At 56.6% G+C, this 46441-nt stretch carries 47 protein-coding genes and 1 tRNA gene (1 of these 48 cut by a window edge); 32 read left to right on the forward strand and 16 right to left on the reverse strand.

The genetic code is table 11. The features are described 5' to 3' along the window. From VEI50_09135 to VEI50_09155, 5 genes are all read left to right on the forward strand, one after another. On the forward strand, positions 1 to 3311 hold the 3' portion of the coding sequence (locus VEI50_09135) for a molybdopterin-dependent oxidoreductase (protein HXX75280.1). It extends 127 nt beyond the left edge of the window; the window shows 3311 of its 3438 coding nt (coding positions 128–3438); its start codon lies off the left edge, out of view; its stop codon occupies positions 3309 to 3311. An 87-nt stretch (positions 3312 to 3398) separates the two neighbouring features. Beyond that, complete coding sequence (locus VEI50_09140) at positions 3399 to 4688, forward strand: 4Fe-4S dicluster domain-containing protein (GenBank protein ID HXX75281.1); 1290 nt, start codon at positions 3399 to 3401, stop codon at positions 4686 to 4688. Positions 4689 to 4999: 311 nt separating this feature from the next. Further along, positions 5000 to 5329 (forward strand): hypothetical protein, encoded by a 330-nt coding sequence (locus VEI50_09145; GenBank protein HXX75282.1) that lies wholly within the window; start codon positions 5000 to 5002, stop codon positions 5327 to 5329. Positions 5330 to 5404: 75 nt separating this feature from the next. Further along, entirely contained in the window at positions 5405 to 5776 is a 372-nt protein-coding gene (locus VEI50_09150) for a hypothetical protein (GenBank protein HXX75283.1), read from the forward strand. 66 nt (positions 5777 to 5842) lie between these two features. After that, positions 5843 to 6076 carry a hypothetical protein gene (locus tag VEI50_09155; protein HXX75284.1) on the forward strand — a complete coding sequence of 78 codons (234 nt, stop codon included), beginning with the start codon at positions 5843 to 5845 and terminating at the stop codon, positions 6074 to 6076. Between the two features lie 497 nt (positions 6077 to 6573). Here VEI50_09155 and VEI50_09160 read toward each other — a convergent pair whose 3' ends face one another. Then, the gene (locus VEI50_09160) at positions 6574 to 6870 is read right to left on the reverse strand and encodes a Trm112 family protein (GenBank protein ID HXX75285.1); all 297 of its coding nucleotides are present in this window, start codon (positions 6868 to 6870) and stop codon (positions 6574 to 6576) included. A 166-nt stretch (positions 6871 to 7036) separates the two neighbouring features. Between VEI50_09160 and VEI50_09165 the strand changes: the two genes are divergently transcribed. From VEI50_09165 to VEI50_09220, 12 genes are all read left to right on the forward strand, one after another. Beyond that, positions 7037 to 7654, forward strand: coding sequence for a DUF502 domain-containing protein (locus VEI50_09165; protein HXX75286.1), 618 nt, complete (start codon positions 7037 to 7039; stop codon positions 7652 to 7654). A gap of 5 nt (positions 7655 to 7659) precedes the next feature. Continuing rightward, on the forward strand, positions 7660 to 8169 hold the full coding sequence (locus VEI50_09170) for a GNAT family N-acetyltransferase (protein HXX75287.1): 510 nt from the start codon (positions 7660 to 7662) through the stop codon (positions 8167 to 8169). Further along, entirely contained in the window at positions 8166 to 8582 is a 417-nt protein-coding gene (gene bamE / locus VEI50_09175; protein ID HXX75288.1) for an outer membrane protein assembly factor BamE, read from the forward strand. The genes VEI50_09170 and bamE overlap by 4 nt, the downstream gene beginning before the upstream one ends. A gap of 99 nt (positions 8583 to 8681) precedes the next feature. After that, positions 8682 to 9047, forward strand: coding sequence for a hypothetical protein (locus VEI50_09180; protein ID HXX75289.1), 366 nt, complete (start codon positions 8682 to 8684; stop codon positions 9045 to 9047). Between the two features lie 72 nt (positions 9048 to 9119). Next, positions 9120 to 9977: a TIGR00730 family Rossman fold protein gene (locus tag VEI50_09185; protein HXX75290.1), complete on the forward strand. Its 858-nt coding sequence runs from the start codon at positions 9120 to 9122 to the stop codon at positions 9975 to 9977. Next, complete coding sequence (locus tag VEI50_09190) at positions 9974 to 11371, forward strand: MBL fold metallo-hydrolase (protein HXX75291.1); 1398 nt, start codon at positions 9974 to 9976, stop codon at positions 11369 to 11371. The genes VEI50_09185 and VEI50_09190 overlap by 4 nt, the downstream gene beginning before the upstream one ends. After that, on the forward strand, positions 11361 to 12605 hold the full coding sequence (locus VEI50_09195) for a P1 family peptidase (protein ID HXX75292.1): 1245 nt from the start codon (positions 11361 to 11363) through the stop codon (positions 12603 to 12605). The genes VEI50_09190 and VEI50_09195 overlap by 11 nt, the downstream gene beginning before the upstream one ends. Positions 12606 to 12704: 99 nt before the next feature. Further along, positions 12705 to 12932 (forward strand): hypothetical protein, encoded by a 228-nt coding sequence (locus VEI50_09200; GenBank protein ID HXX75293.1) that lies wholly within the window; start codon positions 12705 to 12707, stop codon positions 12930 to 12932. Between the two features lie 28 nt (positions 12933 to 12960). Further along, entirely contained in the window at positions 12961 to 14169 is a 1209-nt protein-coding gene (locus VEI50_09205) for an FIST N-terminal domain-containing protein (GenBank protein HXX75294.1), read from the forward strand. Positions 14170 to 14260: 91 nt separating this feature from the next. Next, positions 14261 to 14629: an FKBP-type peptidyl-prolyl cis-trans isomerase gene (locus tag VEI50_09210; protein ID HXX75295.1), complete on the forward strand. Its 369-nt coding sequence runs from the start codon at positions 14261 to 14263 to the stop codon at positions 14627 to 14629. 7 nt (positions 14630 to 14636) lie between these two features. After that, positions 14637 to 15746: a glycine cleavage system aminomethyltransferase GcvT gene (gene gcvT / locus VEI50_09215; GenBank protein ID HXX75296.1), complete on the forward strand. Its 1110-nt coding sequence runs from the start codon at positions 14637 to 14639 to the stop codon at positions 15744 to 15746. Positions 15747 to 15825: 79 nt separating this feature from the next. Next, entirely contained in the window at positions 15826 to 16341 is a 516-nt protein-coding gene (locus VEI50_09220; protein ID HXX75297.1) for an NUDIX hydrolase, read from the forward strand. 73 nt (positions 16342 to 16414) lie between these two features. On the opposite strand, the gene VEI50_09225 is transcribed toward VEI50_09220, so the two are convergent. Continuing rightward, a complete protein-coding gene (locus tag VEI50_09225; protein HXX75298.1) occupies positions 16415 to 16597 on the reverse strand; it encodes a hypothetical protein in 183 nt (60 codons plus the stop codon). A gap of 227 nt (positions 16598 to 16824) precedes the next feature. On the opposite strand from VEI50_09225, the gene VEI50_09230 reads away from it, so the two are divergent. The 3 genes from VEI50_09230 (at position 16825) to VEI50_09240 (ending at position 19171) form a co-directional block, all read left to right on the forward strand. Beyond that, positions 16825 to 17391, forward strand: coding sequence for a mismatch-specific DNA-glycosylase (locus VEI50_09230; GenBank protein ID HXX75299.1), 567 nt, complete (start codon positions 16825 to 16827; stop codon positions 17389 to 17391). 72 nt (positions 17392 to 17463) lie between these two features. Continuing rightward, positions 17464 to 18270 carry a hypothetical protein gene (locus tag VEI50_09235; GenBank protein ID HXX75300.1) on the forward strand — a complete coding sequence of 269 codons (807 nt, stop codon included), beginning with the start codon at positions 17464 to 17466 and terminating at the stop codon, positions 18268 to 18270. Positions 18271 to 18391: 121 nt separating this feature from the next. Continuing rightward, positions 18392 to 19171: an enoyl-ACP reductase gene (locus VEI50_09240; GenBank protein ID HXX75301.1), complete on the forward strand. Its 780-nt coding sequence runs from the start codon at positions 18392 to 18394 to the stop codon at positions 19169 to 19171. A gap of 8 nt (positions 19172 to 19179) precedes the next feature. Here the strand turns inward: VEI50_09240 and arfB are convergent, their stop codons facing one another. The 5 genes from arfB to gcvP all read right to left on the reverse strand — a co-directional run bounded on the left by arfB (position 19180) and on the right by gcvP (position 25347). Continuing rightward, the gene (gene arfB / locus VEI50_09245) at positions 19180 to 19590 is read right to left on the reverse strand and encodes an alternative ribosome rescue aminoacyl-tRNA hydrolase ArfB (GenBank protein HXX75302.1); all 411 of its coding nucleotides are present in this window, start codon (positions 19588 to 19590) and stop codon (positions 19180 to 19182) included. Positions 19591 to 19618: 28 nt separating this feature from the next. Further along, positions 19619 to 20530: a hypothetical protein gene (locus VEI50_09250; protein HXX75303.1), complete on the reverse strand. Its 912-nt coding sequence runs from the start codon at positions 20528 to 20530 to the stop codon at positions 19619 to 19621. A gap of 69 nt (positions 20531 to 20599) precedes the next feature. After that, complete coding sequence (locus VEI50_09255; protein ID HXX75304.1) at positions 20600 to 20824, reverse strand: hypothetical protein; 225 nt, start codon at positions 20822 to 20824, stop codon at positions 20600 to 20602. Between the two features lie 185 nt (positions 20825 to 21009). Beyond that, entirely contained in the window at positions 21010 to 22329 is a 1320-nt protein-coding gene (locus VEI50_09260; protein HXX75305.1) for an aminotransferase class V-fold PLP-dependent enzyme, read from the reverse strand. A gap of 129 nt (positions 22330 to 22458) precedes the next feature. Beyond that, the gene (gcvP, locus tag VEI50_09265) at positions 22459 to 25347 is read right to left on the reverse strand and encodes an aminomethyl-transferring glycine dehydrogenase (protein HXX75306.1); all 2889 of its coding nucleotides are present in this window, start codon (positions 25345 to 25347) and stop codon (positions 22459 to 22461) included. Between the two features lie 253 nt (positions 25348 to 25600). On the opposite strand from gcvP, the gene VEI50_09270 reads away from it, so the two are divergent. The 4 genes from VEI50_09270 to VEI50_09285 all read left to right on the forward strand — a co-directional run bounded on the left by VEI50_09270 (position 25601) and on the right by VEI50_09285 (position 31010). After that, complete coding sequence (locus VEI50_09270; protein ID HXX75307.1) at positions 25601 to 27259, forward strand: FAD-binding protein; 1659 nt, start codon at positions 25601 to 25603, stop codon at positions 27257 to 27259. A 52-nt stretch (positions 27260 to 27311) separates the two neighbouring features. After that, positions 27312 to 27983 (forward strand): response regulator transcription factor, encoded by a 672-nt coding sequence (locus VEI50_09275; GenBank protein ID HXX75308.1) that lies wholly within the window; start codon positions 27312 to 27314, stop codon positions 27981 to 27983. After that, the gene (locus VEI50_09280) at positions 27983 to 29386 is read left to right on the forward strand and encodes an ATP-binding protein (protein HXX75309.1); all 1404 of its coding nucleotides are present in this window, start codon (positions 27983 to 27985) and stop codon (positions 29384 to 29386) included. Before VEI50_09275 ends, VEI50_09280 begins: the two co-directional genes overlap by 1 nt. A 112-nt stretch (positions 29387 to 29498) precedes the next feature. Then, complete coding sequence (locus VEI50_09285; protein ID HXX75310.1) at positions 29499 to 31010, forward strand: DegQ family serine endoprotease; 1512 nt, start codon at positions 29499 to 29501, stop codon at positions 31008 to 31010. Between the two features lie 71 nt (positions 31011 to 31081). Here VEI50_09285 and purU read toward each other — a convergent pair whose 3' ends face one another. Both purU and rimO read right to left on the reverse strand, forming a co-directional pair. Continuing rightward, positions 31082 to 31945, reverse strand: a complete 864-nt coding sequence (gene purU, locus VEI50_09290; GenBank protein ID HXX75311.1) for a formyltetrahydrofolate deformylase — start codon at positions 31943 to 31945, stop codon at positions 31082 to 31084. Positions 31946 to 32023: 78 nt separating this feature from the next. After that, positions 32024 to 33466 carry a 30S ribosomal protein S12 methylthiotransferase RimO gene (gene rimO, locus VEI50_09295; GenBank protein ID HXX75312.1) on the reverse strand — a complete coding sequence of 481 codons (1443 nt, stop codon included), beginning with the start codon at positions 33464 to 33466 and terminating at the stop codon, positions 32024 to 32026. A gap of 85 nt (positions 33467 to 33551) precedes the next feature. On the opposite strand from rimO, the gene VEI50_09300 reads away from it, so the two are divergent. After that, entirely contained in the window at positions 33552 to 34091 is a 540-nt protein-coding gene (locus tag VEI50_09300) for a gamma carbonic anhydrase family protein (GenBank protein HXX75313.1), read from the forward strand. 29 nt (positions 34092 to 34120) lie between these two features. Here VEI50_09300 and VEI50_09305 read toward each other — a convergent pair whose 3' ends face one another. The 5 genes from VEI50_09305 to trmFO form a co-directional block, all read right to left on the reverse strand. After that, positions 34121 to 34813 (reverse strand): hypothetical protein, encoded by a 693-nt coding sequence (locus VEI50_09305; GenBank protein ID HXX75314.1) that lies wholly within the window; start codon positions 34811 to 34813, stop codon positions 34121 to 34123. A gap of 8 nt (positions 34814 to 34821) precedes the next feature. Then, positions 34822 to 35694, reverse strand: a complete 873-nt coding sequence (locus tag VEI50_09310) for a M20/M25/M40 family metallo-hydrolase (protein HXX75315.1) — start codon at positions 35692 to 35694, stop codon at positions 34822 to 34824. 26 nt (positions 35695 to 35720) lie between these two features. After that, the gene (argB, locus tag VEI50_09315; protein ID HXX75316.1) at positions 35721 to 36620 is read right to left on the reverse strand and encodes an acetylglutamate kinase; all 900 of its coding nucleotides are present in this window, start codon (positions 36618 to 36620) and stop codon (positions 35721 to 35723) included. A gap of 236 nt (positions 36621 to 36856) precedes the next feature. Further along, entirely contained in the window at positions 36857 to 37804 is a 948-nt protein-coding gene (gene xerC, locus VEI50_09320) for a tyrosine recombinase XerC (GenBank protein ID HXX75317.1), read from the reverse strand. Beyond that, the gene (trmFO, locus tag VEI50_09325; protein HXX75318.1) at positions 37777 to 39108 is read right to left on the reverse strand and encodes a methylenetetrahydrofolate--tRNA-(uracil(54)-C(5))-methyltransferase (FADH(2)-oxidizing) TrmFO; all 1332 of its coding nucleotides are present in this window, start codon (positions 39106 to 39108) and stop codon (positions 37777 to 37779) included. The genes xerC and trmFO overlap by 28 nt, the downstream gene beginning before the upstream one ends. Positions 39109 to 39299: 191 nt before the next feature. Between trmFO and VEI50_09330 the strand changes: the two genes are divergently transcribed. Next, a tRNA-Val gene (locus VEI50_09330) sits at positions 39300 to 39374 on the forward strand. On the opposite strand, the gene VEI50_09335 is transcribed toward VEI50_09330, so the two are convergent. Both VEI50_09335 and VEI50_09340 read right to left on the reverse strand, forming a co-directional pair. Continuing rightward, entirely contained in the window at positions 39331 to 40452 is a 1122-nt protein-coding gene (locus tag VEI50_09335; protein HXX75319.1) for a tyrosine-type recombinase/integrase, read from the reverse strand. The genes VEI50_09330 and VEI50_09335 overlap by 44 nt on opposite strands. Further along, complete coding sequence (locus VEI50_09340; GenBank protein ID HXX75320.1) at positions 40439 to 40756, reverse strand: helix-turn-helix domain-containing protein; 318 nt, start codon at positions 40754 to 40756, stop codon at positions 40439 to 40441. The genes VEI50_09335 and VEI50_09340 overlap by 14 nt, the downstream gene beginning before the upstream one ends. A gap of 145 nt (positions 40757 to 40901) precedes the next feature. On the opposite strand from VEI50_09340, the gene VEI50_09345 reads away from it, so the two are divergent. The 6 genes from VEI50_09345 (at position 40902) to VEI50_09370 (ending at position 46274) form a co-directional block, all read left to right on the forward strand. Further along, positions 40902 to 41771 carry a hypothetical protein gene (locus VEI50_09345; GenBank protein ID HXX75321.1) on the forward strand — a complete coding sequence of 290 codons (870 nt, stop codon included), beginning with the start codon at positions 40902 to 40904 and terminating at the stop codon, positions 41769 to 41771. Continuing rightward, positions 41768 to 42199: a FaeA/PapI family transcriptional regulator gene (locus VEI50_09350; protein ID HXX75322.1), complete on the forward strand. Its 432-nt coding sequence runs from the start codon at positions 41768 to 41770 to the stop codon at positions 42197 to 42199. The genes VEI50_09345 and VEI50_09350 overlap by 4 nt, the downstream gene beginning before the upstream one ends. Before the next feature lie 686 nt (positions 42200 to 42885). Next, positions 42886 to 44439 (forward strand): SulP family inorganic anion transporter, encoded by a 1554-nt coding sequence (locus tag VEI50_09355; GenBank protein ID HXX75323.1) that lies wholly within the window; start codon positions 42886 to 42888, stop codon positions 44437 to 44439. A 1-nt stretch (position 44440) separates the two neighbouring features. Continuing rightward, on the forward strand, positions 44441 to 45058 hold the full coding sequence (locus VEI50_09360) for a carbonic anhydrase (GenBank protein ID HXX75324.1): 618 nt from the start codon (positions 44441 to 44443) through the stop codon (positions 45056 to 45058). Between the two features lie 188 nt (positions 45059 to 45246). Continuing rightward, positions 45247 to 45597, forward strand: a complete 351-nt coding sequence (locus VEI50_09365) for a cytochrome c (protein ID HXX75325.1) — start codon at positions 45247 to 45249, stop codon at positions 45595 to 45597. Positions 45598 to 45725: 128 nt separating this feature from the next. Next, positions 45726 to 46274, forward strand: coding sequence for a hypothetical protein (locus VEI50_09370; GenBank protein HXX75326.1), 549 nt, complete (start codon positions 45726 to 45728; stop codon positions 46272 to 46274). Positions 46275 to 46441: the final 167 nt, after the last annotated feature.

Consider the following 46441-nt stretch of genomic DNA (forward strand, 5'->3'; position numbering starts at 1 on the left):
ACTACCCCGATCGGTCGTGGGAGCGCGTCTACCATGACCAGTATCGGTACGATTCGTCGTTTACGTGGTGTTGTTCGCCCAACGACACGCACGGGTGCCGCGTCCGGGCCTTTGTCCGGAACGGCGTCGTGATGCGGGTGGAGCAGAACTATGACCACCAGACCTATGAAGACCTCTACGGCAACCGCGGGACCTTTGCCCATAACCCGCGCATGTGCCTGAAGGGGTTCACCTTCCATCGGCGGGTGTACGGCCCGTATCGGTTGAAGGGGCCGTTGATGCGTAAGGGCTGGAAGGAGTGGATGGATGCGGGGGCGCCGGAGCTCACGCCGGATGTGAAGCGGAAGTACAAGTTTGACAGCCGCTTCCTGGACGACATGGTCCGCGCGTCCTGGGACACGGCCTTCACCTATGTGGCCAAAGGGTGCATTACCATCGCCACGCGCTACAGCGGCGAGGCGGGTGCCCGACGGCTCCGGGAGCAGGGCTATGCGCCGGAAATGATCGAGATGATGAAGGGCGCGGGGGTCCGCTGCTTCAAGCATCGCGCCGGCATGCCGGTCCTCGGCATCATCGGCAAGATGATGAACACGCGGTTCAATGGTGGCGTGCTGCCGCTGCTGGACTCGTGGATTCGAAAGGTCGATGCGGACAAGGCCCAGGGTGGGAAATACTATTCCAACTATACCTGGCACGGGGACCAGGACCCGTCACACCCCTGGTGGAACGGGACACAGAATTGCGACGTCGATCTTTCCGACATGCGCTTCTCCAAGCTGAACACCAGCTGGGGGAAGAACTTCGTCGAGAACAAGATGCCGGAAGCGCACTGGAAGCTCGAGTCCATCGAGCGCGGCGCCCGCATCGTCGTGATCACGCCGGAATATAACCCGACCGCCTACCGCGCCGACTACTGGATTCCAGTACGGCCGGAGACGGACGCGGCGAACTTCCTCGGCGTCTGCAAGATCATGATCGACGAGAATATGCAGGATATCGATTACATCAAGGGGTACACGGACATGCCGCTGCTAGTCCGGACGGATACCCTCCAGTATCTGGATCCCCGGGATGTGATCGCCGACTACAAGTTCCCGGACTTCTCGAAGACCTACTCAGGGCGGGTGCAGTCGCTGAAGCCGGAGCAGATCGAGCGGCTCGGCGGGATGATGGTCTGGGACCTGAACAAGAAACAGGCCGTCCCGCTCCATCGTGAGCAGGTGGGCTGGCACTTCCAGAATAGCGGAATTGATCCGGGCCTCACGGGCACCTACCGCGTTAAGTTGCTGAATGGACGCGAAGTGGACGTGATGTCGATCTATCAGATGTACTTGGTACATCTCCAGGATTACGACCTGGACACCGTCATCCAGATCTCCCGGTCTCCGAAAGATCTGGTGGTTCGGTATGCCCGTGACTCCGGGACGATCAAGCCGGCGGCCATGCACAATGGCGAAGGCGTCTGTCACTATTTCCACATGACGGAAATGGGACGCGCCGCGGCCTTGATCTCGACCCTCACCGGCAACATCGGAAAGTTTGGGACGGGTTGCCATACCTGGTCGGGCAACTACAAGGCGGGCATCTGGAATGCCACGCCCTGGTCCGGTGCCGGGTTGGCCGTGCACACGGGGGAGGATCCCTTCAACCAGACCCTCGATCCGAATGCGCATGGCAAGGAGATCAAGACCAAGAGCTACTACTACGGCGAGGAAGTGGGCTACTGGAACCATGGGGACACGGCCCTCATCGTCAACACGCCGAAGTACGGCCGCAAAGTATTCACGGGCAAGACCCACATGCCGAGCCCGAGCAAGGTCCGGTGGGTCACCAACGTGAACATTCTGAACAACTCCAAGCACCACTACGACATGGTGAAGAACGTCGATCCGAACATCGAGATGATCGTCACGCAAGACATCGAGATGACCTCGGACGTGAACCATGCGGACGTGGCGTTTGCGTGCAACAGCTGGATGGAATTCACCTATCCGGAAATGACGGGCACGGTGTCCAATCCGTGGATTCAGATCTGGAAGGGCGGGATTCGGCCGTTGTACGACACACGGAACGATGCCGATACCTTTGCCGGCGTCGCGGTCAAGCTCACGGAGATGACCGGCGATGTTCGGATCCGGCAGGTGTTCCACTTCGTGTACATGAACCGGGTGGATGTGTACGTCCAGCGCGCGCTCGATGCCAGCGCCACGTGCTACGGCTACAGTGCCGACGTGATGCTGAAGTCGGAGAAGGGCTGGATGTGCATGGGTCGCACCTATCCGCGACATCCGCTCTGGGAAGAGACGAACGAGAGCAAGCCGCAATGGACCCGGTGCGGACGCATCGAAACCTATCGCGTCGAGCCGGAAGCCATCGAGTACGGCGAAAACTTTGTCGTCCATCGGGAAGGCCCGGAGTGTACGCCCTACCTCCCGAACGCCATCATGTCGACGAACCCCTTCGTGCGACCGGATGACTACGGGATTCCGATCACGGCCCAGCACCACGACGACAAGCATGTCCGGAACATCAAGCTGCCATGGGCAGACATCAAGCGGAATGCGAATCCGTTGTGGGAGAAGGGGTACCAGTTCTACTGCGTCACCCCGAAGACCCGGCACCGGGTGCACAGCCAGTGGTCGGTGAACGACTGGGTGCAGATCTACGAGTCGAACTTCGGCGATCCGTACCGCATGGACAAACGGACGCCGGGCGTCGGCGAGCACCAGTTGCACATCAACCCCCAGGCGGCGAAAGACCGCGGGATCAACGACGGCGACTATTGTTATGTGGACGGCAACCCGGTGGACCGGCCGTACCGCGGCTGGAAACCCTCGGACCCGTTCTACAAGGTGTCGCGCCTGATGATCCGTTGTAAGTACAACCCGGCCTATCCGTACCACGTGACGATGGCGAAACATGCCCCGTACGTGTCGACGGCGAAGTCGGTGAAAGGCCACGAGACCAGGCCGGATGGCCGGGCGATCGCGGTCGATACGGGCTATCAATCGAACTTCCGGTATGGGGCGCAGCAGTCCTTTACGCGGAGCTGGTTGATGCCGATGCACCAGACCGACTCGCTCCCGGGCAAACACGCGATTGCCTGGAAGTTCAAGTGGGGTTATGCCATCGATCACCATGCGGTCAATACGACCCCGAAGGAATGCTTGATCCGCATCAGCAAGGCGGAAGACGGCGGCATCGGGGCGCGGGGGCCGTGGGAACCGGTCCGGACCGGCTTCACCCCCGGGCAGGAGAACGAGTTCATGATCAAGTGGCTCAAAGGCGAACACATCAAGATCAAGGTGTAAGGCCACACGTCATGCAGTTTGACCGAGATGTGCCAACTAATGAGAAGACCCATCACCATCTGATCGTGACCAGAAGGAGGAGACACAATGCCAGAAGTCTATAACTGGCAACTGGGACGGAAGATGCTGTATCCGTATGAGGAGCGGCATCCGAAGTGGCAGTTTGCCTTTGTGTTCAACATCAATCGGTGTTTGGCCTGTCAGACCTGTTCGATGGCGGACAAGTCGACCTGGCTGTTTTCGAAGGGCCAGGAATACATGTGGTGGAACAACGTGGAGACCAAGCCCTACGGGGGGTATCCGCAGTTCTACGACGTGAAGATCACCCAGCTCATCGAGCAGGTGAACCCGGGGGGCCAGGTGTGGAATGTGCGGGTGGGCCGCAAGCACCATGCGCCCTATGGGGTGTTCGAGGGGATGACCATCTTCGACGCGGGGGCCAAGATCGGCCAGGCGGCGATCGGTTACATCCCGACGGACCAGGAATGGCGGTTCGTCAATATCTATGAAGACACGGCGACCTCGATGCGGGCCCTCGTCGAAGGGATCGACAAGTCGGGCTTCAGCAAAGACGAGCCGTGGCGGCTCTCCGGCAGCAGTCTGCCGGAGCATGAGACGTTCTTCTTCTACCTCCAGCGGATCTGCAACCACTGCACGTACCCGGGCTGCCTGGCCGCCTGCCCCCGCAAGGCGATCTATAAGCGGCCGGAGGACGGCATCGTGTTGATCGACCAGAACCGCTGCCGGGGGTACAAGAAGTGCGTGGAACAGTGCCCCTTCAAGAAGCCGATGTACCGGGGCACGACGCGTGTGAGCGAGAAGTGCATCGCGTGCTATCCGCGCATTGAAGGCAAGGACCCCCTGACGGGGGGCGAGCCGATGGAAACGCGCTGTATGGCGGCCTGCGTGGGCAAGATCCGCATGCAGAGCCTGGTGCGCATCGGCGAGGATGGGTTGTGGGCCGAAGATCGGTGGCATCCCCTGTACTACGCGATTCGCGTGGAGCAGGTGGCGCTCCCGCTGTATCCGCAGTGGGGCACCGAGCCCAACGGCTATTACATTCCGCCCCGGCACAGCCCGCGCGGCTATGCCCGGCAGATGTTTGGCCCCGGGGTCGATAGTGCCATCGAGAAGTATCTCGTGCCCAGCCGGGAACTGTTGGCGGTGCTGCAGCTCTGGCGCGCCAGCCAGCAGATCATCTTCCGGTACGACGTCATTCCGGGCCCGAAGGTGTTTGAGACCCAGATTCACGGCAAGCGCTTCGAGATGTACAACGACACCGTGCTGGGCTTCAACAAGTCGGGCAAGGAAGTGGCCCGCATCCAGGTCGAAGAGCCGATCTATGTGCGGCCGGCCGAGCGCGTCAACTGGCTGTAACAGTTAGCTAGTTGTTGCTTCACAGAGGGGCAGGGTTCCGCAAGGGGCCCTGCCCCTTCTGTGTAGAGGGGCGGTCACAGGACCCTCGGGGGCGGCTCCGCCTGCCTCCACACGAAGACGGCACACAGACCGAGCGCAGCGGGGGTTGTTCTATGGCGAGCACGCTCGGTGTGGCTCCGCTTTTTCTGCTTTCTTCCAGTCTTTTGGCTCAGCCTTTACTGCTCCCTTTGCACACTTGACGAGCCTTAGGGGGTCCAGTACAGTGGCCGCAGAAGCTATTCATCAATCACGAGCCGTGGGGACTCCTCAGCGTGACCTCCCGTCAGCAGCCGTCGCTTCCATTTGCAGCACAAGCCATTCCTTTCGACGAATTCCTTGCTTCAGGTAAACTGCCGGACGGCTATCTCACAAGTGAATACGTCGCGCAGCAATTCGTAGAGCGTCTTGTTCATTACATTCTCAGCGTTCCATCAGGAAGTTATACGATGGCTCAGCTGAGTCATCTTTTGGAACAGCTCGATCCCCGGGCGCAGGTGTTTTTTTTCAAACGTCTCAAGGAAACCAGTCCGGATAGCCTGAAGGACTTTGCCCCGCTGTATTATGGCTTTATGAACGAATTTCACTCCCTTCTCTTCACATAACCCTAGAAAATTTTCCTTGTTGGGCGAGCATTCTCATGTATAATTAGGTGATTGATCACCTTGCAAAGGAGTGTCATGAATCCAACTTTACAGCGAGCCGTGACTAGCTTTTACAACCTCGTGTATGAAGCGCAGACATTTGCCACGACGATGGCCCGGATCGATACCGCGGAGCAGGAACACTATGCGGGTCGGATCGAGGGATTGAATTGGGTACTCGACCGCTGCCAGGAACTCGAAGACATGGATGCGAACTTGACACCATCCTCTCTTCAACGGGTTCTCACGGAAGTGAAGTCTGATCTGGATCACGAATTATCGGTCCAGCGGCGTGAGAAGGGCCGGCGGGCAGACGGTCGAGAGGAAGCGCTGAATTTTGTCGCTGATTACCTCTCCAGCCTGATCACCGCGACCGAAATAGAATCAGCCAAAACTCCTGCAATATAACTTCAACCCTCTTCTTCCAGTCCTAGCCTAGGTCCGTGCTGAGCGTTGCGGCTCGTGGCCGGTCGAATGATGATACGCGAGTGGATCATATTCGCCCTCTGCCTCGGAGTTGGAGGCCATATTGCGCTGGGTGTCATTCTCCATGCTCCAGGGTATTGGCCGTGGAGCACAGCCGGATTCTACGGTCTCTTGAGTGGGCTCGGCTTATATGGTCTTGTACAGGCTGGGCGTGCAATCTGGAAAGCTCTCAAACCAAGTCCCAAGGACATCACCAAGAACGATCCAGGCACGTCCTGGTGACCAAGCCAGGTGAGCGGGCTCTCTATCAACCATTGACCACTTAAATGGTATCTTCGTAGAATTCGGTCATGCCTGAAATTCCTCGTAGACCCGGAAAGCCAACATGGCCTCCCAGCCAGCCTTCTCATCCTCGAGCAGCCAACTCACGCAGCGCACACGGCGAGGCTGAACAGTTTCGGTCTCTCAACGCCTCGTTGCTCTATTGCCCTCACTGCCGTATTGCGACGCCAACCCGAGAGCGACTCCTCCTCGTGTTGCCGACCGGAAACCTCTATGAATATCTGTGCCAAAACTGCGGATCGTCGACTGGGTCAAAAACGGATGAGGAACAGGGGGGCAGTCCGGTGCTTCGACCCTAGCCGGCAATGATCCATCGTGCGACACCGGCTAGGTCGCCTGCTCGATCGGAACGCAACAATTGATTCAGCCCTGCACGTTGAAGAGCCACCGAGTATCGAGCGGTTCTGTGAAGGACTCACGGAGGGACAGCGGACACGTTACTGCGACAGGACCTGATCAAGAGGGATACCCTCTTCAATGAGCATGACCGGAATGTCTTCGCGGATCGGGTAGAGGATCCTCCGGTCGGCTCGGATCAAACCGCCATCGAGGGATTCGGTAACCGGCTTCTGAGCCTTATTCTTTAACCTGCCCTGCTTGACTGCCTCGTTCAGCTTTCCAATGAGAGTCTCTTCAGCAAGCTGAACGGTTTGCTTGGTTTCCGGACAACAAAGAATCGCGAGGAGATCCTTGTCGAGATTGACAGTTCGACTGGATCCGCTGTTATCCGGCATGGAACACGCTCCTGAGGAAATCCTGCTGATCCGCGCTCCATGCTTAGAATAGACTAGGGGTACTCGCAAGATCAAGCGGACGCCTCTTCATCACACTCCATTTCTCTGTTCGATTTCTGCTACACTAAGCTCCCTTAAGCAAAGGTCTGGCGGACGGATTCAGGCTATGGCAAAAACCCTGTGGCGCTCCTTCTTCGGCGGGCTGCTATTACTGGTCCCTGCCGGGGCCACATTTTTGATCCTCTCCACGCTATTTCAGACTCTCGACCAACTCCTCATCGACGTGAGCGGTTCAAACACTCCCCTCAATGTTCCAGGCATGGGATTTTTGGTCCTTGTCCTCCTGGTATTGTTCACAGGCATCATCGCCACGCACGTAGTTGGACGACAGATCATCACACAAACAGAGCGACGGATCGAAAAAATTCCGCTCGTACGTAGTATCTACGTGACGATCAAGGGTATGACTGACCTCTTTAATTTTCGTTCGCGCTTTGGCCGCAGCACAGTCGTAGCGTTTCCCTTTCCCCGGGATGGTGTCTGGGCCTTGGGATTCGTGATGGGGACCGCTCCAAGCACCCTGCAGATCGTGCCGACGACGAATCTCCTGATGGTGTTTGTGCCCACAGCCATCCATCCCTTTACTGGCTATTTGGCCTTCGTCCCACAAGAGCAGCTCAGGCCGATCGGTTTGCCACCAGAAGAAGCCATGAAGATGGAATTTTCTGCTGGGCTCTATAAGCCACAGCATGGGTGGCTCAGGTCTCCAGAAACCCCTCCGTAGACACCATGTCCCTGCTTGAAGACCTGACCGTCAGACTAGCACGCCCGGATGACGTACCAACGATTGTAGCGTTCAGTACGGCGATGGCATTGGAAACTGAAGGCCGCCATCTCGATAGGGTGAGATTGCGGGAAGGGACGATCGCTATCCTCGAATCGCCCGCACATGGCCGCTTCATGGTCGCTGAGGTGACGCACCGTGGTCAAGTCCAACTTGCCGGGCAATTGATGATCACGTATGAGTGGAGCGACTGGCGCAATGCAGCTTTTTGGTGGATTCAAAGCGTCTACGTCGATCCGAAGTGGCGCCGCCGAGGTATATTCACGCGAATGCACCAGACCGTGATGCAAGAAGCCAGAGCGCGAGTCGATGTCTGCGGCGTGAGACTCTACGTCGACAAAGACAATCCCATCGCTCACGCCACCTATGAGCGACTCGGGCTCATCCGGTCGGCCTATCAGATCTACGAATCCGATTTTGTCCTTCCTCCTAAACCATCAAAGGAGCGCCGATGAACCCGACCTTTCATAAAAACGGTGGGAGTTCTTACGTGAAACACTCAGTATTCGCCATGACGACGTGGGTTGTCTTTATGTTTGTGCTGGAAAGCGGATGTGCATTCGTCCGCGGCAATTATGGCGAAGATTTGAACCAGGGGGATATATCAACGATCAAAAAAGGTGTGAGCACCAGGGCCGAGGTCGCAGCCATACTGGGTGCTCCTGATCGAATTGTCGAAGCCAACGGCCGCGACATCTTTCACTATTATCACTACGATGTGAAATCAGGATATGTCATTATCTTCTCGCGGACTAACATCAAGAGCGATGATATCTTCGTCATTTTCAATAGCGCCGGCGTCGTAGAGGACGTCGTGGCGGGAAAGAAAAAACCTCCTCTTGAGTTCCAATTCTGGCCTTTCGACTAACCACCTCATCTTGCCAACGGTCTAATGATACGAAGGACGCAGACTTGTTTCTGGATCATTGCCTGGCTGTTCATGCTTTCCGGATGTCTGCGAGGTCCGGTGGCATGGCAGCGAGTCACGCTCAACCAGCCCCTTTCCGAGGAGGATGTGAGTTTTGTGGTGAACGGGAAAACGAGTCTGTCGGAGGTCGTCGAACAACTGGGTGCACCCAATCAGATGCTCTCATCCAACGGTGGGGTTGTGGCCCGGTATCAATTTACCGACGGGAAATACTTCCGAGTCGATTTCGGATGGGGGCTTCGCTTCCTCTCCCCGTTTTATTCGCCGGACCTCGTTCTTGGGGGAGGAGGGTCGGGCGCCGATCTGTTCCAGATTACCTACAACGACCATTGGATCGTTCAGGACCATGGCTTTGCGTTTCATTCACAGTTGTCTGAGTTCCGGCTCTGGCCGTTTCAGGACTAAGCCTTGGCTCGGGACGCCGACTGCTTATAGTGAGAATTGCCGGTTGCTCTGCGTCCGTTTATAATCCTGCGCATGATGCGACCTCCTCCCGACGACACTTCCTTTGAAGATTCCCTGACGCGATCTCCTTCCTACATTCCTGCCGACCACGACACCGAATTTCTCCAACAGGACGAACTCCGTTCAGTTCGTCTTGGTTTGGAATTTCTCAAACCAGACTTGATCCAACGCAGAGAGGGCATTCGATCGACGGTCGTCGTGTTTGGAAGCTCGAGAATGACCGAACCAGTTAAGGCTCGACAGGCTTTGATCGAAGCTGAAGCAGAACTGTCGAAGCATCCCGGCGATCCAGCACACCGTCGAGCCGTCGCGGTGGCAACCCGGCGCGTCGCCCTCTCCCGGTATTACGACGAGGCACGTGAGTTTGGCCGACTGGTGTCGAGCACTTGCCAAGTCGATGGCCGCTGCGACTTTGTCGTCGTAACGGGCGGCGGTCCTGGAATTATGGAAGCGGCGAATCGCGGCGCGGCCGACGCGGGGGCGAAGTCCATCGGCCTGAACATCACCCTGCCGCACGAGCAACAGCCGAACCCTTACATCACACCGGAGCTATGTTTTCAATTTCGCTACTTCGCGATCAGGAAGATGCATTTCCTGCTTCGAGCCAAAGCCCTTGTTGCGTTCCCGGGCGGATTCGGCACCTTCGATGAACTCTTCGATGCTCTGACACTCCTTCAAACCGGGAAGGTGACCGGCGTGAGCGTGGTCCTCGTCGGTCGGGATTTCTGGGAGCGGCTTATCAATTGGCCAATGCTGGTCGAGGACGGCCTGATTAGTCCAGAAGATCTCAATCTTTTCCACTATGCAGAAACCGCCGCGGAAACGTGGCAAATCATCGCCGCTCATAATAACGTGACGCCAATAGGATGAACCTCTCATTTCACGGCGCTGCGCGGTCGGTCACGGGGAGCCGCCATCTTGTCGCAATCCCAGGTTGCAACGTGCTGATGGACTGCGGGATGTTTCAAGGGCGCCGCCAAGAAGCAGAGCGCCAGAATCGTCGCCTTGGTTTCGATCCCAAATCCATTGGAGCCGTGCTGTTGTCTCATGCCCATATCGACCATTCCGGCGCTCTGCCGATCTTGGCCAAATATGGGTTCTCTGGTAAGGTCCATATGACCCCTGCTACCGGCGATCTCACCACCGTCATGCTGGAAGATTCAGCTCACATTCAGGAGCATGATTGTGCCTATGTAAACAAGCAGGAACGCCGACGAGGCAGACAGTGCATTCAACCGTTCTACGACAAGGACGATGTGCGCAAGATCGTGCGACAGTTCCGCGGCGCTCGCTATGGTGATACGGTCAAGATCGCTCCGCGCATTACGGCCTCCTTTCACGATGCCGGCCATATTCTGGGCTCGGCCGCGGTGCGGCTCAAATATTCGCATCGCGGGAACACGACAACGATCCTGTTCACCGGTGACCTGGGCCGCAAGTCGATGCCGATCTTGCGCGATCCGGCACCGCCTCCTGCTTGCGATATTCTGATTATTGAATCGACCTATGGAGACCGATTGCATGAAGAGAGCCGCGAGGACATGATGGCAAAGGCGGAGGAGATCGTCACCTACATCAAAAAAACAGGCGGGAAGATCATTGTGCCGGCCTTTGCCGTCGGGCGGACCCAGGAAGTGGTCATGCGGATCAAAGATTTGGTTTCTGAAAGACGGATCGATCCGTTACCGATCTACATCGATTCGCCGTTAGCTTCGAAAGCCACCGAGATCTTCCGCCGGCACCCTGAGTGTTACGACGAGGAAACGACAAAGACCTTTTCTGCAGACGATGATCCTTTTGCTGCACGGTACATCCACTATATCTCCTCCATCGACGACAGCAAACGCCTGAACACCGCAAAAGGCCCCTGTGTAATTATTGCTGCCTCGGGGATGTGCGAAGGCGGCCGCGTTCTCCACCACCTCAAACATGCGATACAAGACGAAGTCAATGTCATCGCGATCGTCGGCTTTCAAGCCGAACACACACTTGGTCGCCGATTAGTTGAAGGATGGGACGTCGTCCCGATTTTCGGGGTGCCGACACCACGGCGCGCAAGGGTGGTACGCTTTAACGGCTTTTCTGCTCACGCGGATCGGAATGAACTGTTGGACTATGTCCGATCGGTGATTCCATCTCCCGACAAAGTGTTTGTCGTCCACGGTGAAGAGAAACAGGCTCTGTCCCTAGCAGCCGCGCTCCAGAGTGAATATGCCGGCATGGACGTTGTGGTCCCGCAACAAGATTCTATCCATGAACTGTAATGATTTCATAAGACGGTCGCCGTGCCCTCGCAACTGGGAGCTTGTCCTCCTGGCAACCCTCTGTGCCGGTTGCGCTGCGACGGCGAGAGCGGAAGTCGCATCCGAAGCCGCCTCAGAGCAACGCGTGCACGCCCGTGACCTTGGTCTCATTGTGGGCCAGTATCAGCCTGGTCCGTTCAATGCTATTACCGACGTCGCCGGCGTGAAGGTCGGCCATACAACGCTGATCAAAGGAGATGGGCCGCTTAAGCCCGGTGATGGTCCCGTTCGAACCGGTGTGACGGTCATCATTCCTCGCGACGACGTCTGGCATAAGAAAGTGCCGGCGGGGTCGTTTGTCTTGAACGGGACCGGGGAGATGACTGGTCTCTCATGGGTGACCGAATCCGGGTTTCTCGAATACCCCGTGGCGTTGACCAACACCTTGAACGTGCCGCGCGTCGCCAATGGCATCATGAGCTGGATGATTCGGCAGTATCCGGAGATCGGTATCACCGATGATACGCTGACGCCCGTCGTGGCTGAATGCGACGACGGACGGCTGAATGACATCCAGGGACGTCACGTCTCGGAAGCAGATGTGGCAAACGCCCTCGATGGAGCCTTGTCTGGACCCGTTCCAGAGGGCACAGTCGGCGCCGGGACCGGAATGGTATCCTATGGATTTAAGGGCGGGATTGGCACAGCTTCCCGAAGTCTTCCGGAAAAAGACGGAGGGTATACCCTCGGGGTGTTGGTCAACGCCAATCACGGGCGGAGGCCAGAACTTATCATGGGCAACATTCCCGTGGGCCAGCTCTATGATAGTGCCTCGGTACGCGCCAGCGAAGTTTCTGATGGAAGGACCGCAGGAGCCAGTGAAGGCTCGATCATCGTGGTCATCGCCACCGATGCCCCACTCGACAGCCGGCAGCTGGCGCGCCTCGCTAAACGCGCGGCGCTCGGACTTGCACGAACTGGCTCGACGGCACGACACGGCAGTGGTGACTTCATCCTGGCCTTCTCGACTGGCAATGTCATTCCGCACTATCCTAAACAGTCGACCTACACAGCCACTCATCTCGCGGATACCCACCTCAATCCTCTGATCGCCGCGACCGTCGAAGCAACCGAGGAAGCGATCCTCGATGCATTGACTATGGCCACATCGGTAATCGGACGCGATGGGAACCGTGCCGAGGCAATTTCTTTGGATCGGCTCCGGGCCTTGATCACCAGCCACCAGACGCGATAGTCAACTGACTGTACGCCTGTATATCCAGCGAAACATCGCTCTCTTGCATTTCACTGCATCCCCTCGCTATCCTGCTCACGAAGTCGGTCGAGGAATGTCATGAACGAATACCAAATAGGCGGTGGGCTCCGGCTCCTGACCGCAGTGGAAAAAACCGATGCCTTCGGTGAATTCTTGAAAACGCGGATGGTCCGTGCGCTCGAATCCCAAGATCCGACCGAACTGCACTATCTGCTGGCACAACTCGACGATTACTATTCCTACATGTGGCGATACTACAAGAAGCTCGCCAAGGACCGAGCGGAACGCATGGACCCTGGCGTCTGACCGCACGACGACACCTATACCCTGTACGATGATCACCCCTTCTTCCCGCGCTACCCACAGCAGCACACTCCAATTTGCGTCGGCGCTCTCTCGAAGCACCGATACGGAAGCGGCGGCTCGTGATGTAGCGGATACCGTCCGTCGGCAGATCGGTGAGAACCCAGTGAATCTCGCGTTCGCGTTCTTCTCCGCCCACCATGCTGCACACGCTTCCGTCATCTCAGCAATGCTGCAAGAGGCGCTACAGCCAGCGGTCTGTGTCGGTTGTTCAGGCGAAGGGGTGATCAGTGGATCTGAAGAACTGGAAACAGCACCGGCGATCACGCTCTGGGTCGCACACCTCCCTCAAGTGCACGTGACCCCCCTCCGGCTGTCTTTTTCCGACGTGCGAGATCAGATCCAAATAAGCGGCTGGCCTGAATCCACCGTAGCCGAATCCACCTTTATCCTGGTCGCTGATCCCTTTACGACACCGATGCGAGATGTACTGTCGGTGATGGCGGATCGGTATCCAGGGGCGAAAGCCATCGGTGGTCTGGCTGGAGGAGGCCACGATGCTGGTGCAAACCGGTTGTTGCTCGACCATGAAGTCTTCGACGGAGGACTTGTCGGCGTACGACTGGATGGACCCGTCTCGGTCCGAACGGTGATCTCACAAGGATGTCGTCCGATCGGCGATCGATTTGTCGTCACCAAAGCGGAGCGGAATTTGGTTTATGAGCTGGGTGGAAAACCCGCGCTCCAACGGCTCCAGGACATCTTCGAATCGCTAGAGGGTACCCACCGGCGAGACGCACACCTCGCTCTCCACCTCGGTATCGTTATCGATGAGCACCGAAATCGGTTTGAACGAGGAGACTTTCTGGTTCGGAACTTGATCGGCGCGGACCAGCAGTCCGGCGCGATCGCCATCGGCGATGTCGTTGAAGAAGGCCAGACCGTTCAGTTTCAACTTCGCGACGGCATATCCGCGAGCGAGGATTTGCAGGTCCTACTCGCCAAGGACCGTACGGTACACCGTGCTCCTACTTTGAGCGCGTTACTCTTCAGCTGCTGTGGACGTGGACAAGGGCTGTTTGGCTACCCGCATCACGACAGCAGCGCGATTCACGAACGATTTGGAAACATCCCCGTGGCAGGATTCTTTGCCCAAGGAGAAATTGGTCCGGTTGGAGGACGAAACTTCCTCCATGGCTATACAGCCAGTGTGGCGCTTTTTGCAGAGCCGGACTTGTGAACGTATCGCCCCCTACCGAATTCATTCAGTAGATCGTCCGGAAGAAGCATCAGGATGTGGCCTACTGCCCATCATGGAAACAGGAGGAAAGATGAAGGGAACTGAGAATAATACTGGCAGAAATCAAATCACTACCGCATCCGGCCTCACGTATGTGGATGAGGTTGTCGGTCACGGTGAAGTCGCCGTCGCGGGAAAGACAGCGACCGTCCATTACACAGGCTGGCTAGAGAACGGGAACAAGTTCGACAGTTCCATCGACCGAGGCCAGCCATTCTCCTTTCGCCTCGGAGTCGGGCAGGTCATCAAAGGATGGGACGAAGGAGTGCAGGGCATGAAAGTGGGTGGCAAGCGGAAGCTGACGATTCCTGCCAATCTCGGATATGGTGCCAGCGGGGCCGGCGGCGTCATTCCTCCCCATGCGATCCTGATCTTCGATGTCGAACTCCTCGGCGTGTGATAATGCCATGCAGCGGACGCCACTCATCGCGCAACATCAATCCGCCGGCGCCAAGCTCGTTGATTTCGCCGGCTGGGAGATGCCGATTCAATACAGCGGCGTCGTGGACGAATACCAGACCGTCCGAACGAAGGTCGGCCTGTTTGACGTCAGCCATATGGGCCGGTTTTGGCTCTCCGGTGCCGACACACTGGCATTCCTCCAGCGAGTGACAACCAACGACGTCAGGAAACTCGCTGTATCTCATGCCCAGTATTCCACAGTCTGCAACGAGCAAGGCGGGATCAAAGACGACATTTTTATTTATCGGATTGCGTCGGAAGACTTCCTCTTATGCGTCAATGCCTCGAACCGTGAAAAGATTCTTTCCTGGCTGAAAAGCCACCTGGCGGCACCACAGGCGGTGATTCTTGAAGATCGTTCGATGCGGTTGTCTCAGATCGCCATTCAAGGCCCTCAGTCTCGAGAGTTGCTCGCCAGTCTCGGCGGCACAGCCCTCACCGCGCTTAAACTTCATCAGGTCTGTCACTCGAATCTTGGTGGCTTTCCATGCCTCCTCGCGCGGACCGGCTACACCGGAGAACTGGGTTACGAAATTTACATCGACACGGATAAGGTCGGTCGTCTATGGGACCTTCTCATGCAGAAAGGGTCGGCGTGGGGCCTCAAGCCGGCTGGTCTCGGCGCGAGAGACCTGCTCAGGCTGGAAATGGGCTACCTCCTTTACGGAAACGATATCAACGAAGAGACGACGCCGCTTGAGGCCAACGTCGAATGGACCGTCAGCTTCCAGAAAGGCGATTTCATCGGCAATCAGGCGTTGCTCATACAAAAACAGACCGGCGTGGCTCGTCGTTTCATGGCCTTCGAGCTTGTCGAAAGGGCCGTGCCGAGGCACGGGTTCAAGATTCTTGATGCAGTATCAGCACGGATCATTGGGGAAGTCACCAGCGGTAATTTCTCACCGCTGCTTCAAAAGGGTATTGGGGTTGGCTATGTTCCTCCATCGTACGCAATCCCGGGTACTTCACTCACGATCGACATTCGTGGGAAGGCAACCCCGGCGGTTGTCGTCAAGGGGCCGTTCTATAAGAAGCCAAGAGCCAATAGCGTATAGCGTATGGCACAGGCAAGATCAGAGAGCGGCATTTTTTTGTTTGTGCTATACGCCAGAAGCCATTAGCCATCAGCTCATCATGATCAAGAACATCTATAAAGGTAAAATCGTCACGTTGAATATCGACACGATCGTGCTTCCAAACGGTGTCACGGTTGACTTGGAGATCGTGCGTCATCCCGGAGCCTCGGCGGTCGTCCCGCTCAAAGAGGATGGCACTGTCGTGCTGATTCGTCAGTTTCGCCATGCGGCGGGAGGATTCATCTACGAAATTCCGGCTGGGAAGCTTTCGCCAGGAGAAGAGCCTATGGCTTGCGCGGCTCGAGAACTTGAAGAGGAAATCGGCTACAGGGCCGGTTCCTATGAATTGCTCTCCAGCATCTTTACTGCTCCAGGGTTTACGGATGAAGTCATTCACATTTACAAAGCCACCGGCTTGATGAAGGGTCGGCAACAGTTGGATCGGGACGAAGTGCTCGAGGTCGTTGAAATGCCGTTGTACGAGGCAATGACGATGATTAAAAGGGGGACGATACGCGACGCGAAAACGATTGTAGGTTTACAGATGGTCTATATTGTGAGTTGTCATCGGTAGGAAGAAGCGCCAAAGGAGCCTCCCGTTCCTGCCGGGAGGCCCCTTAGGCCAGCTAGCCTCGCCAAAAACGGGATTACTTGCCTTTCTCGTCCTTTTTCTTATCCTTATCCTTCTTTTCTTCGCCGTAGATCACGACGTGGCCGCCCTTCTTCTCATCCTTCTTCTCCTTGTCCTTCTTCTCCTCACCGGCGAAGGAAGGCGCGCTGAACGCGACTGCCACTGCGACTGCCATGATTGCCATCAACATGCGCTTCATAAATTGTCACCTCCTTTAAAGTTTGGGGAATTCATGCCGTAGATCGGCACTAGGGGTGATGGTCAGCAAGCTTAATGCCGAATCACATGCTTGTGTAAATTTCGCTATTTATCAACGGCTTAAACATTTTCATTCCTGAGGAATCGGAGGCTTTTACCTGCGATTTTCTGTGGCGGAATGGCTGACGGCATACTAATCTGCCTCAGACCTGGCTGGAGCCTTGGGAGATGGCCACACATCGACAACTCCCTGATTACATTCGCCCGGGTCTGAGCGTTCTGTTTGTAGGGATCAATCCTGGGCTGCGATCCGCCCACGTAGGTCACCACTTCGCCGGCCATTCCAATCGATTCTGGAAACTGCTTTATGAATCGAGACTGGTCACAGACCAACTCACCTATAAGGACGATTGGCGTCTACCTGACTGGGGGTTGGGCCTCACAAATATCATTAGCCGCAGTAGTGCTGGCATCGATGTCCTCAAACCGCATGAATATCGGGCCGGCCTCGTCCGACTGCGAAGCAAAGTGGCTCGCTTCAGACCCAAAATCATTGCGCTGCTCGGCGTGACCATCTTTCGCATGGTCTTCCCCACTGAGACAGCACCCTTCTCCCGACTGTCGCTGGGTCTTCAGACTGCCCGGTTTGCCGGTGTTCCGGTATTTCTGCTCCCGAATCCAAGCGGACGGAACGCTCACTATTCCTATCATCGCATGTTGATGACCTTTCAAGCTCTTCGCCAGGCGGTTCCGCGTGAACGAGTTCGTCGTTCGCACTCTCCTCCTCATCAATAATCTGACAGGGACCCCTGAAGATTTTTCGGAATACTTTGCCTCGCCGACCATCATTGCCTATAGTAGGAACTCGTGAAAATTGTACAATCAGAGCCGGCGACCGAATCTCTTCTTACCTGCCCGAAATGCGGTTGGGAGCAACCACAGGCTGATGAATGTCTGCGGTGCGGGATCGTCTTCGCGAAATACAAACCACAAGACGATCATGGTAATGAGCCTGCGCTTCCCGTACGTTCTCCTAAATCCACCCCCGCCAGACCAGGGCTTGGTTGGCGCTTCGTTCGACTGCTTCCTTTGGTCTTGCTCGCGATCACCATCACCATGCTCTTTCTGATTCTTAAGCAGGCGCCACCGATCATGATTCAAACTGATTCTGAGGCAGCCGAGCGCGTTACTGAGAAGATGGCCCGCTTACAGCTAGCCATGGAATCAGGGCATCCCCATTCTCTCTCACTGAACGAAGCAGAACTTAACCACTGGCTCCGAAACAACCTCGCCATCGCCTCGCCGAGCCAACCAGGAGAAGCTGGCTCGAGCCTCCCAGCTGGCCAAGGAACCACCGTCCAGGAAGTGCAATCGGCGCTCAAGGATCTTCGAATTAATATGATCGACCATCAGCTCCGGGCCTATGCTCTGTTCACCATCTATGGAAGGGACATCTCGCTCCAACTTGACGGCACGCTTGAAGCCACAGACGGTGTCCTTCGATTCAAACCCCTCATGGGCAAACTTGGATCATTGCCCATCCCTCGCTCCACACTGGATCACGTCGTTCAACACCTCATCGACTCACCACAGAATCGTGACAACTTCAAACTCCCGCCGCAAATCGCCTCGGTCTGGATCGAGAACAGCACTCTCGTCGTTGTTTCCCGATAGCCTCGCCCCGTTTCGGCAACTCTGAATTGCGTCCCGTTCTCGCTCCTGGAACAAGCCCACAAATCGTGCTATCTTCAGCCTCCAGCTTACATTTACTTCACCATCCTTTCAGGAGAACGCGATGTTGCTAGACGGGAAGAAGGGCTTGATCATCGGCGTCGCCAACAAACACAGCATCGCCTGGGCCATCGCCCAATCAGCATCCAGCCAAGGCGCCAGGCTATTCTTCAACTACCAGAACGAGCGATTAAAGGAGAACGTCGAGGAGCTTGTGGCCACGATGCCAGGCTCAAAGGCCTTTGCCTGCGATGTCGGGGACGATGCGCAGATCGAGGCTTTGATGCAGCATGCTCACAAGGAGGTCGGCCAGCTCGACTTTGTGGTCCACTCCGTCGCCTTCGCTCCTCGGGAGGAACTCACCGGTCAGTTCGTCAACACCACACGCAAGGGTTTCGCCACGGCGCTCGACGTGAGCGCCTATTCGCTCGTGGCAGTCACCCGCGCGGCGATGCCGCTGATGACGGGGGGGGGGTCGGTCGTCACGTTGACGTACCTGGGAGCCGAGCGCGTCGTCCCCCATTACAACGTGATGGGCGTCGCGAAGGCCGCCCTCGAAGCGACCGTGCGCTACCTTGCACACGACCTTGGACCGAAGAACATCCGCGTGAACGCCATTTCAGCCGGGCCCATCAAAACTCTTGCTGCCCGCGGCGTCTCCGGCATCAGCAAGATGGTGGATCATCACAAAGAGTTCGCCCCGCTTCGTCATGCGACGGAGCAAGGGGAAGTCGGGGACACCGCGCTTTTCCTCATCAGCCCACTCGGGCGCGGGATCACCGGTGAAGTGATCTATGTGGACGGCGGATATCACATTCTGGGGTCACTGACGTCAGCGGAATAGCGAAGCGCCTATTCAACCCTCCCTCTCAGAGCTTTCAATCGCCCTCTCTTCGCCTTGCTTTCCAGTCGCCTGTTCTGAGAACTCTTCGTTGGCTTCGTGACCTTCCTTTTTTTTCGTGGTACCGCGACGCTCTGAAGCAATGCCTGGAGTCGAGTGAGGGCGTCGGCTCGATTTTGGTCCTGGCTCCGGTACGACTGGGCCTTGATTGTAATCACCCCGTCTTCCGAAATACGACGGTCCTTCAGTTTCAGCAGCTCTTCTTTGTAGAGCGAAGGCAAGGAAGACGCCCCGATATCGAAACGCAAGTGCACCGCGCTCGAAACCTTGTTGACGTGCTGCCCACCAGCCCCCTGTGATCGCACCGCATGGATGTCGATCTCGGAGTCTGGGATGGTCACGTGTTGCGACACGTAGAGCATAGACAGTCCTGAAATGAGCTGATCTCTCTTATAGGCAACTATTGCTGGCCTGGGCCAGAACTACCCGTCCATCGAATAGGTATTGATTACCCTCGTGGAGTACCTCGTGCTGGTCTATCCTCCCCGTTGATTTCGTCAGCACAAGCTTGGCCTTCGTGCCTTGTAGTTCGATCCGCCAAGTTCCGGTTTCATGGTAGGCGCCGTCGCTTTCTCCAACCATCGGGCGACCGAGTACCGACTGCAATCGAATGGTCTGAATAAACCGGCCGTCACTGCAGAGATGAACGGCCGTCAATCCAACACTTTGCACAATGCTGTCGTCCAACTGAGGGCTCAGCAACATCCCAGTGAGCCGTTCATACCATGCTCTCAAAGCAGAACTGTCCCGCTCGCTCATGAACCGGGTTGATGATGCCAATTCCTCTGCCAGTCGCCGATAGTGTTCCGTTTCGGTCTTGCCACCTACAAATTGATAAATGACGGCGTTATGGGTTGGCCCTAACACAGCGACGATCACACCGGCATCGTCTCCTCCCTCATAGTGTCCGACAAGTTGCTGCCCTTCCTCCTGAAGCGACCCGACTGGATGCAAGACGAAGCCGGCTTCGATGGCTTGTGGTTCACTCAGTTGGAGGCGAAGATGATCTCGAGTCACATCGGTAATCAGATGAACAGTCCCAAGGCCCGCAGTCACTGCCGAATCGAGAAACACGATGGAGCCAGCGGGAAGAGACGCGCGCCAGTCTTTTGGCACGACAAATGAAACCCCCACGAAGGGTGATCGAACAAGCGTGCCTCCGCCATACCGTTCTCCGATACGGAGGTCTCGAACGACTTGCGATTGGTCCCAAACGGTCGGTGTAACGTCAGATTGCTCTGCAATCGTCTCTCCGAAGATGGTGACAAGAGAACCGAGTGCCAGCGCGAGCACGTGTCTCATGCCGCGTATTGGACCATGTTTCACGAAGAGGACTCAACCGAATAGCGGCAGGGCAGAGATAGCGGGAAGCTACGACAGTTCTGGAAGACGATCAATAATCCGCAGGTTCACTTCGTTACCCACTTGCATCTGAACCATTTTGGTGGACAAGCTGGCCCGGACCCGCTGGGCGTCTTCGACCTTGAACTGGACTTGCCCGCCACAGCGTTCGACCAAGTGATACAGCAGCAGTGTCGTTAAGTGTTTCAGATCTTCGTCACTGGTGTGCTCGCTCAGATTGAGAATTTTCGACATCAGACAGGCCTCACCGACAAAACAGTTCAGGCCCCTTTATCGCCGAACGGCTCTCAGTTCTACAATGCCCCAAAGGGAGGGGGTCTCTCTGGGTCAATCTGCATATATACTTTACAATTCAGCAACTTAGACATTTCTCGCAGAGGCCTGGGTTTGGAAAGGAGAGATCGCCCTACTCAGTTGGATTAGGTTTGAAGGCTCTGAACGGCTTCGAGGACGGTTTCGACCTCTTTCGCCGAATTGAGAAGGCCCGGTGCCAATCTCGCATACTGCATGGCATAGGGAGTCACACTTGCGACAATACTGCGTTCCCTCAGCCGCTCGACCACCTGACCCGCGGAGAGCCCAACCACTTCGAAACAGACGATCCCGGCAGACAGATCTTGCGTGAGGGGAGTATGCAACGTCACATGCGACATCTTCGACAGCCCCTGTTTCAATTGCTGGTTCAGTTCGTAAATCCGCTGTGTGATACGGGCCTTGCCGATGGCCTGATGAAACTTGAACGCTTCATCGAGCGCCCACCGATGCTCGAAGGAATGGAATCCTCCTGGGGTCATGTGCACAGACACGGGTATGTCGTTGAGGGGTGTGACTCTCATCCAGATGTCATACGCCCGCGAATTGAACGTCGGAATGACCGCATGGGCGACAGGCCACGCACGTTTGTGTCCCCAGATCAGACCGGTCCCGCGAGGGCCGAACATCCATTTGTGTGTTCCCGCGACCAAGAAATCGCACCCGACCTCGCTCACGCGAAAATTCTCCACGCCCAAAGCATGGACGCCGTCGACACAAAAGATCACCCGATCCTGCTCAGAGCGAGTTTCGTTGATCATCGCAATCGCTGTCGCCATTTCGTGGATCGGCAACTTGAGCCCTGTGCTCGAATGGACCCAGGTTACTGCGATGACGCGTGTGTAAGGACGCACCTGCTGTACCAAGGCATCAACCAGTTCGTTTCGAGACACGGTCTTTAAAGACTTGTACAACGGAATCTGTCGGATCGTCGCCCCAGTTCGTTCGGCCCGGAGGCGCAAGGATGTTTCCGTCGAATAGTGATCGTGCGTCGTGGTCAGAATTTCCTGACCTTTCCGGAGCCGGAGACCTCCATACAGAAGCCCCAAACCCATCGTCGTGCTGTCAGTCAACGCGATTTCAGCGGGATCGGCCCCGAGATAATCGGCGGCGGCTCGCAAGACCATCACTTCCTGTTTCTCTTCCTGTTCAAACCAGTACCCGATGGGATCGGCATCCAGCCCACGGCGGTGTCGTTCGATGGCTTCGCGCACCGATGTGGGATGCGACGAGAGGAAAAACCCCGCCATGTGGACGAGACCGGGCGACAGTGAAAACTGACTTCGTATGGATTCCCAGCTGTCGAGCTTTAACGATGCCGCCGTTGCGGCATGCGGCTTCAAAAGAGGAAGTTCGGCGGCAAGCACTGCAGCTCCTAACACCCGTCCGGTACGGGTTAAAAAATCCCTGCGGTCTATCGCATTCATGAGAAACCTCCTTGCCGAGAACGACGGGCCCGGCGAGATTCCTCCACTCTACTGCGGTTGTTCCTGAGCAACAAGCCGGGTTTATCGGCACGATGGGAACATGGGCAAAGGAGAAAAGCCGGAAGCCTCCTAGCTGGAGTAGGCATCCAACGGCGGGCAGGTGCAAATGAGGTTGCGATCCCCGTAGGCTTCGTCGATGCGGCCCACGCTGGGCCAAAACTTGTGGTCTCGGACCCACGGCGCAGGAAAGGCTGCCTGCTCACGGCTGTACGGTCGATTCCATTCATTCGCCGTTACAGCAGAAGCGGTGTGAGGAGCATTTTTAAGGACATTGTTCGTTCGAGGCTGGCGACCATCGATGATGTCTTGGATCTCGGCGCGAATCAGGATCATCGCATCGCAGAATCGATCCAGTTCTGCCTTCGATTCACTCTCCGTCGGCTCGATCATCAACGTCCCGCCCACCGGGAATGACACGGTCGGTGCATGGAAACCATAGTCCATCAGTCGCTTGGCCACGTCCATCGCTTCGACGCCGGCGTTCTCCTTGAATTGTCGAAGATCGAGGATAAATTCATGTGCGACATATCCCGACGCACCTGTGTAGAGGATCGGATAGTATTTCTCGAGCCGCTTGGCCATGTAGTTGGCGTTGAGTATCGCGACCTGAGTCGCCATGGTCATTCCGTCCCGACCCATCAGCGCCATAAACACCCACGAGATCGTCAGAATGCTGGGACTACCATAGGGGGCCGCCGACACCGGCCCGATCGACTGTTCTCCCCCGAGGCCTGTGACCGGGTGACCCGGGAGAAATGACGACAGATGTCGAGCCACACCGATGGGGCCCATGCCGGGGCCGCCGCCGCCGTGGGGAATACAAAATGTCTTGTGCAGATTCAGGTGGCACACGTCGGCACCGATGTCGCCCGGCCGGCAGAGTCCCACCTGGGCGTTCATATTGGCCCCGTCCATGTAGACTTGTCCGCCATGTGTATGCACGATCTGGCAGATACGCCGGACATTCGCTTCAAATACTCCGTGGGTGGACGGGTAGGTCAGCATCAGAGCCGCGAGACGATCCCGATACTGAACGGCCTTTGCTTCCAGATCTGCAACGTCGACATTGCCCTGCCGATCGCACGCGACCGGCACGACGGTCATTCCCACCATCGCCGCACTGGCTGGATTGGTGCCGTGCGCAGAAACGGGAATGAGACAGACGTCGCGATGAAACTCCCCCTGACTGTGATGATAGGCTTGGATCACCATCAGTCCGGCATACTCGCCCTGAGACCCGGCGTTTGGTTGCAACGAGACCGCGGCAAATCCTGTAATCTCCGCCAGCCAGGTTTCCAGCTGGTGAAACAACTCCTGATATCCCTTGCTTTGCTCCGGCGGTGCAAAGGGGTGGAGCCGCGAGAATTCCGGCCATGTCACCGGCAACATCTCGACCGTTGCGTTGAGCTTCATCGTGCAGGAGCCGAGTGGAATCATCGAATGGACCAGCGAGAGGTCCTTGGCTTGGAGACGATAGAGATACCTGAGCATTTCATGTTCGGCATGATAGCGATGGAACACTTCATGGGTGAGATAGGAACTTCTGCGTGCTAGGTTCGCCGAGAAATGTGTGTCGGCCGTCCGGCTGACCTCTTCAATACGAATGGGTAACCGTTCATGTCCGATGAACAGCTCCAGCAGCCGCCGGATTTCTTCTTCGCTACTCCATTCATCCAGTGAGACTCCGATCGAGTTGTCGTCGAACCGTCGTAGATTGAACCCTTGCTCGTCAGCTCTGATCAAAATCTGCTCGGACCGTTCTTTCGTCAGTCGGATGTGTAGCGTGTCGAAAATCTGTTCTGCTCCCGTGTCGAATCCCAGCTGACGAAGTGCAGAAGCAAGGGTGACTGCCAATCCATGTACCCGTTCTGCAATCCGTCGCAACCCCTCCGGTCCATGATAGACCGCGTACATGCTGGCCATGATGGCTAGGAGGACTTGCGCCGTACAGATGTTGCTTGTTGCTTTCTCCCGCCGGATATGTTGTTCACGAGTCTGGAGGGCCAAGCGATAGGCAACCTTGCCAGTCGCATCTTTCGACACGCCGACAATGCGCCCTGGCATCTGCCGACGATACTCCTCTTTGGTCGCCAAGAATGCGGCGTGAGGTCCGCCGAATCCCAATGGAACTCCGAATCGTTGACTCGAACCCACCGCGATGTCGGCGCCAAACTCTCCCGGCGAGCGCAGCAGCGTCAGGGCAAGAAGATCTGTCGCCACTACGACTAACGCGCCGGCGGCATGGGCTTGTGCAACAAGGGCACTGTAGTCTCCGACATACCCATCGGTCGTCGGATATTGCAGCACAATACCCGCCAGTTGCGCGTCGGAGAAGTCAATGGCCTGCGTCGGCCCCACCTGGACCACGATGCCGAGCGGTTCTGCACGGGTCTGCACTACCGCAACGGTCTGGGGATGGCAATCCTGTGAGATAAAGAAGGTTTTGCGTTCACGACCAGCCGCACGAGAAGCAGCGAGACACATCGCCATCGCTTCCGCTGCAGCGGTCGCTTCATCCAATAATGACGCATTGGCCAGAGGAAGTCCGGTCAGATCAGCCACCATGGTTTGAAAATTGACCAGAGCTTCCAATCGACCTTGAGCAATTTCCGCCTGATAGGGCGTGTACTGGGTATACCAGCCAGGATTTTCAAGGATGTTACGCTGGATCACGGCGGGGACAATGCAATCGTAATAGCCCATGCCGAGCAGCGATCGATGGACGCGATTCTCTCTGGCGATGGACCGGAGCTCCTGCAGCACGGCCTGCTCTCCTCGATGACGAGGTAAATTCAGCTCCCGTCGAAGCCGAATATCTGACGGGACGACGGCATCGCACAGGGCCTCCAACGACGGCACGCCCGCACTGGCCAACATCTCGATGAGATCGGCCTCTGTTGGACCGAGGTGGCGTCGAACAAACATATCGGTGGGATCCCAAAAGTCCGGCGTGCTCATTTATCTTGTATTATAGCTTGAAGGGGCAACGCGGGTAACACGATGTCAGCCACAGACTGACCGGTTCGTTATATGACATATCCGCAGGTTGTCGAAGAGTACCACGTTCGCCCTCCCTTCTCCAAGCACAAGATCGGTCATGACACCTTGCCTTCTCGACAGAAAGTCGAGTATGAGTTTGGAGTCGATGCGACCTACCGAAGACGGCTCGCTCGATGTCGACTCCTGATTGCAAGGCAGATCGCTGTTGTCTGTGAAGATACACGACACCGTCATTGTGGGAGCAGGTCTTGCTGGGATGAGAGCCGCGCTCGCATCTCCTCCGGACCTTGACGTCGCCGTCATCTCCAAAGTCCATCCCGTCCGCAGCCACTCGGTGGCAGCCCAAGGCGGCATCAATGCCGCTCTGGGTGAGAACGATTCCTGGGAAGCCCATGCCTTTGATACGACCAAGGGAGGCCTCTTCCTCGGCGATCAGGACGCCATTGAGGCCATGTGTCGCGAAGCACCCGACGACATTCTCGAATTAGAACGGCTGGGAGTTATTTTCAGTCGAGACGATCAGGGCCGCATCGCGCAACGCCCATTCGGCGGAGCCGGATTTCCGCGGACCTGCTACGCCGCCGATCGAACCGGCCATGCAATCCTTCACGCCATGTACGAACAGCTCATGAAGCGCCGGATCCGCGTGTACGAAGAATGGTATGTGACGTCGCTGATCGAGGAAGACGGAGTCTGTCGAGGGGTGATCGCCTGGGACCTCATCCACGGTGGTCTCCACGCCATCGGCGCGAAAACCGTGATTCTGGCCACGGGAGGCAGTGGCCGCGTATTTCTCACGAGCACGAACGCTGTCATTAATACCGGCGACGGCATGGCCCTCGCCTATCGGGCTGGTGCTCCCCTGGCCGATATGGAATTCGTCCAGTTCCATCCTACGACGCTGAAAGACACCGGTATTCTCATCACTGAAGGGGCGCGCGGCGAAGGCGGCTACTTGCTCAACACACTCGGCGAACGTTTTATGAAATCCTATGCCCCGCAGCAGATGGAGCTCGCGACACGTTCCACCGTCTCGCTGGCCATCGGACAAGAGATTCTCGAAGGCCGCGGCGTCGATGGCTGCGTGCTCTTGGACCTGCGTCACCTGGGACGTCCGCGCATTCTCGAGCGATTACCGCAGATTCGGGAGTTGGCCATCGAGTTTGCCGGTCTTGATCCAGTCGAAACGCCCATCCCTGTCCGACCCGGCGCTCATTATCAGATGGGCGGCGTCCGTACCAATCAGTGGAGTGAGACCGCGATTCCGGGTCTATACGCAGCCGGCGAATGTGCCTGCGTCAGTGTCCACGGAGCGAATCGCCTTGGCGGGAACTCACTTCTCGAAACAATCGTTTTCGGCAGGCGGGCAGGACGACGCGCCAGTGACTACGCCAGAACCCTCGTTCCACGCGCACTCTCAGACACAGCGCTGAAGAAGGAAGAGAGGCGACTACAGCAACTCCTCTCGAACGAAGGACCTGTGCGAGCCTGGCAGCTTCGTGATGAACTGGGGAAAACGATGAGCCTCAACCTCGGCCTCGTCCGCACAGAAGAATCCATACGGTTCGCCATGGCCGCGGTCGAATCCCTCAAGGCCCGCGCGCATGCCGTGACCATCCAAGACAAGGGACGAGTGTTCAATACGGATCTCGTCCAGGCACTTGAACTGCAATCGTTGTTGGATATCGCGGAATCGATCGTCGCCGGGGCGCTCGCCAGAACTGAAAGCCGAGGCGCTCATTACCGCTCCGACTTTCCGCAACGCGACGATGTCCACTGGCTTCGGCACACACTCACCCGTCGAGCATCCGGGGGCCCCATCCTCACATACGAGCCGGTTACGATTACCCGTTTCCAGCCGACAAAGTGACAGCGCCACACAGAACGGACAGAGCGAGTTTTGTTATAATGGCATTGACGTCATGCGTATCCTCGTAGTCGAAGACGAAACGAAAGTCGGCTCTTTCATCAAGCGCGCGCTTGAAGAAGAGAGCTACGCTGTTGATTTATGCGAAGATGGTGCGAAAGGCCTCGAGATGGCGCTGGGCACAAGCTACGACTTGGTCATCGTCGATCTCATGCTGCCTTCGCTGCCAGGCCTCGATGTCCTCAAAGGCATCCGCGGGGCCCGCATTCCGACTCCCGTTCTGATCCTAACCGCTCAATCGCAAGTCGACCAGCGGGTCAAGGGGCTCGACGCAGGTGCAGACGACTACCTCACGAAACCCTTCGCCATCGATGAACTCCTCGCTCGGGTCCGGGCTCTTCTCCGGCGAGGAGCTACCGAGAGCCCTGGCATACTCCAGGTCGACGACCTCGTCCTCAATCCTGCGACCCGTGAGGTAGTCAGAGGCGGGCAGCGGATCGATTTGACCCTAAAAGAATATGCCTTGCTCGAATACCTGATGCGGCACGCCGGCCGCGTCCTTACCAGGCCCATGATCTCCGAACATGTGTGGAACCAAGATTTCGATACGTTCACGAACGTTATCGATGTGTACGTGAATTACTTGCGCAATAAGATCGACCGAGGTCGCAGCAAAAAGCTCATTCACACCATTCGGGGAAGTGGCTACATGCTGAAGGCCGACTGATGCCGCTACGGGTTCGGCTCACCCTCTGGTACGGCAGCGCCCTTGCGCTGGTCTTGATTGCTTTCTCGACCATCCTCTACGTCGTTACGGCCCGCAGTCTTCGCGACGCCGTCGATCAGTCGCTGGAAGAAACTGCGTCGGCCGCGGTGCGCTCCTTGGAAGAGCGGGGGTTTTTGCCGCTGATCGACGAAGAGGAGTTGCTCTCGCAATTTCCCGAACTCGCGCGGATCGACAAGTTCTTCCAAATCTTCAGTCCTTCCGGCACTATCACGATCCGATCGCCGAACGTCAAGCAACATGAGGTACCACTGAGTCGCCAGGCATTGGAGGTCGCGTTCTCCGGCCGGACCATTTTCGAATCCGCCAAGTATCCGAAAGAACCGCCGCTGCGCCTCATCTCCGTCCCGATCATTTATCGAGGCAACCTTCTCTACATCGTGCAAGTCGGCACCTCCATGGAGTCGGTCGAGGGGACCTTGAGCAGGCTCCTGCTCGTGCTGGTGGTCACGATGCCATTGGCTTTAGCCGTGTCGCTGGCAGGCGGGTGGTTTCTCGCTGGACGCGCACTCCGGCCGGTGGATGCGATGACCTTGGCTGCGCAGCGGATTGCAGGGGGCGACCTCACACAGCGGTTGACCGTACCTCAATCGGGCGATGAAATCGGGCGATTGGCGGGAACGTTCAACAATATGATTGCACGGCTGGAAACATCGTTTCGGCAAATCCGCCAATTCACGAGTGATGCCTCGCACGAATTGAGGACGCCCTTGACCGTCATGAAGGGTGAGACGGAGCTGGTCCTCCGTCGGCCTCGCCCGGTAGAGGATTATCATTCGGTGCTCGAAAGCAATCTCGAAGAGATCGATCGCATGACAAACATCGTGGACGAGCTGTTGTTCCTCTCCCGGGCCGACATGGGCGAGGTCAAGATGGCGTTCCTGCCCGTTAAACTCGAATACTTAGTGGAGGACATCCATCGCCAGGCCACGCTGCTGGGACAAGACCGGAATGTCGAGGTCGTGCTCGGAACAATAACCCCAGCGGTCGTGCTGGGTGATGAACTTCGGCTTCGTGAACTGCTGCTGAATCTGGTCGAGAATGCCATCAAGTATTCGCACCCCGGTGGTAAGGTGGAAGTGTCCCTCCTGACAGAAGGGCATCATGCACGTGTACTCGTGACCGACCAGGGAATTGGAATTTCGAGTGAAGATCAGCAGCGCATCTTCGATCGATTCTTCCGAACAGACGAGGCACGGGCTCACACCAAAAAGGGGACAGGGCTTGGACTCGCCATCTGCGCATGGATCGCCGACTCGCATAAAGGCAAGATTACGGTCGTCAGCGCACCTGGACAGGGCTCGACTTTTACGGTGATCCTCCCGCTTGCACCCTCATCGGCTTAACAACTTCTAATACCGACCTAATCCACTTCTCATTGCCGGTTGGTACGTTGGTCGTAGATCGCTGTATCAACTCGAGGCGTCATTTGGCATCAACATCATGAAGGAGGAACCTATGAGACAGCGCATTGGTCGATCGCTCGGGACCACGGTCGCGATACTGGCCCTGGGCATTCTTTTGCTTTGGGGTGGTCAGGCCTTGACAGCTTCGTCTGCATCCAGTTCTGGCGCCCCACTTACCGCTCCCAACGCCGTGACGACGACGGCATTACTGTCCAACGGCTTTGCGGAGGTCGCGAAAGCAGTCACGCCGACCGTGGTAAACATCACGACTGTCACGGCCGAAAAGATTTCTGACGGCCCTTCGATGTCGGACGAGTTGCGCGAGCGAATGGAAGAATTCTTCGGTGGACCAAGAGGTCCCTTCGGCCCTCGCGGATTCCGAAGCCCGCAAGGTCCCGGTGAGCCGCGAGGCCATCGTGGCGGCGGTCAGGGATCCGGTGTCATCGTTTCGACAGATGGGTACGTACTGACCAACAACCACGTGATTGATGGAGCGCGTGAGGTGACGGTCACGCTGCCGGACAAACGGGAATTCAAGGGCAAGATTGTAGGAGCTGATCCGAAAACCGATCTGGCTGTCGTCAAAATCGATGGCGAAAACCTCCCTGTTGTCGCCTGGGGCGATTCTTCGAAGTTACAGGTCGGCGAGTATGTCCTGGCGGTCGGGAACCCGTTTGGGCTGAACTCGACCGTCACCCTTGGCATCGTCAGCGCGTTGGGGAGAGGTCGCATGGGGATCACGCAGTACGAAGATTTCATTCAAACCGACGCGGCGATTAATCCGGGCAACTCAGGCGGGGCCCTCGTCAACACGAGTGGTGAATTGGTTGGGATCAACACCGCAATCTTTTCACAAACCGGCGGTTATCAGGGGGTGGGCTTTGCCGTCCCAACCAGCATGAGCAAGCCGATCTATCAAAGCCTGATTAAGCATGGGAAAGTCATACGAGGTTACCTCGGCATCGGCATTCAAGACCTCAATCAGGACCTGGCTAAGTCATTCAACATGAGAGACGCCAAAGGAGCCCTCGTCAGTGAAGTCAAGGAGGATAGCCCGGCCGACCAGGCAGGTCTTAAGCAGGGCGACATCATCGTGACCTATCAGGGCTCGTCCGTGGAAGACGCAGTGGCCCTGCAACGACTGGTGACGAGAACCGCAGTCGGCGCGAAGGTCCCAGTCAGGGTGATTCGTGACGGCCATGAAAAGGATCTTACGGTCACGATTGGGGAACAGCCTGAGACCACCAAAATCGCCAAAGCAGAGATGGGTGAGGCGGACTATGCCTTCGCTGGAGTGGCTGTCCAGGATCTCGACCAAGACACGGCCAAAGAACTCGGGATGAAGGGGAAAGCCACCGGCGTGGTGGTGACGAGCGTCGAACCAGACAGCGGTGCGGACAAGGCGGGTCTGATGCCTGGTGACGTGATCAGAGAGATCAATCGTCAACCGGTGAAATCCGTCAAGGACTTTGAAAAGGTTTCGTCCCGTGTCAAGAAAGGTGAGAACGTGTTGCTTCTGATCAACCGGCGCGGCGCAGCTCTGTTCTTATCCGCAAAAGCGTAAACGCAGAAATGGAGCAGGGCTCGGGGAACCGGGCCCTGCATTATCCGAAGCTCCCCCTTTCAATATCTCCGCTAGTCAAAGACAACCGTTTTTCTCCCATACACCAAGACGCGATGCTCGATGTGTCGGCGCACAGCCCTGGCCAGCACAATCTCCTCGAGATCTCGTCCCTTCCTCACAAGATCTTCGACCGTATCCCGGTGGCCGACCCGGATCACGTCCTGTTCGATAATAGGACCTTCATCCAGATCTTCTGTCGCATAGTGGGCCGTCGCTCCAACAATCTTCACGCCTCTGTCATAAGCCTGCCGATAGGGATTGGCTCCGATAAAGGCCGGCAAGAACGAATGGTGAATGTTGATGACAGGGCAGCCTACATGAGCGAGAAAGCCGGCACTGAGAATCTGCATGTAGCGAGCCATCACCACGAGCTCGACACGATGTTCCTTCAAAACAGACAGTACGTGTTGCTCCTGTTGGGGTTTCGTCTCTTTCGTGACCGGACAGACCACGAAGGGGATGTTGAACAGCTCGGTCCACGAGACACAGGTCTCATGATTGGAAATAATGACAGGGATGTCGACATGCAACTCGTCTCGCTTCTGCCGCTGAAGCAGATCGGCCAGGCAATGGTCCTGTTTTGAAACAAGCATTCCGACTCTTGTACGATGGCTGGTCCGATGGACTTCGAACCGCATCTCGAAGACCTTGGCGATAGAGGCGAACGCGACCGGAATATCGTCAGGTGGAATCTGCAACCCATCGGTGGCAAATTCCATCCGCATCAGAAAATCGTTGGTTTCTTCATCCGTGTGATGATCCGAATCGAGGATGTTACCGCCGAAGTCGTGAATAAACCCGGAGACACGGGCCACGATGCCCTTGCGATCTTTACAGTGGATCAGAAGGACAACGGAATCTCTTCTAGTCGACATGCACTCTCGACGACTCCATGAATGGAGTGATGGGTTGCGCAGGGGATGAAGAACCACGTGATGAGATGAGGGCCACCCTTAGCCGACGACGTGGCCTACGAGGTCGTATACAGCGGCATCGGTGATGGCGACTTTGACCATTGCACCCGGCGCAGGAACAGTCGTGTCTTGGCGTACGCGTGGCGGATGGGCGAGGCTGTCGGCCGCATCGTTGATGTACACGACCCCGTCGATTTCCGGAGCGAGTCCTTCATGGCGACCTTCCAGCAACCATTCGGTTTCTTCGGAGACACCATCAACTAACACGTCCACGACTTCACCGATGCGCGCACGTCCCTTCGCAGCGGTAATGCCTTCCTGCAATGCCAGGATTTCATTCCGACGGTCCTCCATCACCGATCGGTCAACTTTTCCGTTAAGCGAGGTAGCTGGTGTATCCTCCTCGTCCGAATACAGAAATACCGCAACCCGATCGAACTCCGTCTCTCGGACGTAGGATTTCAATTCCTCGAAGGCCTCCTCTGTTTCTCCCGGAAACCCCACGATGAACGCGGTGCGAAATGTCACGCCGGGAATGCGCATACGGATTCGCTCGACGAGCGAGGCAATCGCTCTGCGGTCTCCCAATCGGTGCATCCGTTTGAGCATCCGATCATTGATGTGTTGGAGTGGCATATCGATATACTTCGTGATTTTCTCCTCACTCGCATAGAGATCCAGCAAGTCGTCGGTGACTTGCTGCGGGTAGAGATAGAATGGCCTGATCCACCGGAGGCCCTCCACTTTCACGAGCTCTCGTAACAGCGTGACCAATCCGTGCCGCACACCAAGATCGACTCCGTAGTTCACCGTGTCTTGAGAAATCAGGTTGATCTCTTTTACTCCTCCTGCAGCCAGTCCCCTGGCCTCTGCCACAATCGAGTCCACCGGCCGGCTGCGCTGCTTACCCCTCATGATCGGGATCGCGCAGAACGCGCAGTTTCGATTACACCCTTCGGCAATCTTCACATAGGCGCTGTGAGCCTTTCCCAGCCGCAGGCGAGGAGCGTCCGCGTCATACAAATATGGAGGCTCGCTGATCCAGAGACGCCGCTGCCGCCTTTTTGGCGCAAGGAGGGCCCGGCAGATCTCTGCAATTCTGCCAAACTCACCGGTCCCCACGACGCCATCAAGCTCCGGCAATTCTTTGATCAGATCGCGTTGGTAGCGTTGCGCCAGACAGCCGGCAGCAATCAGTACTCTGCAGGACCCGGACCGTTTGAGCTTGCCATGCTCGATGATCGAATTGATCGATTCCTGCTTGGCCTCTTCGATGAAACCGCAGGTGTTAATAATGACGACCTCGGCCTTCTGCGGGTCGCCGGTCAGTTCGAACCCGTCCTGAACGAGGGTGCCTAGCATGATTTCGGAATCGACCTGATTCTTGGAACAACCCAGATTCACAAAGCCGATGGTGGTTGCACCAGTGGCGGTGTTTCGGACCGGGTGTTTTCGACGAACCTGAATAAGCGACGTGGTCATAGCACATCAGTCTACGGGACCGTCAAAAAGCCTGTCAATTGAGAGGACTTGCGCGCCACCGCTTGGTTCCCCTACAGTGCAACCCATGATCCGCACGTTTCACGGCATAAAACCTACCATTCCGAAATCCTGTTTCATTGAAGACACCGGTGTGGTGATCGGCGACGTGGTGATGGGAGAAAACTGCAGCGTGTGGTTCCACGCCGTCATTCGAGGAGACGTGCACTTCATCCGAATCGGAGACCGCACCAACGTACAGGATCTCTGTACGTTGCATGTCACCCACGACACGCACCCGCTCATCATCGGGAGCGACGTGACGATCGGCCACAACGTGATCCTCCACGGTTGTACCATCAAGGATCGGGTGTTGATCGGAATGGGCGCCGTCATTATGGACGGGGCCGTGATTGGAGAAGACTCGGTCGTGGGTGCTGGTGCACTCGTGACCGAAGGGACGGTCGTGCCGGCGAAAAGCCTGATCCTCGGCTCACCCGCCAAGGTGAAACGAGCTGTCACCGAACACGAACTGGTGTGGATCAAGGAATCAGCGGACAACTACGTCAACTATGCGAGTCAGTATCTCGGCGATCCAGAAAAGGCAAGAACCGGCTTTCAGTTCTAATATTCCGACCTTTTGCCTCGATCCTCATCTCACTTCCCAATCTTGATGAAACAAATCGGGTCGCCGACAAGTGCCGTTGCATACTGTCGGCGCTCGACCCGATAGGGAATCTTGTGACGATGACACCACTCGGCGATCCAGACGACTTCTTCTGTGGAGGTCGTGACAAGCCCCGGCCTTATAAGCTTCGGCATGCACCGATCGACAATCTTGCGAACCTTCCGGCGCTCCTTCTCGAATTTGTGCGAGTCGAAGGTTACAGGGTCGGCCCGTCCGTATGAGAGCCGTGACACATAGGGAAAGCGTTCCGGATCATTGAGAACGCTCACGATCCAGAGATGATCGAACCTTCCTTGTGCTGCTGTCGCATCACGCGCTAGAAATGTCACGGGCGATAGCCGGCAGGCACGATTGAGTATCGTGACCTCCGATCGGCGAAGGTTATACGGCTCGACCACCCGCTGAAGTTCGAGCGTTTCAACCAATAGCACGGGCAGCTCTGCCACGCCAGCCCCGACGTATAGGCTCCAGCCACCGCGCGCAAGCTTGGCCCGCAAGGCCACGGCTACGAGACTACCTAAACGCTGACAGGGCCGTCGCTTTACGCGCCAAAATTCCTCTCCGCCCTCATAGCAATACACATCACCGAGGGCACGATAGTCGAGCCGCCCATATACCCGAGCGATTGTCCGCCGGGTGCCCTTGCTCAGGGATCGTGACACAGACCTTCTCATCTCACTCCGGCCAGCTCCGCTGTCACGGCCGTGACGGTATCAATCACCCCGACGAGAAATCGCACATTCAGCGTCTCGACCGTATCGGTTTCTCGATGGTAGTGGGGATTGCGGAAGTTCGCCGTGTCGGTCAGCATGACAGCCGGGTAGTTAGCATCCCAGAACGAGGCATGGTCACTTCGCCTCGTATGGGGGAGGACTTCGCCGCATCCCGGTACGATCAAGGATTGGGTTTTCAGTGCAGGTGCGCGAGACGTGGCACTCCGCTCGATGGCTTGAACGAGATCACGCGCGGTCTCGTTCCCCACGATCGCCAAAAAATCTCCCACGGTCGGAACAGCCTGCGGCACACCGGGCGGAACCTGCTGTGACGCGGGCCGGTTCGAAGAAAATCCCACACATTCCAGAATAATCACGCCTGCGAGCGCTTGGCCATCGGCTTTCAATCGAGCTGCGAGGGCTCGACTGCCCAAACGATCCTGTTCTTCCAAGCAGAAGCCCACCAACCAGACCGGCCGGGAAAACGCAAACTTTCGCAGTCGCGCGGCCATTTCGAGCAGCACCGCGAGTCCGCTGGCGTTATCGTCGGCCCCCGGTGAGTCTGGTACAGTATCGTAATGTGCGCCGATCAGAAGGGGGGACGAATAGGCTCCGCGGAGACAACGAGATGGAGTCTTGACGGCGACAATGTTCCGATAGGTTTCGCCCAACGCGCTGAATGATTGGTGGGAAACGTTCCATCCCGACTTCGCAAACTGGGTGGCGAGATAGTGTGCGGTCTTCTTGAGTGCGCGTGGACTCCGCTCGGGATGGCGCTCGCCAACGAGCGATTGGAGATACCGGCTAATTCGGAAATGTGCTGGTGACACAAGAAGGGCCAGACGGGGCTGAAGCGTTAGGCGACGATTTCGGTCCCGATCCCTTTGTGGGTAAATACCTCAAGAAGAATCGCGTGCGAGATTCGTCCGTCGATGATATGGGCTTTGCCGACTCCGCCAGCCAACGCATCCAGACAGGCATGGACCTTGGGCAGCATCCCTTCGCTGATCGTCCCCCTCTTGACCATCCGCTGAACATCCTTTCGTGAAACGGTCGACAGGTGGCGGCCCTTGGCGTCACGGATACCTTTAACATCCGTCATCACAACCAGTTTTTCAGCCGTCAAGGCTCCTGCGATCGCCCCAGCGACGAGATCAGCGTTAATATTGTACGTGTTGCCTTCCCGGTCCGTTCCGATCGGAGCGATGACAGGGATGTAATGGTCCTGCTGGAGCTTCAGCACTAAGCTCGGGTCCACAGATTGGACTTCCCCGACAAGCCCGAAATCTTCTCCATCCTCTTCGCCGTCGTCCAGATCTTTTTCTAGACTTTCGGCCCACGCCTTGGCGGTGAGCGGGCGTGTCAGCATCAGACCCCCGTCTTTGCCACTCAATCCCACGGCGCGACCACCATGGCGATTCAAGAGATCGACGATTTCCATGTTGATCTTCCCGGCCAAGACCATTTCCACGATTTCCATGGTGGCTTCATCGGTGACCCGGACACCATGTCGGAACTTGGGTTCGATGCCCAACCGGTCCAGCATCTTGTCGATTTGTGGCCCACCGCCATGAACGATGACCGGATTCAGGCCGACATACTTGAGCAGGACAACGTCTTGTGCGAACCGCTCCTTAAGCGACGCATCCGTCATCGCGTGGCCGCCGTACTTAATAACGATCGTCTTGCCCCGGAAGGTTCGGATGTAGGGCAACGCCTCGATGAGGACGTTTGCTTTCTTGATCAGTTTGTTCATTGTTCGCCCCAACTCTCAGCGTCCAACCATCGGCCCCCGTCTTTACCTCAAGACCGGTTGCTGGCTGGGAAGTGGCCGTCGACAACTCGTTGCTGGATGCAGCGGCTCACTCCTTGGCCGCGGCGATTCTATCAATTTCTCCGAGAAATACAATCCCAGTCGATCCATTTGGGTGGCAGAGGCAGGGACATCAGCTTCGCCGAGACGAGTTCTTGTGGTCAGTGGTCGATAGATCGTCATCTCTTGCCTTCCTTGGCGAGCCCACTTTTCATGGCGCGTCCGGCTCGCGGGTGAGTCTTGTCGTACAAGGCAAGGAGTTGGTCCATAGCGACGTGCGTATATTTCTGCGTGGTACTGAGCGAGGCATGTCCCAGCATTTCCTGGATGGCTCGCAAGTCGGCTCCCTCGTCGAGAAGATGCGTCGCAAACGAATGGCGCAACGTGTGCGGACTCACCGGACCGCCAGGAAGCGCGCGCGAGTATCGCGCCACAAGTCGGGCGACACTGCGCGCTGTCAGTCTTCCCCCGCGGCTGTTGCAGAAGAGTGCCGTCCTGTTGAGATTTGAATGCCGAACGTTGGGGTTTGAGGCGAGCCAGACTCTATATTGTCGGATGGCCTCCACCGCCAAATCTCCGATCGGCACAATCCGCTCTTTTCGACCCTTCCCCTGCAGACGGACAAGCCCTTCCTTTGATCTGAGGTCCTCCAAATTGATCCCTACCAATTCGCTGACGCGGGCACCGGTCGAGTAGAGGGTTTCGAGAATTGCGCGATCGCGTAATGACCAGCCGGCCGTCGTATCAGGAAACTCCAGCAACGCCTGGGCCTCGTCTTTCGTTAAGACACGGGGGAGCTGTTTCGGTTGTTTCGGCGACCTGACATCCTCGGCGGGGTTTTGTGGAACAACCCCTTCTCGCTGGAGATACCGAAAGAAGCTGCGGAGGCAGGCGAGCTTTCTCGCTAAGGTGGTGCGTTTCTCGTGCTTGCGATCCAGCCACCGAAGATAAGCGCGGATACTATCAGATTGTACAGCGGCAGGTTCAATAGGTTGAATTCCCGCGGAACCAGCGGTCAGGAAGGAAGCAAATTGCCGGAGGTCGGACGCATAATTCCGCAGCGTTTCTCGTGATGCCCCCCGCTCAACATCGAGAAACGTCAGGAAAGCCCGAACTGCTTTATCCATGTGGACAGGTCCTCGAGAGCGCGTTGCCCCAACAGCCGCCGCTTTTGTTCCTTATCGCGAACGGGAGTCGCCAGGGGCGGGAAGAGCCCGTAGTTGATATTCATCGGTTGAAAATAACGGGGATCCGTCGCCGTGATGTGAGACACGAGACAACCATGCGCGGTGGTCGAAGGCGGCGTGACAAGAGGAAGCCCCGCAAGCCCGCGGGCGGCATTGATGCCGGCAAGCCCTCCCATCGCCGCAGAATCCGTGTATCCCTCCACACCAACCAACTGCCCAGCAAAGAATAAAGTTTCTCGTTCCTTGAACTGGAGTGTGTTGCGCAGCAGTTGCGGAGCGTTGATAAAGGTGTTGCGATGCAGGCTGCCATAGCGGAGGAACTCGGCCTGTTCAAGACCGGGGATCATTCGGAACACCCGCTTTTGTTCCCCGTAGGTCAATTTCGTCTGGAAGCCGACCAGGTTGTAGCAGGAACGATGCGCATTCTCCGTCCGTAACTGTACGACGGCGTAAGGCTTCGTGCCTGTTTTGGGATCTTCCAATCCCACCGGCTTCAAGGGGCCGAATTGCATTGTCTGCCGTCCTCGCTCGGCCATCACTTCAATCGGAATACAGCCCTCGAAGTAAGGCGTCTTTTCGAAGTCTTTCGGCTGGACCTTCTCTGCCGCGAGCAAGGCTTCGTAGAAATTGTTGTATGTCGTCTCGTCCATGGGACAGTTCAGATAATCGTCGCCACCCTTGTCATAACGTGAGGCGCGGAACACGATATCCATATCGACGGAATCGGCGTCGACAATCGGAGAAATGGCATCGTAAAAATACAGATGTTTGGTTTGGGTCAGTCGGGCAATGGCCTGGGACAGCTTATCGGACGTCAAAGGACCAGTAGCCACCACGCAGAGGCAGTCCGTCGGAATGTCGGGAATTTCTTCTCGCAGAATGCGAATATGAGGATGGCTCTCCAGAGCTTGGGTGATCCTGAAGGAAAACAGCTCTCGGTCAACGGCCAAGGCCGAACCGGCCGGAACGCGAGATTGATCGGCCGCCCGCATAATTAGCGAGTTGAGACGGCGCATTTCCTCCTTCAAGATTCCTGGGGCATTTTGTAGGTCCACTGAGCCGAGTGAATTGGAGCAGACGAGTTCCGCTAGTCCACCGGTTTTATGAGCCGGCGTCATTTCTTTTGGACGCATCTCGTAGAGCGTGACTTTGGCCCCTCGATTAGCGGCCTGCCAGGCCGCTTCCGATCCAGCAAGCCCTCCACCGATGATGACGACGTCATCCCGCACTGCGCGAAGCTCCATGAGGGAAAAACTGCGAGAGAAGGCATTGTAGGAACCGCGTTTTCGGGAAGTCAAGGCGAGCTGAATGTAGGGACGAGGCAAAGGGTATGAAGCTAGAGGTTCCTCCTTGAAATCTCTAACTGCAAACCCCTCGATCAAGTTACCCGCTGTGTTGATCCCTTTTGAAGCACCATGCTAGACTCGCGCACCGTGGGCGATTAGCTCAGTGGGAGAGCGCTTCCTTCACACGGAAGAGGCCACAGGTTCGATACCTGTATCGCCCACCATCTTTTCAACCACTTCCGAGACAGCGCTCTTCGACGTCCTCAGCACTGTGGTCGATTTTGTGTCACGGTGCCCGCGTCGGTCCAGAACATCCACCCCATCCCGCAAGCTCTCCGGGTAGTGATGGGCATACCGTTGCGTCATCATCGAAGACTTGTGCCCGAGGAGCCGCTGCACCTTGTACAGATCGATCCCGGATTGAACCAGCCGGGTCGCGAAGGTATGCCGGAGGTCGTGGAAATGACAATCGACGATGCCAGCCTTGGCCATCGCAGGCCGCAGAGCCCGTCGAAGATGGTTTGGATCAATAGGTGTGCCGGCCATACTCGGAAACACGAGACTTGTTTTCAGGTGGCGCACCTTGGCCTTCTCCGTGAGGAGAGCCATCACGGTCTGATTCAACGGCACCGTGCGTCGCTCCCCATTCTTCGATCGAAACACCGTCACCGTTCTCCGGAACAGATCAACTCCGCTCCACGTCAGCGCCAGGATCTCACCCAGGCGCATCCCGGTATGGAGAGCAAACACCACCAGTTCCCGCAGCCACGACGGGCAGGCGGCGAGTAATCGCGTCTCCTCATCTTCCGTCAGCCAGCGTTCTCGCTTGTTCGCGCCCTTTTCTAGGGACACCCGGCTGACCGGATTATCACGGCACCACTCCCACTCCCGCTTGGCGAGATTGAAGGCCTTTCTCAAACAGGTCAACTCTCGGTTGATCGAGGCGGCCTTCACCCCAGCCGCGTAGCGTCTGCTCTTGTAGTCAACGATCAGCTTGGGCGTGATCTGCGCCAAGGTCCGATCGCCAAAGAAATCCCGGAAGTGTTTGACGAACACCTGACAACTCTGTCGACTGGCCAGCTTGATCATATGTTCCCGTTCAAAGCGATCCATCAGATCATCGAAGGTCCGCGTCCTTTCCTCCAAGCTGTCAAAATACTGCCCTTCGATAAGCTGAATCTTGACCTTGGCCAGGATCGACCCGGCCATGGCTTGATTGGTCGTCCCCGTAGACCGGCGTATCCGTTGACCCTGAAACATGAAATTCATCCACCAGACCTTACCTCGTTTAACGAGCCCCATCGTCTCCCTCCTTTCCCGTTGGGCTCGCTATTGGTCTGGTTTCCCCGTGGCGGGGATTATAGGCATCCCGCCTGGCGCGAGCAATGACTCGGCTAAGGTCAAACCCAGTTACACGCATGCGGTGCACGGGCCGGTCTTTAACTGGTTTTCGACAACTCTCTAGCCAATGGTCAATGTCATCCTTCCGGAAGCGCAGAAGGCCATGAATCTTCAGACAGGGAATTCGTCCCTGTGCCGCCCAGGCATAGAGGGTCGCCGGTTTGATTTGTAAGTGCTGGGCGAGAGCGTTGACGGTCATCAACATTGATGTCGTCTCGTGTGGACCTCATTAAGAGGGAATTTGCACAGGTATAGCGGAGACAGCATGAGTGATCAAAAATCCGACAACTAGGTCGCACGAGCATGTCGGGTCTTTGCTTCGAGGGCACTGCTTTGAAATAATCAACCCGATGAAGTATCGGCCAGAATCATGGCGTGACCGTCTCGAAGCCCAGGATGAAGACTCCCGAGCGTTCCTGCTATTGGGCCAAACGCTCGTGCAGCTGCTGGATCTTGCGGACAGGGGATTCGCACCTGAGGGAGCCCGCATTCTCATGGAGCAGGCGGCTTCAGTCGACTGGAGGAAAGCCTATCTCAACTCGCCGCAAGTGATGGCAGAGATGGCTAAGAGCATTGATCTCCCAGCGACTGCCGAACTTCCGAGCAACGACAAAGCCCTTGGGCCGGTGCTGCGAGAAACCATGGATCGGCTCAAAGGGTTCATGAAGCGGATTGATGGCCTGACAGACCAACGGACCGGTCTCTTTACTCACGCAGCGATGAAGACGAAAGAACTGAAACGGGTCATGGACGCTGTGCTACCCCAACTCGGGAGGTTTCTGATTGAACTGAAGGTCGCCACTGATCATGTGCTAGCCCTGATGATATGGAAGACGACTATGCGCGACCTGCTGATATCAGCTGAGGCGGGTGATGATACGGCGCTATGCAAGGTGCTCTCCGTGAATCCCTTGCTGGCCTATCACGCATCGATCGGGCAGCGCATCCAGCAGGCCACGGCACACCGAGAGCATCTCATCCTTCGCCAGATTCAGAAGGCAATTGCAAAGCGTCCCCCTCGTCACAAGAATGCCAAGGCGGGCTTCATCATGGCCGGCTTGTGGGAAGCGAGGTTGAAACGACTCCCCTCCAGACAGATTCAAGGGTTCCTACGAGACGTGGGGGCTTCGCAACGTCCCTTCCCCACAGGCCTTGGAACGGTGTGCACAACGGTTGGGACTCAAGAAGTATTGCACCGAGTCGCCAAGGATGGGGAATGAAGACGAATAAACACCAAACGCTGTTGTTAGTGAAATCCAAGCAAACGGTACGGGCCAGGGATCTCGTGGAGGCATTTGGCTACTCGGCCCCGACCGCACGCTCGTACCTTTCCCACCTCAAACGACAGGAATTGCTGGAACGATCAGAGAGGGGTCACGGGCTGACCGATAAAGGACTAGCGCGCCTCGAATTTTTCGACGTGAGTGGATGCGCCGATCCTGCCTGCCCACTCTGTCGACAGAAAGCCGGTCTGCTTACCTGTCCCCGCTGCAGCTATCAATTGTCGAAAGAGAAACTCCGTATTCTTCCCGAACAGGACTTCCTGGTGGTCGTGCGTCATGCCGGGGTTTACTGCCACCGGTGCTGGAAGCTCCTCTTCAGCGAAGCCCAGGCGCATTTGATGGGCATTCCCAAGGAGGCCGCATGAAAGTAGGATGGAGCATTACCCCGCTCGGTTGGATCCTAATTGTTGTCCTCGCTACCGTCCTCCTCTACCACATTGTCACCAAGCTGAAGCGTCCCCCCAAAGAAAATTACTAGACACATCAGCTCTGCCTTTAAGGCGTGAAGTGCTCCCTCCAGCGTTCTCGTTCGTTTCGTACTCCATGTGTCTTTCTGTGTGACTCCCTTTCATCAATGAGTGTTTAGGTGATCCCACATGAGCACCGATGGCGTGAAGAGAGAGTCCATCACGCACAACTAGCTTACGCGTGGTACGCGGCTTTACTCACTGTACTCGAAATCACAAGCTTACTCCGTAGGTAGGTGAGCAACTGACTAAACCAAAGGAATATGCTTTTCGAAACCGTCTGTCTTGGGATCTGTGTTGCTAAAGTCGGGATTTGATTGAGGTCAATTCAGCCCCCAACATTGATGCGAGTTTCACAGGTCTTACCCTAATTGCCACAGGTCTTGGGACCTGGGAGAGAGCGAGGCTAAGTGACATCTGAGCCGAAAATAGCCCTGCAATTCGACCGTTAAATCTCCCTCATCATTGTCTCTAAGAAGACCCGCCTGGCTAGGTCCAAAATCCCTCCGATAATTGACGATGAGACTCGGTCGATTTCTCAGGAAATTTGACTTATCCTTGAGCCAGTCCAAAAACAAATCCTTATGAGCCCCCTACCAAATCGCAGTGTCTCTCTGAAACACGATGGACCAGCGGGCCTGGTCGTCTTCCTGGTCGCACTTCCCCTGTGTCTGGGTATCGCCCACGCCTCCGGGGCGCCACTGTTCGCCGGTATCATTGCTGGAATTGTCGGCGGCTGCCTGATATCGATGTTATCCGGCTCGCAGGTCAGCGTCAGTGGTCCGGCCGCTGGGCTCGTCGTGATTGTTGTCACAGCCATTCAGACCCTGGGCTCCTATCAAGCGTTCCTGGCCGCGGTGGTCCTCTGCGGGGTGATTCAGATCGGGCTGGGAGTAGCGGGTGCCGGAGCCATCGGCGATTATGTGCCGAACTCCGTCATCAAGGGGATGCTCGCTGGGATCGGGTTGGTGATCGTGCTCAAGCAGATTCCGCATGCGCTTGGCCAGGATCTCGACTGGATCGGCGACTTGAGCTTTCTGGAAGCTGACCACGCGAACACGCTGTCGGCTATCTTCACCGCCGCCGTTCATGTGCTCGACGGTCCGCTCGTGATTTCAGTGCTGAGTGTGGTCACCCTTATCGGCTGGGAGAAGCTGGCAAAAGGAGGGGCGCGCGTGTTCACGGTCGTGCCCGGCTCCGTCGTGGTCGTTGTGCTGGGAATTCTCGTGAATCAGGTCTTTCGAGTTGTGACTCCGGGACTGTACATCAGCGAGCCGCAGCACCTCGTGGACCTCCCGGTGGCCGAATCGTTCTCGGATCTGGTCCATCAGTTCACCGTCCCTGATTTTTCCGCGGTTGCAGACCCAAACTTGTGGGCGATCGGTCTGACGCTGGCTATTGTCGCCAGCATTGAAAGCTTGTTGTCGCTCGAAGCAGCCGATCGCCTCGATCCGTTCAAGCGGATCTCGCCCCCCAGTCGGGAACTCTGGGCGCAGGGGGCAGGCAACGTGGTCTCAGGGCTTCTGGGCGGCTTACCTGTGACCAGCGTTGTCATTCGTACCTCCGCGAACGTCTATGCCGGTGCCCGGACCTGGGTCGCCGCCTTTGTTCATGGGCTCCTCTTGCTGGCGAGTGCCTTGCTGATCCCGCACCTGCTGAATCAGGTCCCCCTGGCCAGCCTGGCGGCGATCCTCATCATGGTGGGATACAAACTCACCAAACCGGCCGTGTACCAGTCCGTGTACCGACTGGGCATGACCCAGTTCATCCCCTTTCTCGTGACCGTGATGGCCATTGTGTTCACGGACCTTCTCAAGGGGGTCTTGCTAGGCTTGGCGTGCGGACTGTTTTTCGTCCTCAGGAGCAACCACCGCGACGCGGTCACGGTCGTCACCAGGAACAAGGCCTGCCTCATTCGTCTGAACAAAGACGTGACATTTCTCAATAAGAACGAACTCCGAACGAAACTGCGAGCCATCGAAGGCGGGACCGATGTGCTAATCGATGGAACGAAAGCCCCGTACATCGACCGCGACATTCTGGAAGTCGTGGAAGATTTTCAGAAGATGGCTGACCACCAAGGCATCTCGGTCGAGCTCAAACATGTGGCAGGAAAAACCCTCAGACCGGAGCGCTAACATGATGGACCCGTACGTCAAGCTCTTGCTATCGAACGAAGCCTGGGTGAAGGAGAAGCTAGCGCTGCGCGGAGATTTCTTTGAACGGGCGGTCAGCGGACAGAACCCGCAGTTTCTGTGGATCGGGTGCTCCGATTCGCGGGTGCCGCCTGAGGACATGACCGGGTCGGAGCCGGGGGAGCTGTTCGTCCATCGAAACATCGCCAATCAGGTGTCCGACCACGACGTGAGTGTCCTGAGCGTCCTCGAGTATGCGGTAGGGGTACTACAGGTGCAGCACATTATCGTGTGCGGGCATTATCAGTGCGGCGGGGTGTTCCACGCGATGCAACATGAGGACAGCGGCGTCATCGACCAATGGCTCACCCAAGTGAAGGCGATCCACCGCCGCCACGCGGGGGAACTCGATTGCATAGCAGACTCCGCGCTGTGCTTCGACCGCATGGTCGAGCTCAATGTTGCCGCGCAGGTAAGGAATGTCGCCCAGACGGCGATCGTGCAGAAAGCTTGGTCAGGAGACCGGGGGCCTCACCTGCATGGATGGGTCTATGATTTGCGGACGGGGACACTCAAGGAACTTGAGACGCTGACCGGCTCGGACAAGTCTAGTCCTGGATGAAGGTTACACTGAACCCCAAACCGCTCGCATCGGAGAGCTAACGGGATCGTACAGCTCGAGTCTCAAAAACAGTTGATTTTGATGCTAGGCTAGCGTAATGAAATCCTCCCGCGTCATCAAGGTGTTAGAGGATTATTTTTAAAATGCTTTTGCCCTAGATTCGAAGAATCGGAACTAAGGTGATACTGATGAAGGACTCGCGAGTTACCGTTCTATTTTTCCTATCCTGTTTCTTTGTGGCTGGATTGGCAACCCAGTTCATCTGGGCAGCCACGGGAGATGCCGCAAAAGGGAAGATAATCTATGACACCAACTGCTTGCCCTGTCATGGGGAGCGAGGAAAAGGAGACGGCCCCGTCGCTGCAACACTCCGGCCGTCACCGACTCCTTTGATCAGTCCGAAGACGCGGGTTAAATCTGATGGTGACCTGCTGACTATAATTAGGGATGGTCGGGCGGTGATGCCGGCTTGGAAAAACCGGCTCAAAGACCAAGATATTCAGGATGTGTTGGCCTACATACGGAGCCTGAGCGAGTAACTCTGTGCGTACGGTGCTAAAAACATCTTCGCTTTATGATTTGAACGAGGGGGAGGACTTGCGATAGACGTATCAATTTGACATGTTGTGTATACAGTCTAACTCGAAAGCAGAAAGGGGTAACCGCTATGGTTAGCAGTCGCGTATTGGGCATCTTTGGGATTGCAATGGGAACTACAATGTGGATATTGGCTTTATCCGTTCCGTCGCCTGTGTCGGCAAAAACCAAGATCAGCCCAGATGCCGAGATACATGCCGATCAAAAGAAGGTTCACGAAATAATAGCCACTTTCGAGAAGGCGGAGGACGCCCTTGAGGCAAGGAATCTAGAATCGCTTATGGCGCTCTATTCCAAAGACTATTCCTACCACGGCCTCACCAAGGATGACATCAGGAAAATATGGAAAGACCTATTTGCTCAGAGCCACCGTATAGCCAGTGAACATAGGTTCTCTAAGATCGTGGTAGCGGATGGTACGAACCCGAAAGCGGAAGTCACCTGCACCGGAAGCTTCTGGTCAACTTCGGATGAATCGGGGAAACGGGTGAACATTGACAGCTGGTACGAGGAAGTCCACTACATGGTTTATGAGGACGGAGCATGGAGGATTCGTGGTCATGCGGGTGAGGCCTCGAAAGACCCACTATTTGGGAAGACGCCGCACCCGTTGTTTTGAGCTAGCGATCAGCCTGTAAGTTCCCATGTGCTCATTTTGTGCTCAACTCCACCTCACTCCAGCTCATTCCAGCCTACTCCAGCCAAAGTTTGGATTTCGCGCAAACTTTGGCTGGAGTGGGCCTCAGTGAGCCTGAATAGGCTGGAGGAGGGTCCGGGACACGGTTT

This window comes from Nitrospiraceae bacterium (genome assembly GCA_035623075.1).
Classification (GTDB): Bacteria; Nitrospirota; Nitrospiria; order Nitrospirales; family Nitrospiraceae; genus DASPUC01.

Excerpts from the sequence above, each read along its gene's own strand:
- VEI50_09140 (HXX75281.1), top strand. The coding sequence starts at position 3,399 with ATGCCAGAAGTCTATAACTGGCAACTGGGACGGAAGATGCTGTATCCG.
- VEI50_09150 (HXX75283.1), top strand. The coding sequence starts at position 5,405 with ATGAATCCAACTTTACAGCGAGCCGTGACTAGCTTTTACAACCTCGTG.
- VEI50_09155 (HXX75284.1), top strand. The coding sequence starts at position 5,843 with ATGATGATACGCGAGTGGATCATATTCGCCCTCTGCCTCGGAGTTGGA.
- VEI50_09160 (HXX75285.1), bottom strand. The coding sequence starts at position 6,870 with ATGCCGGATAACAGCGGATCCAGTCGAACTGTCAATCTCGACAAGGAT.
- VEI50_09165 (HXX75286.1), top strand. The coding sequence starts at position 7,037 with ATGGCAAAAACCCTGTGGCGCTCCTTCTTCGGCGGGCTGCTATTACTG.
- VEI50_09170 (HXX75287.1), top strand. The coding sequence starts at position 7,660 with ATGTCCCTGCTTGAAGACCTGACCGTCAGACTAGCACGCCCGGATGAC.
- bamE (HXX75288.1), top strand. The coding sequence starts at position 8,166 with ATGAACCCGACCTTTCATAAAAACGGTGGGAGTTCTTACGTGAAACAC.
- VEI50_09185 (HXX75290.1), top strand. The coding sequence starts at position 9,120 with ATGATGCGACCTCCTCCCGACGACACTTCCTTTGAAGATTCCCTGACG.
- VEI50_09190 (HXX75291.1), top strand. The coding sequence starts at position 9,974 with ATGAACCTCTCATTTCACGGCGCTGCGCGGTCGGTCACGGGGAGCCGC.
- VEI50_09195 (HXX75292.1), top strand. The coding sequence starts at position 11,361 with ATGAACTGTAATGATTTCATAAGACGGTCGCCGTGCCCTCGCAACTGG.
- VEI50_09200 (HXX75293.1), top strand. The coding sequence starts at position 12,705 with ATGAACGAATACCAAATAGGCGGTGGGCTCCGGCTCCTGACCGCAGTG.
- VEI50_09205 (HXX75294.1), top strand. The coding sequence starts at position 12,961 with ATGATCACCCCTTCTTCCCGCGCTACCCACAGCAGCACACTCCAATTT.
- VEI50_09210 (HXX75295.1), top strand. The coding sequence starts at position 14,261 with ATGAAGGGAACTGAGAATAATACTGGCAGAAATCAAATCACTACCGCA.
- gcvT (HXX75296.1), top strand. The coding sequence starts at position 14,637 with ATGCAGCGGACGCCACTCATCGCGCAACATCAATCCGCCGGCGCCAAG.
- VEI50_09220 (HXX75297.1), top strand. The coding sequence starts at position 15,826 with ATGATCAAGAACATCTATAAAGGTAAAATCGTCACGTTGAATATCGAC.
- VEI50_09225 (HXX75298.1), bottom strand. The coding sequence starts at position 16,597 with ATGAAGCGCATGTTGATGGCAATCATGGCAGTCGCAGTGGCAGTCGCG.
- VEI50_09230 (HXX75299.1), top strand. The coding sequence starts at position 16,825 with ATGGCCACACATCGACAACTCCCTGATTACATTCGCCCGGGTCTGAGC.
- VEI50_09240 (HXX75301.1), top strand. The coding sequence starts at position 18,392 with ATGTTGCTAGACGGGAAGAAGGGCTTGATCATCGGCGTCGCCAACAAA.
- arfB (HXX75302.1), bottom strand. The coding sequence starts at position 19,590 with ATGCTCTACGTGTCGCAACACGTGACCATCCCAGACTCCGAGATCGAC.
- VEI50_09250 (HXX75303.1), bottom strand. The coding sequence starts at position 20,530 with ATGAGACACGTGCTCGCGCTGGCACTCGGTTCTCTTGTCACCATCTTC.
- VEI50_09255 (HXX75304.1), bottom strand. The coding sequence starts at position 20,824 with ATGTCGAAAATTCTCAATCTGAGCGAGCACACCAGTGACGAAGATCTG.
- VEI50_09260 (HXX75305.1), bottom strand. The coding sequence starts at position 22,329 with ATGAATGCGATAGACCGCAGGGATTTTTTAACCCGTACCGGACGGGTG.
- gcvP (HXX75306.1), bottom strand. The coding sequence starts at position 25,347 with ATGAGCACGCCGGACTTTTGGGATCCCACCGATATGTTTGTTCGACGC.
- VEI50_09275 (HXX75308.1), top strand. The coding sequence starts at position 27,312 with ATGCGTATCCTCGTAGTCGAAGACGAAACGAAAGTCGGCTCTTTCATC.
- VEI50_09280 (HXX75309.1), top strand. The coding sequence starts at position 27,983 with ATGCCGCTACGGGTTCGGCTCACCCTCTGGTACGGCAGCGCCCTTGCG.
- VEI50_09285 (HXX75310.1), top strand. The coding sequence starts at position 29,499 with ATGAGACAGCGCATTGGTCGATCGCTCGGGACCACGGTCGCGATACTG.
- purU (HXX75311.1), bottom strand. The coding sequence starts at position 31,945 with ATGTCGACTAGAAGAGATTCCGTTGTCCTTCTGATCCACTGTAAAGAT.
- rimO (HXX75312.1), bottom strand. The coding sequence starts at position 33,466 with ATGACCACGTCGCTTATTCAGGTTCGTCGAAAACACCCGGTCCGAAAC.
- VEI50_09300 (HXX75313.1), top strand. The coding sequence starts at position 33,552 with ATGATCCGCACGTTTCACGGCATAAAACCTACCATTCCGAAATCCTGT.
- argB (HXX75316.1), bottom strand. The coding sequence starts at position 36,620 with ATGAACAAACTGATCAAGAAAGCAAACGTCCTCATCGAGGCGTTGCCC.
- xerC (HXX75317.1), bottom strand. The coding sequence starts at position 37,804 with ATGGATAAAGCAGTTCGGGCTTTCCTGACGTTTCTCGATGTTGAGCGG.
- trmFO (HXX75318.1), bottom strand. The coding sequence starts at position 39,108 with ATGGAGCTTCGCGCAGTGCGGGATGACGTCGTCATCATCGGTGGAGGG.
- VEI50_09335 (HXX75319.1), bottom strand. The coding sequence starts at position 40,452 with ATGGGGCTCGTTAAACGAGGTAAGGTCTGGTGGATGAATTTCATGTTT.
- VEI50_09340 (HXX75320.1), bottom strand. The coding sequence starts at position 40,756 with ATGTTGATGACCGTCAACGCTCTCGCCCAGCACTTACAAATCAAACCG.
- VEI50_09345 (HXX75321.1), top strand. The coding sequence starts at position 40,902 with ATGAAGTATCGGCCAGAATCATGGCGTGACCGTCTCGAAGCCCAGGAT.
- VEI50_09350 (HXX75322.1), top strand. The coding sequence starts at position 41,768 with ATGAAGACGAATAAACACCAAACGCTGTTGTTAGTGAAATCCAAGCAA.
- VEI50_09355 (HXX75323.1), top strand. The coding sequence starts at position 42,886 with ATGAGCCCCCTACCAAATCGCAGTGTCTCTCTGAAACACGATGGACCA.
- VEI50_09360 (HXX75324.1), top strand. The coding sequence starts at position 44,441 with ATGATGGACCCGTACGTCAAGCTCTTGCTATCGAACGAAGCCTGGGTG.
- VEI50_09365 (HXX75325.1), top strand. The coding sequence starts at position 45,247 with ATGAAGGACTCGCGAGTTACCGTTCTATTTTTCCTATCCTGTTTCTTT.
- VEI50_09370 (HXX75326.1), top strand. The coding sequence starts at position 45,726 with ATGGTTAGCAGTCGCGTATTGGGCATCTTTGGGATTGCAATGGGAACT.